The following is a 57,671-nucleotide window of genomic DNA, read 5'->3' as shown; positions in this document are numbered from 1 at the left end:
GCACGTTTTTTAATATTTTTACACCAATTCTTCAACAAAATCAAATCGAACCAAACCGTCGTCATCAATTTTTGTAAGTGTTATTTCGTGTAATGTATTTACAAATTCAGGGTTCCAAGGTGTTTTAACTTTTACGTAATTTTCTGTAAAACCGTGAATGTATCCTTCTTTATTTTCGCTTTCAAACAAAACGGTATGTGTTGAGTTTAATTGAGATTCGTAAAATGATCGACGTTTTTTAACTGATAACCCACGTAACATTTTACTTCTTTTTGCACGTACATTAGCAGGTACAACGCCTTCAAAAGCAACAGCTTCTGTATTATCTCTTTCTGAATATGTGAATACGTGTAAATACGAAATATCTAAATCATTCAAGAAATTATAGGTTTCTAAAAATAATTCATCAGTTTCACCTGGAAAACCAACAATTACATCAACACCAATGCAAGCGCTAGGCATTACTTCGCGAATTTTTGCAACACGTTCTGCATACAATTCACGTAAGTAACGACGCTTCATTTTCTTTAAAATAGTGTTTGATCCCGATTGTAATGGGATATGAAAATGAGGAACAAATGTTCTTGACTTTGATACAAAATCAATGGTTTCGTTTTTTAACAAGTTAGGCTCAATTGAAGAAATACGTAAACGTTCAATACCCGGAACGGTATCTAATGCTTGTACCAATTCAAAAAAAGTATGTTCGTGTTTTTTATTACCAAACTCACCTTTACCGTAATCGCCCACATTTACACCTGTAAGTACAATTTCCTTAATACCTTTGGCAGAAATTTCGGCTGCATTTTTCATTACATTTTCCATGGTATCCGATCTAGAAATACCTCTGGCTAACGGAATGGTACAATACGTACATTTGTAATCACAACCGTCTTGTACTTTTAAAAAGGCACGAGTTCTATCGCCTATAGAATAACTACCTACATAAAAATCGGCTTCTTCAATTTCACACGAGTGAATTTCGCCCATATCATTTTTAGAAAGGTCGTTAATGTAATCGGTAATTTTAAACTTTTCAGTAGCACCCAATACCAAATCAACACCATCAACAGCGGCTAATTCTTCGGGTTTAAGTTGCGCATAGCAACCTACAGCAGCAATAAAAGCTTTCTCGTTATTTTTAAGAGCTTTTTTTACAATTTGTTTAAACTGTTTATCTGCATTTTCAGTTACCGAACAAGTGTTAACAACGTAAATATCAGCAACATCTTCAAAGTCAACACGGTCAAAACCTTCATCGGTAAAACTACGAGCAATAGTAGATGTTTCTGAAAAATTCAGTTTACATCCTAAAGTATAAAAAGCTACTTTTTTTCTGTTTTCCATAATCATCACTAACTTGTAGTGTAAAATTTCATTTATCTTTACTCACTATTGAGTAATTGCTTTTTGCAATGGGCAAATTTACAAACAAAATTTGGTTTGATGAAATATACCTGTTTATACATACTGTTATTTAGCAGTGTTTTAGCACTTTTTGGCTGTACTAAAAAAGAATCGAAATTTACTGATAATGATGTATTTAGATACAACGAAAGTGCCAATATACAAACACTAGATCCTGCTTTTGCTAGAAATATGGCTATTATTTGGCCTTGTAATCAGTTGTTTAATGGTTTGGTTCAGTTAGATGATTCGTTACACGTGCAACCCGATATTGCTAAAAAGTGGACCGTTTCTACTGATGGATTGCTGTACGATTTTATTTTGCGTAACGATGTTTATTTTCACAAGCATAAAAATTTTGGCAAAGACAGTACACGTGTTGTTACGGCTTATGATTTTGAATACAGCTTTAACCGAGTTTTAAGCGAAAAATTAGCTTCGCCAGGAACTTGGGTTTTTCAGAATGTACAGTCTTATAAAGCGGTTAACGATTCTGTTTTTCAAATACAATTAAAAAATCCCTTTCCGGCTTTTTTAAGCTTACTGTCAATGAAATACGCATCGGTGGTACCCAAAGAGATATGCGAAGATGTTTCGATTGATTTTCGATCAAATCCAATTGGTACAGGTCCGTTTCAATTTAAAATTTGGGAAGAAAATGTAAAGTTGGTACTGCGAAAAAATCCTTTGTATTATGAGAAAGATGAAAAGGGTGTTCAATTGCCTTATTTAGAAAGTATTGCCATTACCTTTTTACCCGATAAACAAAGCGGATTTATGCAGTTTATTCAGGGTAAAATTGATATGATTTCGGGCTTAGACCCATCGTATAAAGATGAATTGTTACAACCAAACGGTAAGTTGCAAGAAAAGTATCAAAATAAAATAAAAATGCTATCGGGTCCGTATTTAAATACCGAATATTTAGGATTTAATATGAACGATCCTTTAATGAGAGATGTTCGTATTCGTCAGGCATTAAATTATGGGTTTGATCGAACCAAATTAGTGGCGTATCTGCGCAATGGTATGGGGAATGGTAAAGTAAATGGTATGATTCCTAATGGTTTAGAAGGTTTTGTGGCTGCCAAAGATGAATTGTACAACCCAACTAAAGCAAAAGAGTTAATTCAACAAGCACAAAGGGTACGTAAATTACCTATAAAAATTACATTAAGTACCAATAATACCTATTTAGATATTGCCGAATATTTACAACGCGAGTGGGAAAAATTGGGTATAAAAGTACATATTGATGTAATGCCGCCTAGTACATTACGTCAATCAATTGCAACAAATAAATTAGCTTTTTTTAGAGGAAGTTGGATTGCCGATTACCCCGATGCCGAAAATTATTTATCGTTATTCTACAGTAAAAACTTTACTCCAAACGGACCTAATTACACGCATTTTAAAGTCAAAACCTTTGATTTGTTGTATGAAGAAGCTTTAAAAACAGTTGATACCGATAAACGTATACAACTTTACCAACAAATGGATGCAATTATTGCGCAACAAACACCTGTTATTGTTTTGTTTTACGATAAGGTTGCGCGTTTTACACAAAAAAATGTTCAAGGTTTAGAGCCTAACGCAATGAATGTATTGAGCTTAAAAAAGGTGAAGAAAAGTTAAGTTGTGAGGTAAAACATTTGATTTCTTTCTATACTAAACAAAACTTTTAAACGTTAAAGTAGAAAAAATACTTATGCGTTTATATTTATTACTGTTCTGTTTAATCACTTTTAAAGGATTTTCACAACAAAAACAAAGTTTCTATTTTAATTATAACGAAAGTGAATTTACTGCAACCGAAAAACAAAAAATAGATGATTGGATAAAACTTCATCCAAATTTAACTGTTTTAAAGGTAGAAGGTTTTTCTGATTGGGTAGGAAATAATCAGTACAATGAAGAACTTTCGAATAAAAGAATTCAAGCGGTATTAAACTATTTAACAAGTAAAGTTAAAATTGATAACGCAATTACTAAAAAATCTTTTGGGAAGCAATTTAAGCAAAACGAAATTCAAGATTTGAATAGAAGGGTAGATATTTATTTTTCTAATGAAGTTGTTGAGAATAAAGAATCTAAAAAGCTCGATGAAGATGTACATGCTGCTAAAATTGGTGAGAAAATAAAATTAAAAAACCTAAACTTTAATGGTGGATCTGACGTTTTTAAGTCTCATTCATATCCTGTTTTAAAAGAATTGTTACAAACAATGAAATCAACTCCTACTTTGAAAATAGAAATTCAAGGTCATATTTGTTGTTATAATGATTCCGATAGTAACGATGTTTCAGAAAAAAGAGCTTTAGCGGTTTATAATTTTCTTATTAAAAATGGAATCGATAAAAAAAGGTTAAAGTATAAAAGCTTTGGCGGTTCGCAACCTATTTATGCAATTCCTGAACAAAACGATGAAGAACGAGAAGTTAATCGTAGAGTTGAAATTTTAATCTTAGAAAAATAGTAGATTTTAGCATCAAAATAGTAGTTTTTGTTATAGTTTACAGTTAACGACTTATCTTTGCACGTTAAGTTTAAAAAACACAAATGAAATTTAAAAAAATAGGAATTTATATTGTCGTTGCATTAGCAGTTCTTTTAGTTTTTATACTGTTGGCTCCGCAATTATTTAAAAAGCAAATTGAAGTTGCTGTAAAAGATGTTGCGCAAGAGTTTATTACAACGCCTGTAAATTTCAACAATCTTGATATTTCTTTTTTTAAAGATTTTCCGCATTTAACGGTTTCGCTAGAGAAGTTAACCATTGATGCCCCTAAAGAATTTGGTGCTTTTAAAACCGTTGAAACACAATCGGTTGATTTAGGTATTGATGTGTTTAGTTTAATGGGTAAGCAAATAAAATTTACACAGTTATACGTAAATAATGGTAACTTTAATGTAGTAACCGATAGTTTAGGGAATTTTTCTTTTGGCATTTTTAAAAGTTCTGATGAACCTTCAGAGAGCAGTTCGTTTAATTTGGCGTTGAACAAAATCCATATAAAAAACACCACTGTTTTGTATCAAGACGATGTGTCTAAAATCAAAATTCGTACAGAAAACACTAATATTTCGGGCGATGTACAAGTAACCGACAAGTTTATCGATTTTGCTACAAATGCCAACATTCAATCGCTCTTTTTTGGTTTGGATAAAAGCGTTTATGTAGACAACAAACCGTTGAAAGGTACCATTAATACACGTGTAAATTTGGATCCTATTTCGGTTGAATTTAAAAAGAATGAGTTACTATTGGCAGATTTGCCTTTAAATGTATTAGGTAAAGTGAGTGTGCTTGAAAAAAGCATCGACTTTGATTTAAACGTACAATCAAAAAATGCTTCATTAGCTAATTTATTTTCTTTGGTTCCTTCGGAATATCAAAAGTGGTATGAAGGAATGACGTTTACAGGAACATCAAACATCCAACTTCTTTTAAAAGGAAAAATGGAAGATCAGGTTTCTAAACCTAATTTAAATATTGATGTATCTATTGCTAACGGACAAATAGCTGCAACGCAATTTAAGAACAATGCGGTTAAAAACTTAAACACTAAAGTAGCTGTTCATTTGCCGCAATTAAATCCAGATTCGTTAGCTATTTCTGTTCCTAATTTCGACTTTAAATTAAACGATGGCTTTGCAAATGGTACTGCTTTGTATAAAGCGCCCATGTATGTTAAAGCAAATGTTGATGCGCAGTTAAATGTTACACAATTATGGCAAACATTGGCTATTTCGGGCATGCAGTTAAAAGGAGATGTTGTTTTAAATGGTGTTGTTGATGGCTTTTACCTAACTAAAGAAGTTACCACTAAAAAAGGAAATAAAGTAACCGAAATAGTTGAAATTCCTACTTTTAATGTAGATGCTAATTGGAAAGACGGTTATTTTCAATGGAATGAAATGCCAATGCCTATTGATTATTTATCGTTTAATTTAACAGCCAAAAACACCAGTGGTAATTACAAACAAACGGCTGTAAATGTTCAAAATTTAGATACAAAAGCAGGAAATAATTATGTAAAAGGCGCTTTTAAAGTAGATAATTTAATAGATTACAACTTAGATGCTAACGTACAAGCTTTTGTGAATTTGGCCGATGTTAAAAAGATTTTTCCTATTAAAGAAGTCGATTTTGGTGGTGAATTAACTGTTAATACGCAAGCAAAAGGTAAATTAGACATCAACAAACAACGCATACCTGTAACCAAAAGTATTGTAAAACTTAAAAACGGCTTTTTAAAATACAACAGTTTACCAGAATTACCTTTAGAAAAAATTAATTTAGAAACACATATACAATCGGCACGCGGTTCGTTTAACGATTTAAAAGTAAACGTATTACCCGTTTCGTTTGTGTTGGCAAATGAGCCTTTTCATTTAGATGCTTCCATGTTTAATTTCAATAATTTAACGTTTGATATTGGCACCAAAGGCACATTAAACTTAAACAATATTTACAAAGTATTTGCTGTTGACGGATGGGATGTTGATGGTAAACTAGTTGCAGATCTTAAATTAAAAGGAAAAGGCGGAGGCGATGATCCTTCATCCGTTCGTAATCGTGGTTTTGTTTTAATGAAGGATATTCATATAAAATCAGACTATTTTCCACATTCGTTTATCTTTAAAGAAGGAACGTTTCGTTTTTACAAAAACAAAATGAAGTTGGAAAACATCAAGATGAATTACGCTAAACAAACCTTTGTGTTGAATGGCGATTTAGAAAATTACATCAATTATTTCCTTACACCTAAAGCTACATTAAAAGGGAACTTAAATGTAACCTCACAGTTTGTTGATGTAAATTCGTTCATGGCTGGCAACACCGTTTCGTCTTCGGCAACCAATCCAACTGCAAAAAGCAATGCGTCGGGTGTGGTTTTAGTGCCCGATCTTATCAATTTTGAATTATCGGCGAATCTTCAAAAGGTCAAATTCAACGATTTACTTTTAAATGATTTAAGTGGTGTTTTAAAAGTGTACGATAAAAAGTTAGCATTACACCAAGCGAAGTTTGGATTAATCGATGCGCCTTTCTTATTCAATGGTACGTATCAACCTGTATCAACCAAAAAGGCATTGTTTACGTTTGATGTTTCGGCAGATCATTTTGATATTCAACGTGCATACAAAGAGATAACCTTATTTAGAGAAATGGCTTCAGCCGCAGAAAATGCATCTGGTCAAGTATCTTTAAAATATCAATTAGAAGGATCGCTGAATCAAGAAATGTATCCTAACATGAAAAGTATTAAAGGTGCAGGCGATTTGATTTTAGAGAATATTCAATTTAAAGGATTTAAATTATTTAATGCGGTGGCAAAAGAAAGTAAAGTGGATGCTTTAAACGATGCCAATGTAAAAAATGTTACTGTAAAAACTGCTATTGCTAATAATGTAATGACTATTGAGCGTACCAAGTTTAAAATTTTAGGATTTAGACCAAGAGTAGAGGGGCAGGTTACCTTAGACGGTAGAATGAATATTGGTATGCGTTTAGGCTTACCACCTTTCGGTATTATTGGCATTCCTATAACTATTAAAGGTACCAGCGATGATATGAATATTAAATTAGGTAAGTATAAAGAAGAAGCTTTAAGCGAAGATGATGATGATTACGATGCTTACAAAAAAACATTAGATACTGTTGTTGAAGAGAATCGCTAGAATTTTAAGAAAAGAAACATTAGAAGTATAATTTTGGTATTATAAAAAAAGTGGATGTTAGCATCCACTTTTTTTATAAAATAAGCCTTTTTAGTTACCGACTTTAGTCTTCATTTTTTGCTTTTTAGCGTAATATAATTTGGAGCATCTATCAGCGTAGTTAAAGTAGACGTCTTCGCTAAAGTCTTCTAAGTTTATGGTTTTAAAATACATTTTTGTTTTAATGGTGGGGATTTTTACGAGTTCGCCACCTTCGTTATTTGCTAAATCATCGTAAAAATTCCAATTGCCAATGTAATCTCCTGTTAGTAGGTTTACGCTGCTTTCGCCACTACCGTCGTTAGCGGCATTGCCAAACTCGTATCTACTCATGCCAATGAGTTGTATTTGTTTTGTTTTTTTATTGTACCTGAATTGGTTTTTATATCCGGCACGCATCCAATCATTAAAGAATTCGAAGCCGTTTTTGGTTTCAACTACACCCGATGGAAAATTTAATATTTCGATAGGTTTGCTGGCTATTTCTTTGAATTTTTTAGTAGATAGTTTGCAAACAATGGTTGCGTTTTCTGGGTTTACATACACACTGTCTTGTACACCATCAGCATCAATATCTTTTATAAGATAGTAAATAGTATCTGTATTTTTAGTTGTCAAAAATAGTTTAGAGGTTACGTTACTTGTATTGGTTACAATTAGTTTTATTATTTGTTGTTCTGCATTTTTATTTTTAGGAAGCAATAAACTTATTAAAATAGGTAATATGATAAAAAATGGTTTCAATGGCTTGTAGTTTCAATTATCTGTAAATTATACTCGTTTTTTTGCATTTCCAGTTTCGGTTGTTGATGCCATAATGAAAAGTTTTTATTGATTGGTTTACTAAAATTACTAAAAAAATCAATTACTTAACATTTTGACTGTAAAATAAATAGCTAACTTTTTGGTTGGCTATTTTATGTTTTTATTGTTATGTTTTTGTTGTGAATATTGTATTGTTTTTGTTTTTACATTTAGTACGAGCGTAGCGCTTACACTGACGTTGAAATTTATAGTTTTATGAGAACCATCTACTTACTTCTCCAACGATTTTCCAATTATCATTTTCTTTTTTTAAAATATAAATTGCTCCAAAACCTCCAATTAAATCAACATTTAATATTGCTATTTTTGATTTTTTAAAAATTATAGGTTTACTGATTAAATAAAAAGGCTTCTTGTTTTTTAAATATTCAAGATTCTTCTCGTTTAGATTTTTAAAAGCTAAAATAATTGAATCATTATTATAAAATTTAAAATTTATGAGTTTATTTCTATCTATTAGAATTCCAGTTTTTGATTCTTCACCTTTCCTTAAAATTTTTTTTTCATTTCTGCTTAATTTAATTTGTTTTTCTACTTGACGTCTTAAAAATTTACTCGGAATAGAATAATTACTGAGTGTATCAACAATAGGTATGTCAGGATTTAATTCATTAATAGTTACATTAATGATTTTGTATATATCATCATTATTTTGACCAAATGTAAAATTTGAATTTACAAAGAAAAATAAAATTAGTAAAAACTTATATATCATAGAAATTACCTTGTACTTTTAATAAGATTATATATAAAGTCCCGCGGCTTCGCAATTATAGCGAAGCCAGAGAACTCATTGTTTTCTGTTAAAGATAAATATTTTTCATAAACTCATAAAGACAAAAAACAACAATTGAACGAAACCATTGTTATAGGTAGAATTTTTTCAATACTAATTTTAATTTATTTAGATTATTCAACACGTTTTCTGTTTTAGCTCTATCAGGAATTCCTAAATAAGTCCAAGGATCTTCTAAACTTTCAAGTTCAGTTTTTAGATCATTAATAATTACTTTCTGTTGAGAGCTTAATTCGGTCAACTTTAGAGTGTCTATATAAATTAATCTAGCATTATTCCAGACATAATTCGTTTGGTTTTTCAATTGACCTTCAATTTTGATTTTGATTTGATTTACAGACATATTATTCTATTTTAAATTAATAAAACAAAGGTCAGTTTTTCAATTTTCTTGAAAAAGGACATCAAAAATTAGATGAGTTTTTATCTTCAAAATGATGTTGAAAGATTACTTATAACATCATTTTTAAAGAAACTTTTGTACGAGCGTGACGCTCGCACTAGCGTTGAGGTATTTAAAAGTAATTTGTTTGTAAGTTGGTTTTACGGATAATACTCTATTTTAGTATGTTTTGTTTTTATGAGTTTATCGTTTTCAAATTCTTTGTTTTCAATTTCATTGTTGAAATGGTCGTATATATATTGGTTGGTGTATTTATCGCCATCAACTAATTGTATTAATTCTGTTAGTTGCCCGTTATTATTATAATTATACTTTTTTATATATTCTGGAGCCGTTGTGTTTGGCAGTACTTTTTTTTCTTGGGTTGTTTTGCCGTTTTTGTATTTGTATTCTTTGGTAAATTCAAGTTTGCCTGCTTTGTATAATTTTTGCTCTGTTAATTCTGCTTTTTCATTATACAAGTTTTCATTTTTTAAAGCCTCGTTGTTATTTTCGTCAAAATATATTTCATTTAGTAAATTATCTTTTGCATCATATATATACGTTACTTTTTTGTGCAAATTGGGAGCTGTATTTGGACTTTTTAAAGTACTTGCATTAGCTGTTTCTTGCTTAAAAGTGGTTACTTGAATAACTTTTTTATTTGCGTTGTATTGTGTTATTTCTTTAAAATAGATTGTGCTTTGTTGTGAACTGTGTTGTGTGTTGGTTACTGTGTGGTTTACATCATTATACTCAAATGTTTCATAGAAATTGGCTTTTTTACCTGAATTAGTGAAGGTTTTTTTGATGATTCTACCTTTAGCATCTAACTCAAAAAGGGTAGTGGTTTCTTTACCGTTATTTAATTCGGTTTCAGAAAGAATGTTGCAGTTTTTATCAAGCTGTTTGCTTATTTTATAGGTGCTGTTTGGGGTTTTTATTACAATTGGTTCTTTACATGTGCTGTTGTACTGATAATAAATTGTATCGATGATTTTTTCTTTTCCGTAATTACCAAAACGCCCCGTTCTTTTGAATTCTATTTTAGACGTTTTTCTGTTTTGGGTGTCATAGGTATTTACAATGCTATCAAAACGTGTATGTTCAGTGAAATTGCAATATTTTAACAACATTCCTTTTTCACTGTAAATTTCTTTATTTAGAAAAAGGGTGTCTGTTTTAGTGTTGTATTCTACTGTATAGGTATGAACGCTTTTGACTTTTCCTAATAACTTGCTTTTTTCTATGTCGGTTTTTGTTTGTCCTAAAACGGATAAACTAACAAGTGATATTAGGAATAGTATGATTGTGTTTTTTGTCATTAGTGATTTTGATGTTTGTTTGGATAGGTTTATTGGTATTGTTGCTTTGCTTACAGCGGAGTTTTATGTTGTTTGGTATAAATGAGGCGTTAGAATTACTGTTGAGCGTTGATTATGTATATCTTAGTTTTTTCCATTCTTCCCATATTTCTAAATAAGAACCTCTATCAAATTCATCTTCTGGAATGCGTTTAGGTTTAGAAATTGCGTAAAATTCTTCGATTTTATCAACAAATTCATACACCATAATTTTATAATCTTCTATGTTAATTATTGCTTCGGTTCCGTTTTCAGAAGTATGTTTTATTTGGTGGTTGTTTATGTGTTCAATTGTCCAATCAATTCCATTTGGGCAACCACTTATCATTGGGCTACCGTTTTCATCAAAATAAGTAAAGAAACCGCAACAAGGTAAGAATTGACTATCGTAATCTCCCTTTTTATAGTTTTTAGATAAACTTCTTAAAAGATAAAGCGCTGTTGCAAAAATGGTAAAATCTAAAGAGTTTTCATCACATATAATTTCATCGCCAATTTTAACAATTACATTTCCGTGCGCACATAAATCGTCTTCGTCATCGAAATTTTTAATCCAATGAAGATTTGTAACTTTTATATAAAATTGGTTTGTAATCATTTAAGAGAAATTTTATATATCAATCAAATGTATTAAAACAATTTAGATATTTATACCCTATACATAATTAAGTAAAACTATACTAACAATCCTTCCACTAAAAAGTACCAACCTGCTATGGTTATAAACGAAATAGGAATGCCATAACCCACCATCATATTGCTTAACTCGGGTTTCATGCCGTAGTTTGATGCTAAAATAGCGCCTGTTATCATGGGTGCCATTGCGGCTTCAATAATACATACTTTGGTTGCTAAATCGGTTTTGCCTAATACAAAATAGAAAAAGCATAAGATAATAGCGGGTAGTAAAATTAACTGAAAGAACAAGCCTAAAAACAAATACCTAAAGTGTTTGCCGTATGTTTTGAATTTTAATTGATAGCCTACGGATATTAACGCAATAGGAGATATGGTTGCCGATAATTGTTTAAAGGTAGTACTTAACGCTTCGGGGAAATCAATTTTTAAAAGCACCATACCTAAGCCTACTAAGAAAGCTAGTAGGGGTGGAAAGGTGAGCATTTTTTTTATGATAGACTGATCATTGTTTTTTTGGTTGGAATACATGGTGGCTACTAAAACACCAACGGTTGATAGTACTACAAATGTACCTGGTAAATCTACAATAATCAGGGTGTTTAAACCTTCATCGCCATAAAGAGCTTGTATTATGGGAATGCCTACAAAAGAGGTGTTGCCTAAACCTGCGGTTAAAATTAAACAACCAATTAACTTTTTAGACCAACCGTATATTTTACCTAATGTTGAAAATATAAGGAAAGATAAACCAAAGGCTATCCACGCTACGGATGCAGGTAAGAGTAAATCCCAACTTAAACTGATTTTGGGTAAGTAATGCAATGCCATTGCAGGTAATGCTACAAATAGTATGTATTGATTTAATACAAGAGCTGTGTTTTTAGGGAAACTTTTGATTTTTTGAATGCCTATACCAATGAATAGACATAGAAAAAGTAAAATAATGCTTGACATGTTGCTGTTTTTATTCAATAAAAAACCGAAAGGTGTACTTTCGGTTTTAGGGTATTATTTGTTTGTGATAGGATTTCCGTATAAATCAAATTCGGTTGCATCGTAAATTTCAATATCGGCAAATTCACCTACTTTTAAGTAGTGTTTGGTAGCATCAATTAAAACTTCGTTATCTACATCAGGCGAATCAAATTCTGTTCTTCCTACAAAATGATTGCCTTCTTTTCTGTCGATAATACAACGGTATGTTTTACCAATTCGTTCTTGATTCATTTCCCAAGAAATTTGTGCCTGAATATCCATAATTTCATTAGCACGTTCTTGTTTTACATCAGCAGGAACATCGTCTTCTAAAGAATAAGCGTGAGTGTTTTCTTCGTGTGAATAGGTGAAACAACCCAAACGTTCAAAACGCATTTCTTGCACCCAATTTTTAAGAATTTCAAAATCTTCTTGCGTTTCACCAGGATATCCTACAATCAATGTTGTGCGAATGGCCATATTAGGTACTGCCGCTCTAAAATCTTTAATTAATTGCGTGGTTTTTGCATATGTTGTACCACGGCGCATTGATTTTAATACGTTGTCTGCAATATGTTGTAATGGAATATCAATGTAATTACAAATTTTTGGTTCGCGTTTCATTAATTCCAACACATCCATTGGGAAACCAGTAGGGAAGGCGTAATGTAAACGAATCCACTCGATTCCTTCTACTTCGGCTAATTTTTCTAACAACTCAGCTAAGTTGCGTTTTTTGTATAAATCTAAACCGTAATAGGTTAAATCTTGGGCAATTAAAATTAATTCTTTAACGCCATCACGTGCTAAACCTTGTGCTTCTTTAACCAGTTTTTCAATTGGTTGCGATACGTGTTTACCACGCATTAAAGGTATAGCGCAGAATGAACACGGACGGTCACAACCTTCGGCAATTTTTAAATACGCATAGTTTTTAGGTGTTGTAGTTAAACGCTCTCCTAATAATTCGTGTTTATAATCGGCACCTAAAGCTTTTAATAATAAAGGTAAATCGGTAGTTCCAAAATATTGATCAACATCTGGAATTTCAGATTCTAAATCGGGCTTATAACGTTCAGATAAACATCCGGTTACAAAAATTTTATCTACTAAACCTTGATCTTTTTTATCAACATATTCTAGAATGGTATTTACCGATTCTTCTTTGGCATTATTAATAAAACCACAGGTGTTAATTACTACAATATTAGCTTCATCATTAGCCGCTTCGTGGGTAACATCTTTACCGCTGGCTTTAAGTTGCCCCATTAACACTTCACTATCGTAAACGTTTTTAGAACATCCTAAAGTTACAACGTTGATTTTATTTTTCTTTAAAGATTTAGTTCTCATAGATTTAAAATTGAGGATGCAAAATTACAATTTTATATTGGATTCTGTTGTTAATTACAATCTAAATAAGCCACCTACTACAAAAACACTTTCTAGAAAGGTGAAATCGTGCTTAGCATATTCATTAGGTTTGTTGCTAACAGGTGTTTTTAAAATGTTGATATAACCTACTTTGGTTTCATATTGTACAAAGAAATGTTTAAACACCGTAACGTTTACACCGCCTTTTGCCGATACACCAAAACCAGCTACTTTAAATTCATCATTACGCTCTCTGCCTAATACCTTAGCATTTGTACGTGGAAATAAAACACCCGAACCTACACCGGCAATGGCATTGAATTGTACTTTATCGGTATTGTAAATGCCTACAAATTTTGAAATATCCTCGGTACGTGCTAATTCTAAATTTACATAATTTAAACCATCGGTATGTTCAAATTGTAAAAACTCGTCGGTTATTTTGGTATTTCCGTTTTCTAAAACTTCACCGTAGTTTCCTTTATTAGGATAGGTGCCATCAACAAAAGCTTCTTGACCATTCACCATAACATATTTCATGTGATCAAACCCAAAAGATATGCTGTATTTATCAGTAAAATAATATCCTAAACGAAAGTTGGTTTGCGGAATGGTCATCCGGGTTGGGTTGATATAATCGATATGCCAGCCTTTTGGTTTATCTACTGCTTTGGTGTTATGCACGGTAAAATTATAATCGTCTCCTTTAAAATGAATGTCTGATGACGAATAAAACCCACGATTTGCCCCCCAGTATAAAAAGAATTTTCCTTTGTTGCTTGATGTATAAGGATTTGCAACAACTTCTTGCGCATTAGATTTTATAGATAATGCTGCTAAACAAGTTACTAAGAATATAGTTTTAAATGATTTCATTACAAGTTGAAATTTTTTTGCAAAGATACAACAAAAAAGTCCTTACCATTTTTTAGTAAGGACTTTGTTTTTTAAGGAAACCTATTTTTAGAAACTTGCAGAATAGGTTAAACTAATATTGTGATTATTTGATTGTATTTGAGCTATATTGCTAGTGCCAGAACTTATCATTTTTTGAGAAGAATCTTGGTTCCAGAAAACATAACCTAAATCTAAACGCGATGCTCCAAAGCTGTAGCCAATACCTGCACTGTAGCTTGATAAATCGCCTAAAATATCTTTGTTTTTGTAAGGTGTGTTAGCAAAACGATAACCTGCGCGTAAGCTTACTTGGTTTAATCTGTATTCACCACCAACTCTAAATTCATTAGTAGCTTGTAAATTGTTTTTGTAATAATCATTTACAGCATCATAATTTGCGCCACTAGCACTGTATTCAATTGTACTGTAATCTTTTCTAGTATAATCAAAACTTAATAAACCTTTTTGACCAAAAACGTAAGCTAAACTACCTGTAAAAGAACCTGGATTTTTAATGGTGTATTTATCATATAAGGTAACCAAACCAGGATCGGTATTATAAAAATTAAGCTTGCCTTGTTGGTAAATGTTGGTTTGCAAACTTTGAGTAAACTCGTCTTGTAATTTTGTCCAAGTAGGCGATTGGTATGATGCTCCAATTCTTAGTTCTTCTGTTGCTTTGAAGATACCACCTACGTTAAACGAAAATCCAGAACCGTAGGTATAGGTTTGATTTTGGAACAATAATTTTTGATAACCATCGGTTACAGCAGCTTTATTTTCTTCATAAATTGCCGATGAGGTTAAATAATCAACAAAATGAATGTTAAGATTGGCTCCTAAATATATTTTTTTGTTGATATCAAATGCAACATTTCCAGTAAGTTGGTTGTTAAAACCAGTGGTGTAGGTTTCGGTTTCTTGATAAAAAGAATTTCCTGCACCATTTAATATATAGCCATCTTTTGCTGCGTTTTCGTTAATTAAATAGCCTTGATAAGCCAACATAGCTTGTTGAGCCGAAAAACCATTTTGTTTACCGTTTAAATAATCATACAAGTCGCCAACCGATTCACCTTGTTGTGTTTGAACATAATCTAACGGAATGCTGCCTCCATTAGCACCATAATTAGCATGGTTTAAAAAGTAATTTGTAACCGATTGATTAGAAACACCGCTAGAAAAAGTACGATCATTAAAACGTGCATTAGAATGATAACCAATACCAAAAGTTACCTTTTTTAATGCCTGATCTTGGTTTTTAGAATCAACCACAAAAACAGCACCAAAGCTTGGTAAGTTTAAATCGTTTTCTTTGGCATCACTTTGTGTTCCGTTAAAAACAGACTTGTTTTTTTGTAATTGCAAGTTTCCTGTAAAACTAAAATGATTGTAGTTAAATAGGGCAGAACCCGCAGGGTTTACTTGTGAAGCAGAAATATCGCCACCTAAAGCACCAAAGGCACCGTTCATGGCATTAAAACGGGCGCTTCCGTTTATTTGTTGTGTGCTTAATTTTACTGCATCGTTTGGGTTAAACTCTTGTGCTTTTACTTGACTAAAACCTAGTAGCAACAAGGGAATGTATATTTTTTTCATGATTTATATGCTAAAGTATTAATAACTAATGTACAAATTAACGTCGGCCACCTCCGCTAGAACGCATACCACCGCCAGTGCTACCACCGCTACTGCGAGATCCACCAAAACCACCACCTGTATTCATACGTGTGCTAGATGAAGGTGTGTAAGTAGGACGTGAAGTTCTTTCTATGGTGCGTGTGTTACTACGATTGGTTCTTGAATCATTAATTGTGTTGTTTCTAGAACTATTATTAAAATTGTCTATACGTGTACGACTTGTATTAATGGTTTGGCTTCTATCAATTTGCATACGTGTTAAACTAGAATTAGTTCTTGCAAAAGTTTTATCGCTTCGAACCATATTTCGCGTGTTTCCTAATGATGTATTTCGGAAAGATCTTGTAGCATTTGTATTTGCAGCCATGCTTCTGTTTGTTAAAGCACGTTGCGAATAATTACGTGATAAATTTCTGCCACCATAATAGTAAGGATATCCCCAAACGTAACCATAGTATGGGTACCCCCAACCATATCCGTAATAAGGGCTTCCCCAATAACCGCCCCAGCCGTAGCTAAAGCCCCAGTATCCGCCCCAACCGTAATAAGGATAACTCCAAAAATTGTTGTATCCGTAATCATATACTATTTGGGTGTCACTTGTAGTATCGCCCCAAGCAGCATTTCCTTCATTATAAGAAGAATAATTGTCAACATCGGTGAAATATTCGTTTGTTTCTTGCTCTTTTTCTTTAAAATATTCGGTGTAGTAAGCGCTTTTTTCGTGCGTATCTTCTACAACAATTTTACTGTTGTTGTAAATTCCATCAACATCATACGGCTTTTGGTTTAAACTAGAACAAGCGGTAAAACTAATTCCAGCCAACGCTACAAAGGAAAATCGAAAAAGATTATTTTTTTTAAGTAAAGTAGGTAGCATAATTAAAAGTTTTTATTGTTGAACATGACAAATTTAAGTAGATTTGTGCAAAATAATATGTTAATATTGTTGAATCAAATTATATACCAATATACTAAAAATGAGTAAGAATTTAACTACAAGATCGGAAGATTATTCAAAATGGTATAACGAGTTAACCGTTAAGGCTGATTTAGCCGAGAATTCGGGAGTACGCGGTTGTATGGTTATTAAACCGTACGGATATGCCATTTGGGAAAAATTACAAGGAGAATTAGACCGTCGTTTCAAAGAAACAGGACATAGCAATGCTTATTTTCCCTTATTTGTTCCGAAAAGTTTGTTCGAAGCTGAAGAGAAAAACGCAGAAGGTTTTGCTAAAGAGTGTGCTATTGTTACTCATTACCGTTTAAAGAATGATCCTGCTAATCCGGGAAAATTAATGGTAGATCCTGATGCTAAGTTAGAAGAAGAATTAATTGTACGTCCTACTTCAGAAGCTATTATTTGGAGTACATATAAAGGTTGGATACAATCGTACCGCGATTTACCTATTTTAATAAACCAATGGGCAAATGTTGTGCGTTGGGAAATGCGTACGCGTTTGTTTTTACGTACCGCAGAGTTTTTATGGCAAGAAGGGCATACAGCTCACGCAACTAAAGATGAAGCTATAATGGAAGCAAAACAAATGCAAGATGTTTATGTAGATGTGGTTGAAAACGTAATGGGAATACCTGTTATTAAAGGATATAAAACCGAAACGGAACGTTTTGCAGGTGCAGATGATACTTATACTATAGAAGCTTTAATGCAAGATGGTAAAGCGTTACAAGCAGGTACTTCTCACTTTTTAGGTCAAAACTTTGCAAAGGCGTTTGATGTGAAATTTACTAATAAAGAAGGTAAGCAAGAGTATGTTTGGGCAACTTCTTGGGGCGTTTCAACTCGTTTAATGGGTGCGTTAATTATGACACATTCTGATGATAACGGTTTGGTATTACCTCCAAAATTAGCTCCAATACAAGTTGTTATTGTACCTATATATAAGAATGATGAGCAACTGGCTCAAATTTCTGATAAAGCAGATGAAATTATTGCCGATTTAACAAAGAAAGGTATTTCTGTTAAGTTTGATGATAGAACAACACAAAAGCCAGGTTTTAAATTTGCCGAGTGGGAATTGAAAGGAGTGCCAGTTAGAATTGCAATTGGACCTAAAGATTTAGAAAACGGTACTTTTGAAATTGCACGTCGTGATTTATTATCAAAAGAGATTGTAAATGCAGTTGACGCTGTTTCTTATATTGATCAATTATTGAATGAAATTCAAGAAAACTTGTTTACAAAAGCAGTTAATTATCGATCAGAGCATACAACTGAGGTAAATTCTTTTGAAGAATTTAAGGAAGTTTTAGAGACAAAAGGTGGATTTTTATTAGCACATTGGGACGGAACTCCACAAACTGAAGAAAAAATTAAAGAGTTAACCAAAGCAACTATTCGTTGTATTCCTATGGATCAAAAAGAGGAAAACGGCGTTTGTGTTTTCTCTGGAAAACCATCAAAAGGCAGAGTTTTATTTGCTAAAGCTTATTAATAAATAATAAAGAAACCCTAGCATTTGCTAGGGTTTTTCCTTTATAAAAAAGATTGTATTGCTAATTTGTAAGAAGACAAACCAAAACCGCCAATGGTTCCTTTTGCAACTGCACTTATATATGAGTGTTGTCTAAAATCTTCTCTTTTAAAAACATTACTAATATGCACTTCCACAACTGGCGTAGAAATTGTACTTATAGCATCGGCAATGGCTATTGATGTGTGTGTGTAAGCACCAGCGTTTAAAATAATACCATCATAGTCAAAACCAATTTGATGTAAATAGTCAATAAGCGCACCTTCATGATTGCTTTGAAAGTATTGAAGGTGTACAGAAGGAAAAGCAGACTCTAATTCAGAAAAATAATCCTCAAAAGAGGTATTACCGTAAATAGAAGGTTCTCTTTTGCCTAATAAGTTGAGATTAGGACCATTAATAATTGCAATTTTCATGTAAGCAGTAAGGTTAATTGTTTTTTTGTACGCTAAAGATATTAAAAGAAATTTTTATTACCATTTCATAAAGGGTTAATTTATTTGAAATACTTTTAGTAAATGATAATTTATTAGCTAAAGTAATAAAAACAATGAAAAAAATGCAATATTCATTACAAAAAGACCTTAAGATTAAATTATTGTTAAATTATTTGGTTGCTAGAAAATTATTAAGTTACATTTGCAGAGTAAAAAATTAAATATTTAGATAATGAAAAAGGTTTTATTAACATTAGCTTTAGTAGCAACAGGTTTTGCTTCACAAGCACAAGAAGGTGGTTTTGGTTTTGGTAAAGGCGATATTTTATTAGAAGGAAGTCTTCAAGCTAACTCTCAAGATGATAAAGGTGCAACAGTAAAAACTTCTGAGTTTAACTTTACACCAAAAGCAGGTTACTTTGTAACAGACAAATTTGCAGTAGGTTTAGGATTAAATATTGGATCTGGTAAAGAAGAAAATTATTCTAATGTTACAGAAAATACTTTTACTAAAAAAGGTAATTCAGTAGGTTTTGAAGTTTTCGGACGTTACTATATTGCTGATTTAAACAGATTTCAACCTTATGCAGAATTAGGTGTTGGTTACAATACTTCTAAGTTTGAAACTACATCTTATGACGCTGCTCAAGGAAAATCAATTACTATTGAAGATCCTAAATTCAACAGCTTTGGTGTTAATGCTTCTTTAGGTTTTAACTATTTTGTTACACCTAAAATTGCAATCAACTTTGCTTTAAGTGATGTTATTGGTTTCAATTCAGGAAAATCTGATGCTCCTAATTCAAAAGCAACTACAAATTTCCACGCAAACATCAATAATTTCAACAACTTTTTTGATACTGCAACATTTGGTTTAACTTTTAAATTATAATATTTAAAAGAAATTTAATAAAATTTTAAGAGCCTTTCATTTTTGAAAGGCTTTTTTTATATCTTTAAGGCTTAAAATATTATTAAAGCTAAACTAATGAAGAAAATATTACTGTCAATCGCCTTTTTAGGATTGTTAACTACAAATAGTTTCGCACAACGCAGTCATAAAAACCCAATAGAAACAGGTATAAAAGCAGGTGTAAACATGTCTACCTTTCAAGGAGGAAACACACAAGATTTTAAACCAGGTTTACAAATTGGTGGAACTGTTGAAATTCCGGTATCATATTACAAGAAATTTGCTGTACAAGCAGAATTATTGTATTCTGTACAAGGATATAAAGGTAAAGAGTATGATCAAATTGATTTAGAAACAAGTAAAGTAACAGAAACATTAAAGTTAGAAGATGTTACCATGCATTATTTATATGTGCCTATTACATTAAAATATTATGTTAGCGACAATTTTTCGATTGAAGTAGGAGGTCAGGTAGGATATATGTTAGATGCTAAAGGACAATTTGATGCTAACAAATACAACACAGCTCGTGAGTATTTATACTTAACAGATCCTAGATATCATGAGTCTTTTTCTCAGTTAGATAAAGCTTTATTTGAAGCAGGGTATAGAAGCAAAGATCCAAAAGATTATTATGAAAAGCTTGATTATGGTATAAACGGTGGTTTTTCATATTATATGAAAAGTGGTGTTTATTTAAACTTCCGTTACTATTTAGGTTTACAAGATATTTATAAAAAGGATAATGAGTACAGAAAAATTATTATTCCAGATGCTAGTCCAGAACTTGCTAAAGAAATATCTTATATGAATGATAATTTAAAGTTTGCTCCTTTAACTAATTCTTCTGTTCAGTTATCAATAGGTTACAAGTTTTAAGAAATAGTTTTTAATATATAATAAAAAAACCACCTTTTAAAGGTGTTTTTTTTTGTTTAAAAAAAAATTATAAAATGCTAAACGTTTTTGAGTTTTTAACTTCTTTAATAACAAAAGAACTGTGTGTACTTTGTACTTCTTCCATTGTAGTTAATTTTGAAATCATAAACTCACGATAAGCCTCCATATCTTGTACTCCAATTTTTAAAATATAATCAAATTCACCACTTACATTAAAGCATTCAACAATTTCAGGAATGGCGTTTACCTTGTTTTCAAACTTTAAGATAGCGTCTTTTGAGTGTGATTTTATTTTAATATGAGCAATAGCCATAAAATTGCGATTAATTTTTTCTTTATTAATAACAGCAACATAATCTGTTATAATATTTTGTTTTTCTAGCTTTTTAACACGCTCATAAACAGCTGTAGTTGATAAATCTAATTGATCAGCTAATTCTTTTGTAGTTTGCTTACAATTTTTTTGTAGTAGTTCAATTAATTTATAATCTATGTGATCTATTTTCATAATAAAGGTGAATAAATGTTAGTGTTTTTTTTAAATTTCCGTAATTTTTTTTTAAATATAACTGTTTTTAAAATTTATTTTCTGTGCATAAAGATTACCTTTTGTTAAAATATTAAATGTAATTATATTTAGATACAAAATGAATAAAAAACTAATAAACTATGCATAAGCCAGCAAATAAAATTCAAGATTTACAGTTTTTTGGAGAATTTGGAGGGGTAAATCCATCAATTTCCGATTCTTCTACATATACATTTCTTTCAGCAAAGAGCATGTTTGATACATTTGAAGGAAATACCGATGGTTGTTATTTATATAGTCGTCATAGTTCACCATCCAATTTGTATTTAAGCTCAGCTTTAGCTCAAATGGAAAATACAGAGGCGGCTAATGTTACAGCTTCTGGTATGGGGGCTATTACAGCTACATTAATGCAATTATGTAAAAAAGGAGATCACATCATTTCTAGTCGAACTATTTACGGAGGAACCTATGCTTTTTTAAAGAATTTTTTTCCAGATTATGGTGTTGATATTGATTTTGTTGATATTACCAATCTTCAAAAAATAGCGTCTTTAATAAATGTAAATACTAAAGTTATCTATTTAGAAACGGTAAGTAATCCTTTATTAGAGGTGGCTGATATTAAAGCTATTTCGGAGTTAGCTAAGCAAAAAAATATTAAAGTAGTGGTTGATAATACTTTTTCGCCTTTAAGTGTTACTCCAGTAAATTTAGGTGCAGATATTGTAATTCATAGCTTAACTAAGTACATTAACGGAAGTAGTGATACAGTTGGTGGGGTAATATGTGCTTCACAAGAGTTTATTAACGATTTAAAAAATGTAAATAAAGGCGCTTGTATGCTTTTGGGAGCAACTATGGATAGTTTACGCTCTTCAAGTATTCTAAAAAATATGCGAACATTGCATTTACGTATGAAACAGCATAGTTTAAATGCTGCTTATTTGGCTAATGCTTTTCAAGAAATTGGAGTTAAAACAGTATATCCAGGTTTAGCATCGCATCCTTCTCATGAAATTTTTAAAGGAATGTATAATGAAGAATTTGGATTTGGCGGGATGTTAACAATTGATGTAGGTTCATTAGAAAAAGCAAATGCTGTTATGGAATTAATGCAAGATAGAAATGTTGGATATTTAGCAGTAAGTTTAGGTTTTTATAAAACCTTGTTTAGCGCGCCAGGAACTTCAACATCTTCAGAAATTCCTGCTGATGAGCAAAAAGAAATGGGACTATCTGATGGATTAATACGATTTTCTATTGGTTTAGATAATGATATTTCTAGAACTTTTGAAATAATGAAAGCGTGTTTAGTAGATTTAAAAGTAATATAAAAAAGAAGCCAATTGGCTTCTTTTTTATTATTGAAATATGTTTAGATAAATTCTAAAATGCGTTCTAAGGCCATTCCTCGTGATCCTTTAATTAGAAGTACTGAATGAGTTAATGTGTTTTTAGAGATGGTTTTAGTAAAATCTTCTAATGTTTTGAAATAAGTTGCGTTTTCACAATCAAGTTTACTTTCGTAAAAATGATCTCCAATAAAAATGGTTTTTATTTTTGTTTTATTTGCTTCTTCAATAATATGTTTATGCTCTTTTGTAGACTCATTTCCTAGTTCAAACATATCACCAAGAATCATTATTTTGTTATCTTCTTGTAATTGATTAAAATTTTGAATAGCTACTTGCATACTGCTAGGATTGGCATTATAGGCATCTAATAAAATTTTGTTTGAATTTAATTCAGTCCATTGAGAGCGATTATTTTGCGGCACATAAGACTCTATAGCTTCTTTTATTGTTTGGATTGGAATGTTAAAGAAAAGTCCTGCAGTAATAGCAAATGCAATATTAGGAATATTATAAACTCCGGTTAAATTACTTTGAATAGTTATATTTTGCACAGTTAAACTTGCCATTGGTTGTGCAAGTGCATTGCTTATTTGTACATTGGCTAATGAGTTATTTTGCATACTAAAGCCAAAACGTTTCATGTTTTTGGTTTTTTCAACCTGTAAAGGGTCATCAAAATTCACAAAAACTTGTTTGCTTTGTTCTTTTATGAAAGTATACATTTCACTTTTTCCTTTTACAACACCTTCAAATCCACCAAAACCTTCTAAATGAGCTAATCCAAAATTGGTTATATAACCAAAATCTGGATCTGCTATTTTACAAAGATCTTCAATTTCTCCCTGATGATTGGCTCCCATTTCAATAATACCTAAATCAGTTTCATCTGTTAAGCGTAACAAAGTTAAAGGAACACCAATATGATTGTTTAAGTTGCCAATAGTTGCAATGGTGTTGTAGTGCTTTTGTAATACAGTAAAAAGAAGTTCTTTACTTGTGGTTTTTCCGTTGCTGCCTGTTAATGCAATAAGAGGTAACCCTATATGAAATCTATGATATGAAGCTAGTTCTTGTAAACATTCCAAAACATCTGAAACAAAAATAAGACGGTTGTTTTCAAGTTTCTTTAATGCTTTATTATCAACAACTGCGTAAGCTGCTCCTTTTTCAAGGGCTTGTAATGCAAAATCGTTTGCATCAAAATGTTCGCCTTTTAAGGCAAAAAACATACTGTTTTCTTCTATTTTTCGTGTGTCGGTACTTACACCGTTGCATCCGCTATATAACTTGTAAAGTTCGTGTATTTCCATAGATCAAAAATAAAAAAAAAGTCCCAAAAAGGGACTTTTTATAATGAAGAATATTGAAATTAACCTCTTGCTTTTTTCTTAGCATTCGATTTTGTATTACCTACTTTTGTCATTGCATTTCTGAATCCTACAAAGTCAGATGCTGAATATTGATCAATGAATCTACGAGTTGCTGGGTCTAACCAATAAGCTCTATCTCTCCATGAACCACCTTTAATAACACGTGAGTTGTTGTTGATTAAAGTTGTTCTTGTTACATCATCTAATGTATAAGATAAATTACCATCGGCATCATATACAGCTTTATCTGTTGGTGCATTGTACATTCTAGTTGAGTTATTACCTTGCTTAGCTTTTTCAAAGTTATCACCGTCATTATAAGAAATACTGTTGTTACCTTGGAAGTTACGTCTTTGGAAACTATCTTGAAGTTCAAGAGATTCTTTTTGTACTTGCCCAGGTAATGCACGTGGGTGTAATTTACCATTTGGTAAAGTATCATATTCAATATTAGTACTTACAATTTGTACAGTACCATCTGGTCCAATAACACTTTTGTTGTAAACATTTCCACGGAAATAGTTCATGTCATTAACATCAGAAGAAATTTCAGGACGGTAAACATCCGCTACCCATTCTGCAACGTTACCTGCCATGTCATATAATCCCCAATCATTTGGAGGGAAAGATTTTACAGCAGTTGTAATTTCACCAGCATCAGTAGACCAACCTGCAATACCGCCGTAATCACCGCGACCTTGTTTGAAGTTAGCTACATAATCACCTTTTGTTCTTCTTGAGTTTGTACGAACATCATCAGAACCCCAAGGGTATTTATTTCTACCTTGTTGATTGTTATAAATACGATCTGATTTTCTTACACTAGCTGCATATTCCCACTCAGCCTCTGTAGGTAAACGGAATTCTGCAGAGAAAATACCGTATTCCATTTTAGCATAAACACCAGTTTGTCCTGCTTTAGCACGGTTTTTAACACCTTTAAATACAATACTGTCATTACCAGCATATGCTTTTGTAGGTGCGTTTAGGTAAGTACCAGTAGAGAAAGATTGCTCACCGTATGCTTTATCTGTTTTAGCGCCTTTAGCTATATAACCTGCACGCTCTAAGTTTAATTCGTTTACACGATCAGTTCTCCATTTAGAGAAGTCGTTTGCTTGCAACCATGAAACTCCAACTACAGGATAGTTAGCGTAAGCAGGGTGACGCAAATATGTGTTGGTTAACGTTTCTGTAAAACCTAATTGATTACGCCAAACCAAAGAATCAGGCAAAGCAGCAGAGTAAATCTGGCTGTAACGCGCTTCTGTAGGAGGGTAAACGGCTTTTGTCCACGTTAAATATTCATTGTACATAAGGTTAGTAACCTCTGTTTCATCCATATAAAACGATTGTACATATTGTTGTGTAGCACTGTTGTTCCAGTCGCCCATAACATCATCTTGTACGCGCCCCATGGTAAATGTACCACCTTCAATAGCAACCATACCGTAAGGTACTTCTGTGCCATCGTATGACGTGTTATATTGGAAACCGCCTTTTTTGTCGTTTATTTTCCAGCCTGTTGCTGATGACGTACCTGCATTGCTGTTTCCACAACTTGTTAGTCCAATTGACGCTGCCATTACAGCAATCAATTGTAGTGTCATAATTTTATTAATCTTCATTGTTAAAGTAGGTAATAAATTTCGTTGCAATATAATAATTAGCTTTTGATTAACAATATCAAATTTAAAAATATTTAAAAAAAACTTAAAAAATGAGAAATATTAAACTCTTCACTACGTTTTGATGTTGAATGTAATTATTTTAATTATTTTTATCAAATTATTCATGAATTATTTATTTATCAGTTAATGAAAAGATTCGTACCTATTTTTACCTTATTTACAAGTTTGGTAGTAAATGCGCAAACAAAGAATGTTCAATTACAATGGGCAGATCAAAACTTTTTGTTGAGTAATGAAACTTCTTTTTTTGTACCAGGTTTTCAATCTGAGTATTTTTCGTTTCATGTTCCAACAAAAACGGTGCAGGCAAAAGTGATTGTGAAAAATGTACAAGGCAATTCGGTTCGTATAGTATCGCAGAACTCTCAAGCTGTTGATTTGTCTAAATATAAAGATATCAATCAAAAAAATATTGCTTCTAGTATTAATCCGCAAATTCAATTATTTACTAATAAAGGAGAAACTAGTGCAATAATTACTTTTAATCCTATTATTAAAGAAGGAAGTGGTTATTCTAAAATAAATTCAATTGTTTTTGAAGTACTTGGTAATAAGGATGAAGTTAAAGATGAACCTGTTTTTACTGTTACTAATTCGGTACTTGCTCAAGGAAATTGGTTTCGATTTAAAGTAAATGAAACAGGCGTTTATAGATTAGATAAAAACTTTTTAACGCAATTAGGTGTTCCTGCGGATGTTGATCCTAGAACTATTAAGGTATACGGATATGGTGGTGATATGATGCCTTTGGCAAATAGTTTAAATAGAAATTTTGATTTACCAGAAGTAGCTATTCAAATGCAAGGTGAGCAAGATGGTGTTTTAAACGATAATGATTTTGCTCTTTTCTATGCGGTTGGTACTAAAGGATGGAGTGCAGAAAATGCAACACATTTAAATTTATATAGTAACGATGCGTTTTATTATGTTACATATGGTAATGGTAGTGGTAAGCGCATGCAAAATTATATAGAACCTACTGCGGCTGCAACTATTACTTATAACGATTATATAGCACGTGCTTACCATGAAGAAGACAAAAAAAATATTGCTCAGTTAAGTAGAAAGTGGTTTGGTGAAGATTTTGGAAATAGTTTTCAATTGCCATTTACCTTACAAACACCGCTCTTGAATTCTAGTAAACCAGCAAAAATTGGTGTTAATTTAGCAGCAATATCCAATACAATAACCAATTTTGGTATTTCATTAAATAATCAAAGTATAGGAAACCAATCTGTTGAAGCTAAAAGTGGAGACATTTTAGCTTATGAGGCATATTTTTCTAAACAACAATCGTTAAATTCTGAAACACAATCTTTTCAGATTAATTTTAATAACAATGGGGTACCTTCTTCAAAAGGATATGTTGATTTTATAGCTATTGATTATTATAAACATTTAGCAGGTTATAATAAACAGTTTGGGTTTAATTTTACTGATGCTGTAACACAAGTAGGAACTGGAATGTTTCAAATTAATAACGCCCAGGCTATTAGCCAGGTTTGGGATGTAACAAATCGTTATGAGCCTACTTATAAAACAAATACGAATACAAACTTTTCTCTTAAAATACCATTGGGCGAGTTAAGACAGTTTGTTGCAGTTGATCAAAATGATATTTATTTGCCAACAGCAGTAGCAAATGCTAGAATAGCTAACCAAGATTTAAAAGGTACTCTTTTTGCAAATGGAAATGTAGATTATATCATTATTACTAATAATCAGTTTTTAGCTGCAGCTAATCGTTTGGCTAATTTGCATCGTGCTAAGAGTAATCTAAATGTAAAAGTAGTGCCTTTGGAGGCTATTTATAATGAGTTTTCATCAGGACAACAAGATATTGTAGCAGTTAGAAATTTTATTAGATATGCATATCATGCAGGCAATCAAACATTAAAATATGTTAATATGTTTGGTGACGCTTCTACTGATTATAAATCTGCAAATGATTATTTGGTTCCTATTTATCATTACTTGTATAACGATTTATCTACATCTTCATCATCAAACTTTCATACAGTTTATACATTTGCAACAGATGATTTCTATGCATTACTGGATGATAAAGAAATAATTGGTTCACCTGATATCATTGGTTTGGATGTTGCCATTGGGCGCATTCCTGTTAATTCGCAGCAACAAGCTAATGCAATGGTAGATAAAATTGAACAATACTTGAGTAATGATAATTCAGGTCGCTGGAAAAACGTTTATACAGCGTTGGCAGATGATGTTGATTCTGCTAACGATCCAGTATTGCAAATGGCTTTAAATGATATGGTAGATGAATTGATTACTTATAAACCCTATTTTAATGTAAAAAAGATTTTAGCTGATTCTTATCAACAACAAGTAGTTGCAGGTGGACCTCGTTATCCTAAGGCAAAAGAGGATTTTATTAGTAGCATTAATAGTGGTAGCTTGTTGGTTAATTATTTAGGACATGGTTCTGAAACTACATTAGGAGGTGAGCGTTATTTTGAAATTCCCGATATCGATAAGTTAAATAATAAAGGGAAATATCCATTGTTTACTATTATGACGTGTGATTTTACTCGTTTCGATGATCCTACTCAAGAATCAGGAGGCGAGCGTTTATTTTTACGTGAAAATGCAGGCGCTATCGGAATTTTTGCAACAAACAGGAAAATTTTTATTTCTAATGCAAATGAATATACAAAACTGGTATCACGTTGGTTATTTGACTATGATAATAATTTGCCTAACGTTTCAATGGCGGAAGCTTTAAGATTAACTAAAAATGATAGAGTAGGGCAACAGGCTTTGGTTTCTTTTGTAGGTGATCCAGCATTAAAATTAGCTATGCCTAAAACAGATGTTGTTATTACACATGTTAATAATGAATCATTAGAAAGTTTTACTGGTAGTTTGCGTGCTTTAGATCGCATCAAGCTAAAAGGACAAGTAACTACTGAAAATGGTCAAATAATCAGTAATTTTAATGGTGATTTAGCCCTTCAATTATTTGATAAAAATCAAGGAAAAGTTACTCTGGTTAATGATGGTGTTGGAGATCCTTTGAGTTTTACTACATTAGGAGAAACCGTTTTTAGAGGTAATGCAACTGTAACAAACGGTGTTTTTGAAATTGAATTTGTTGTTCCTAAAGATATTAAAATTGCTGTAGGTGAGGGGAAAGCAAGTTTTTATGCAACAAAAGAAGGTGCCGTTTTAGATGATTATACAGGTGCAAATACTACTTTAAAAATTGGTGGTGTAAATGAAAATGCTGCCGAAGATAATAAAGCACCGCAAATAAAGTTGTTTATGAACGACGAAACTTTTATCTCAGGTGGAATTACAAATAATGCACCCTTATTTTTAGCTCATTTAGAAGATGAAAATGGTATGAATACAGCCAGCGGAATAGGGCATGATATGGTTGCTATTTTAGATGGTGATGAAAATAATCCGTTTGTTATGAACGAGTTTTATGAAACAGAGCCTAACAACTTTATGAAAGGTTTTATCAACTATCCGTTTAGCAATTTAAAAGAAGGTTTGCATACTATTACATTTAAAGCTTGGGATGTATACAATAATTTAGCTACTGCTACGTTAGACTTTGTAGTAACATCGTCTAGCGATTTACAATTAGATAAAGTTCTTAATTATCCAAACCCTTTTGTTGACTATACCGAATTTTGGTTTCAACACAATCGTCCGCATGAACCGTTACAAGTTCAGGTGCAAATTTTAACCGTGTCAGGGAAAATCGTAAAAACAATTAATCAAACAGTTGTTTCAGACGGATTTTTATCACGTGAAATTATTTGGGATGGTCGTGATGATTTTGGAGATAGAATAGGTAAAGGGGTTTATATCTATAAGTTAAAAGTTAAATCAACTGTTTCTGGGCAACAAGCAGAAAAAATAGAAAAATTAGTTATCTTGTAGTTTAAAGGATTTTATCAAACTAATTTTTATATTTGTTTAATATAATAAAACATAAATGAAAAAAATTTCAATAGCAGTTGTTTGTTTATTGGTGGGTAAAGCAACATACGCACAACAAGAATTGCCAATGCCAGATGGTACGCCTTTGTCATATAATCCGGCAATTACAACGGGAGTTTCTTTTTTAACCATAACACCTGATGCACGTTCTGGTGGTCTTGGTGATATGGGAGTAGCTACCACAGCTGATGCTTTTTCTCAATTCTATAACCCTGCAAAATATGCATTTGCTGAAAAGCAACAAGGTTTTGCTTTGTCATATACTCCGTATATGTCTAGTATAGCTAGTGATATTTCGTTAATGGGAATGAGTTATTATAACCGTATGAATGAGCGTAGTGCAATTGGTGCTAGTTTGCGTTATTTTACACTTGGTGAAATTAATCTTACCAATCAAACGGGTGAGTTTCAAGGGGTAGAAAAGCCAAACGAGTTTTCTGTTGATATATCATACAGTATTAAACTTTCAGATCATTTCTCTATGGCAGTTGCGGGACGTTATATCAGTTCTAACTTAAAATTAAGAGGCGATGGTGAAACAGCAGCAAGTACATTTGCGGTAGATTGGGCAGGTTTTTATGAAAGTGATCGTATGTCAATGGGTAATTCAGAAGGTAGATTACGTGCTGGCTTTAATTTTCAAAACATGGGACCAAAAGTGAGTTATACCGGAGATAGCAATTATTCAAGTAATATACCAACAACTTTGCGTTTAGGTTTGGGATATGATTTTATCTTAGACAATTATAATACAGTTACCGTTTACGGAGAAACTACTAAATTATTAGTTCCTTCAAATTTACAACCTACTTTTAGAGATGCTAATGGAAATGGTAAATACGATGCAGGTGAGGAAGTAAATTCTCGTAGACAAGAATACCGTGATATAGGTTGGTTTTCAGGAATGTTTAAATCTTTTGGTGATGCGCCAGGTGGATTTGGAGAGGAAATGCGTGAGTTTACATGGTCTTTAGGTGGTGAGTATTGGTATCAAAATTCTTTTGCTTTCCGTTTAGGATACTTTAATGAGGCTGAAGATAAAGGAGCTCGTAAATTTGCAACTTTAGGTGCTGGTTTTAAATACAATATTGTTAATATTGATGTTTCTTATCTTTTTGCAACAGGTAAAGTTAAAAACCCATTAGAAAATACCTTACGTTTTTCTTTAACGTTTAACTTTGGTAGAGATTATTTTAAAAACTAATAGCATATAATGTATAAATAAAAATCCAAACGGTAAAATGTTTGGATTTTTTGTCTGTATTTATGAAAAAAATAGTAGTAGAAACCACATTTACATCGTTCAATTCTATTGATGATTTACCTGAGAATATTCAAAAATTAATGCATGCCGCTATAAAAGCAAGAAATACTGCCTATGCACCTTATTCAAATTTTCAGGTAGGCGCTGCCGTTTTATTAGGTAATAATGAAATAGTTTTAGGATCCAATCAAGAAAATGCAGCATATCCTTCGGGTTTGTGTGCAGAAAGAACAGCCGTATTTTCAGCTGGAGCTAATTATCCAAATGAAAAAATAATCAGTATTTGTATTTCAGGATCATCTGTTTTAAAAGAAACCGCACAGCCTATTCCGCCATGTGGCGCTTGCAGACAATCATTATTAGAGTACGAAAATAAGCAAGGAACTAATATTGATGTTTATTTTATGGGCAAAAAAGGTGAGATTATTCAATCAAATTCAATAAAAAATCTTTTACCATTTATCTTTAAAGAAGATAGTTTATAAAGAAATAGCATTACTAAAAATCATTTTATACTTTTGAAAAAGTAAAGAAATTCTTTTATGATAAATACAATTTGCTGCATTGGCGCTGGATATGTAGGAGGTCCTACAATGGCTGTTATTGCATTAAAAAATCCTCATATTAAAGTTACAGTAGTTGATGTAAATGAAGCACGTATCAATGCTTGGAATGCTGAAAATCTTGATTTATTACCTGTATATGAACCAGGTTTACAAGAAATCATAGCTGAAGTTCGTGGCAAAAATTTGTTTTTTAGTACGCAAGTAGATCAAGCCATTCAAGAAGCTGATATGATTTTTATATCAGTAAATACACCTACCAAAACATATGGTGAAGGTAAAGGGATGGCAGCCGATTTAAAATATATTGAATTGTGTGCTCGACAAATTGCGCAAGTGGCTACATCCAATAAAATTGTGGTTGAAAAATCTACATTACCTGTACGTACTGCTTCTACGTTAAAAAGTATTTTAAAGCAAACTCAAAATAATGTAAAGTTTGAAATTTTATCAAACCCTGAATTTTTAGCCGAAGGAACTGCTGTAAGCGATTTATTGCAACCTGATAGAGTGTTAATTGGAGGTGATTATCACACAAATGAAGGTCAAGAGGCTATAAATGCGTTAAAAAGTGTTTATGCTTCTTGGGTTTCAAAAGACCGTATTTTAACGACCAATATTTGGTCTAGTGAATTGTCTAAATTAACTGCCAATGCTTTTTTAGCGCAAAGGATATCTTCTATAAATGCAATGTCGGCTATTTGTGAAGTTACCGAAGCAAATGTTGATGAAGTAGCTTATGCCATTGGAAAGGATTCTAGAATTGGTGAAAAGTTTTTAAAGGCATCTGTTGGTTTTGGTGGATCTTGTTTTCAAAAAGATATTCTTAACTTGGTATACATTGCAAAATCATTTGGATTAAATGAGGTAGCAGATTATTGGGAACAAGTAATTTTGATGAATAACTATCAAAAAAAGCGCTTTGTGCAAACCATGGTAAAGCAAATGTTTAATACTGTTGCTGAAAAAAAGATGGTTTTATTAGGGTGGGCTTTTAAGAAAGATACCAATGATACAAGAGAATCTGCAGCAATTTATGTAGCGCACTATTTATTAGAAGAGCAAGCAAATCTACATATTTACGATCCTAAAGTAACCGCTCAGAAAATTTTTACCGATTTAGAACAAATAACAGGATTACCTCAGGATGTGTTAGAAACCAAAATAACAATACATACTAGTTTAGATACTATTTTTTCTAAGGCACATGCAGTTGTTATTTTAACTGAATGGGATGAATTTAAAAGTTACAATTGGAAAGAAATTAAACAAGAAATGTTACAGCCTGCATTTGTTTTTGATGGAAGAAATATTTTAAAAACGGAAGAAATGACCAATTTAGGTTTCTTATATCAAGGAATAGGAAAATAATTTTATTTCTAAATAGTTGATATTTAAAAGAGTATTTTTTTTACAGTAAAAAGTTGCTAAAAATGTTGCAAATATGGAGAAAGTTACACTATATTTGCATCAGTAAAAAAATCAAAAAGACGTTCTCAAAATAGAAAAATAAAATTTAAAATTCATTAGGAATTAAAAATAAAATTTCTTTATTTTGCATCGTAATAAAAAGGGCGATTAGCTCAGCTGGTTCAGAGCACCTCGTTTACACCGAGGGGGTCGGGGGTTCGAACCCCTCATCGCCCACAATAAAAAAAGACTGTAATTATTATTACAGTCTTTTTTTGTTTTTAAAGGATAACTAGTTATCCTTTAAAAACAATTCTATTTGAGTAACCAACTCTTTTAAACCAATATCTTTATTGTTGATTTTTTGAGCTTGTTTATAATAGTTTAAAGCATTGTTATAAACTGCTTTTTTACTTTCCATTAATTCGTTGCGCTTTTTGTTTGAAGAAGTAGTATTTGGCAATGCGTTTATTTTATTTGTAATATCAGCATCTTTTATATAAATAAAAAAAATCAACCAAAGTAGGTTGATCAAAAAAAGGCAAGCGACCTACATCGCACCGCTACAACCACATACCTTTGCTGCGTTCCCACCCTGGAGGAGTCTGCAGGAGCTGGTCGTGTAGGACTTGCCGTTGCAAATATACAAACAAATTATATTTTAGCAAGCCTTTTGCGAAATTAAAAAAGGTTTGTATACTTGTAGTATAAATTTATCAACCAATGAAAAAATATAAATATCTAACAGTCTTTGCTTTATCGCTTTTGTTTGTTACTTGCAACGATGATAAAAAAAATGAAAATAGTTCTGTTTTAATTGATACAACGCAGCTAAAACAGACTTATAGCTTAAATGAACCTATTGTTTTGCAATTAAAAGATGATAAGAATACTGGATTTGATTCAGTTCAATATTTTATCAATGATGTAAAAATTGGTTCTGTAAAAGCAAATGATGCTTTAAAATTCAATTTAAACAATCAAAAATACGGATCTCAAAATATAAAAGCGGTTGCATATAAAGGTAAAGATACTTTTGAAGCTACAAGCCAAGTGAATATTTTTACAGATGTTACACCGGCAATTTATACCTATACTATTGTAAATACGTATCCGCATGATATAAAAGCGTACACTCAGGGATTAGAGTTCTATGGCGATATTTTAATTGAAAGTACGGGTAATGGCGAAGGAATAGGAACGCGTACTAGAGGTAAATCTAGTATTCGTAAAGTAAATCCTAAAACTGGCGAAGTTGTAAAAATAAAAGAATTGGATGATACTATTTTTGGAGAAGGCGCTACCGTTTTAAATAATAAGTTGTATCAATTAACGTATCAAAATCATGAAGGATATGTTTACAACATAGATACCTTTGAAAAAGAGCAAACATTGCCTTATTTTCAAAAAATGGAAGGTTGGGGATTAACTAATGATGGTACGCATTTATTTATGACGGATGGAACTGATAAAGTTTATAAATTAGATCCTGCTACGTTTAAAAAAGTGGATTATTTCACTGTTTCATTAACTGATAGAACTGTTCCAAGTGTAAACGAATTAGAATGGGTAAACGGCGAAATTTATGCTAATTTCTATGGACAAGATGCAATCGGGATTTTTAAACCAGATGGTACTGTTGTTGCCGTTATTGATATGAGCGATTTAAAAAGCAAAGTTACCCAACATCCTGATTTAGATGTTTTGAACGGTATTGCTTATAATAAAAAGACAAATACTTTCTTTGTTACAGGAAAGAACTGGGACAAGATGTTTGAAATAAAAATTAATAAATAATTTTAATACTGAGATTATTTTATAATGTTATATAAAGAGATAAAAAAAGCTTCAATATTTAAGCTTTTTTTATCTCTTTATAAATTTAATTGACTGAGTTGCGTTATTAGTTTCTATATGTAATATATATATTCCTGAGCTTAAGTTAGCAACATTAATTTCTTTTAAAGCAGATTTCTGATGAAGGACTTTTTTACCATTAGCAGTATAGATAGAAAATGAACTATTTTCAACCAAAGAATCCTCACATTCTATATACAAAATATCGGATACAGGATTAGGGTAAATGCTAAATTTTTGATCTTCAGAATTTTCTTTAATATTTAATGTTTTAGCTATAAAGAAGCCTGTAAAATTTCCCCAAAAACCTCCAGCCGCATTTCCTCCTAACGATTCGTTAGAAGTAGAGAATGGGCTATTAATGCTTGAATTTGCAATAGAATATCCGTATACAAAATAACCGCTTTTTGTTGCAAATGTTACGCCATTGTCATTAGCATCAAAACCATAGAAAGAACCATACTTTAAAGATTTTCCATCATTTGAGATAATTGAGGAATAAACATCTGTTTTTCCACCATGTGTAGATTGGTAAGCGTTTGGTGTTGTTATTTTATTAATATTTGGATTGGTAACATCCATGTTTGCGCTTAGAAGTAAATCATTTTGCGCTGTTTTAAGTAAGCAATCACCCGCATACAAATATGTTGTCCAAGCTCTTGTTCCATCACCATTAAATTTTGTTAAAGTATTATTGGTGTCACCATAGGGAGGGTTAACTAGATATATATTGGCAGTGCTGACTTTCTTTTGATTGTTAAAGAATTGAGATTTGTTTTCTGTTAATATGTAAGCATCATTACCAATTGTTACTAAAGACTGAGGGTAACCGTAATAAGTATCTATTGGTGCTTTGCTTATTTCTTGCCCAAAATAAGTACTCCAAAGTCTTTTACCGTTAAATCCGAACTTAGACAAGAATACTGTTGAAATATCATTAACAAAAGAAATTCCACTTGGAAATTCCTGAAAACAACCTTTAGTGCTAAAATATTTATTTGATGTATCTACTCCTTTATAACTGCCATATACATATAATCCATCGGCCCCTGCTGCAATACTATTAATTTCAGAATCAGAACTACAATAAAAGGTGCTCCAAATGTGTTTTCCATTAGAACTCATTTTACTTATAACTTCTTGATACGGACTAGTTGATGTGTTACCTGTATTTTGAAAGTAAGAAGGTGATAGTACATCATTTTTGTCTCTTTCGTTTAATACATAAATGTCATTATTTACATCAACCGCAAGACTTTTTTTACCTTGACTTAAGTGATGAAAGTAAGTAAACCATAATAATGTACCATTAGAATCTAACTTTGCAATAAATGAATAACCACTAAAATGACCTATTATTGGTATTGAACTATAAGTTCCCAAAGTTCCTAAATCAGGGTTTTGTGTTCTACCACTTACTATTAAATTATTGTTGTTATCAAATTTTAAATTCTCAACAATTACAATATTTTTGTAAGGGTTTAAATGTGTCTGTGGAAATCTGTAAAATAAATTTGTAGTACCATTGTCTTTATTGTGAACATAAATTTCTCCAAAAGTTAATCCTGCAATTTCTCTTACATGATACAATTCATTTGTATCTAGTCTAGGTTCAGCAATTCTCAGTCTAGGTGTGTTTAGAGAACCACTTCCCCAGGTTCTATCAAATAATGCTTGAGAAAACAAATTAGAGGAAGCAAGAATTAAGAGTATAAAAGTAAAATTCTTTATCATAATGGTATATTTTATTGTTATAAATATATAAAAAAATGTTAAATAATTTATAATTTAATTACTTAATAAAAAAGCCTCAGAATTTCTGAGGCTTTTTTATTACTTATTACTTTCAATCCATTTTCTTGCATTAACAAATGCTTCAACCCAAGGGGTTACTTCGTCTTTGCGGTTTGCCGGATAATGAGCCCAGTTCCATGGAAATACAGAACGTTCAATATGTGGCATTGTTACTAAATGGCGACCTGTTTTATCACACATCATAGCAGTGTTGAAATCAGAACCATTTGGGTTAGCTGGGTAAGCATTGTACGCATACTTAGCTATAATGTTGTATTGGTCTTCGCTATATGGTAATTTAAATTTTCCTTCACCATGCGAAATCCAAACTCCTAAGGTTGTTCCTGCTAAAGTGGATAACATAATTGAATTGTTTTCTTGAACTTTTACAGATACAAAGTTAGATTCATGTTTTTGAGAAGTATTATGTGCCATTTTACCATGAACTTCATGTTCTGGATTAATCAGCTCTAATTCCATAAACAATTGACAACCATTGCAAATACCAACCGACATAGTATCAGGGCGAGCAAAGAAATTTTTCAATGCTGTATTTGCTTTTTCATTGTACATAAAAGCACCTGCCCAACCTTTAGCCGATCCTAAAACATCTGAGTTTGAAAATCCACCAACAGCACCAATAAATTGAATATCTTCTAATGTTTCTCTACCTTCAATTAAATCAGTCATGTGAACATCTTTAACATCAAATCCAGCTAAATACATAGCATTTGCCATTTCACGTTCAGAATTTGATCCTTTTTCACGAATAATAGCCGCTTTTGGTCTGCTAGTTACTGCTTCTGGTTTATTACCTTTAAACTGTAACGGAAATGTAAAATGTAAAGGTTGCTTTTTATAATTGATTAAACGCTCACGAGCAGTGCCGTTTTTAGATTGTTTTTTATCTAAATAGTATGATGTTATAAACCAAGTGTCACGTAATTCATTGATATTGAAGTTGTAGAAATCGTTTCCGAAAACTAATTTCAATTCATGACCTTCTGATGGAACACCAATTTTAACAAATTCAATTCCGTTGGCAGCCATTTTGCTTTCAAAAGTAGCATCATTTTTCGCTTGTAAAACAACAGCAATGTTTTCGTTGAATAAAGCTTTAATAATGTCCGGTTCGTTTAAGCCAGTTAAATCTAAATCGGCATCTAAATTATGGCCAGCAAAACACATTTCTAATAATGTAGTAATTAAACCACCAGAACCAACATCGTGCCCAGCAGCAATTTGGTCATTATTAATTAATTCTTGAATAGTATTAAATGCTTTTTTGAAATAAGAAGCATCTTTTATGGTAGGAACATCGTTGCCAATTTTGTTTAAAATTTGTGCAAATGAAGAACCTCCTAATTTAAGTTTATCTTTAGATAAGTTGAGGTAATATATTGAACCAGCGCTTTTTGATAAAACAGGTTCTACTACTTTTGTAATATCTGAACAGTTACCTGCAGCCGAAATAATTACCGTTCCTGGAGCAATAACATCGCCATCAGGATATTTTTGTTTCATTGATAAAGAATCTTTTCCTGTTGGAATATTGATTCCTAATTCAATAGCAAAATCAGAACATCCTTTAACTGCTTCGTATAAACGAGCGTCTTCACCTTTATTATTACAAGCCCACATCCAGTTAGCAGATAATGAAATACCTTCTAAACCATTTTTGATAGGAGCAAACACGATGTTTGATAAAGATTCTGCAATTGCATTTCTACTTCCTGCAACAGGATCAACCAAAGCAGTAATAGGTGAGTGCCCAACGGTTGTTGCAATACCTTCTTTGCCTTTAAAATCTAAAGCCATCACACCAACGTTGTTTAATGGTAATTGTAACGGACCAACACATTGTTGTTTTGCTACTTTACCACCTACGCAACGGTCTACTTTATTAGTTAACCAATCTTTACAAGCAACCGCTTCTAATTGTAAAACTTGGTTTAAATAATTGTATACTTCTTCTTTTTCGTATTCTAATTCAGCGTAATTATAGGTAATAGTTTCATCGTTCATAATGGTTTTTGGTGATGAACCAAACATATCTTCTAAAGCAAAATCCATTGGTTTTGCTCCGTTTGAAGCTGATTCAAATGTAAAACGATGATTATTTGTTACTTCACCCACATTGTACATTGGAGAACGTTCGCGATCTGCAACACGTTTTAAAGTATCAATATCGTTTTTACCAATAACCAATCCCATACGCTCTTGCGATTCGTTACCGATGATTTCTTTTGCAGATAAAGTAGGATCCCCAACAGGTAATTTGTCTAAATCGATTAATCCACCAGTATTTTCAACTAATTCTGACAAACAGTTTAAGTGTCCACCAGCACCGTGATCGTGAATAGATACAATTGGGTTGATATCAGCTTCAACCATACCACGTACCGCATTTGCTGCACGTTTTTGCATTTCAGGGTTTGAACGTTGAATAGCGTTTAACTCAATTCCAGATCCAAAAGCACCTGTATCTGCAGATGATACTGCAGCACCACCCATACCAATACGGTAGTTTTCACCACCTAAAATAACAATTTGATCTCCTTCTTTAGGTTCGTGTTTTTTAGCTTGATTTTCTTTACCATAACCAATACCACCTGCTTGCATAATTACTTTATCGTAACCAATTTTACGATTGTTTTCTTCATGCTCAAAAGTTAAAACCGATCCTGTAATTAATGGCTGACCAAATTTGTTACCAAAATCTGAAGCTCCGTTTGAAGCTTTTATTAAGATATCCATTGGAGTTTGGTATAACCATTTACGTTCGTTCATGCCATTTTCCCATTCACGGTCATCAACTAAACGCGAATAAGAAGTCATGTAAATTGCCGTTCCTGCCAATGGTAATGAACCTTGACCACCAGCTAAACGGTCACGAATTTCGCCTCCAGAACCTGTTGCAGCACCGTTAAATGGCTCAACAGTAGTAGGGAAGTTGTGTGTTTCTGCTTTTAATGATATAACAGAATCAAACTCTTTTTCTGAATAAAAATCAGGCTTATCTGCCGAATTTGGAGCAAATTGCGTAACTCTTGGTCCTTTTACAAAGGCTACGTTATCTTTATATGCCGAAACAATTCCATTAGGGTTTGTTTCAGATGTTTTTTTAATTAATTTAAATAATGAAGTTGGTTGCTCAATACCATCAATAACAAAAGTTCCATTGAAAATTTTGTGACGGCAATGCTCTGAATTTACTTGTGAAAAACCAAATACTTCAGAATCGGTTAATTTTCTACCAATTTTAGCAGCAACATTATTTAAATATGCAACTTCTTCATCACTTAAAGCCAAACCTTCTTGTTGGTTGTAAGCGGCAATATTTTCAATTTTTAAAATAGCTTGAGGCTCAATATTTACTGTAAACATATCTTGCGATAATGCTGCAAATTTTTGAGAGATCATTGGATCAAATTCAGAAAATTGATCATCTACTTTTTGGAATTCTTCAATACGGATAATTCCATTAATTCCCATGTTTTGCGTAATTTCTACTGCATTAGTACTCCAAGGCGTAATCATAGCCGCACGTGGACCCACAAAAGTGTTGTTTATGGTTGCAGTTTCAATTTGAGAAGCATTTCCAAATAACCAATTTAATTTGGTACTATCTTCTGAATTTAAAGGAAAAGATGTTTGTACAGCGTAAACCGTACCAGACGCATTTTCAAAAAATTGAATCATCGTATAAAGGTTTGTTGTGTTGTGTTAGTTGTAATAAATAAAGAAACAAAAATAATACTAAATTATCAGATTCGCAATTTTAATCGGTAGAAGAACTTACATGTTGATAAGCTCCTAAATCGGGTGTTGATAAACGATTTTTACCTAAAATATCTTGCGGAATTTGTTGTGAGAATAATTGATTTCCTTTATTAATTATTGATGTAGCTTTATCAGTTATCATCATTTCATTTTTTTGTGTATTGAAAAAATAAGGTAGGTTTTCTATGCTATTTTTTGCAATGGTACAATTGTTGAAATAAGTTGTATTAGAAAAATCATAAGGAAATGTAGTAGCAAAACGGTTTCCTGTGTTAAAAAATTTAATCAAACAATTCTCAAATTTAACATTAAAATTAGTGGTTTCTTTTGAAGGATATAACAATAAGGATTCTCCTGTATTTCCATAAATAATGCTATTTTTAAAGTGTGCTTGCAAAGCAAATTCATTACTACCATTGCCATTGTCAATGCTTACAGTTGTTTGATTTTGGCGACTAAAATAATTAGCAAAAGTACAATGCGTAAAGTCATAATTACCACCGTTAGTGAGTGCTAAAGCAGCTTTGCCAATATTATTGGTTACAATGTTTTTTCCTAAAATGTTTGCTTTATAGCCAACTATACCATAATTAGAACAGTTGTAAATTTGAATGTTTTCTAGGTTTATGGCTTCTGTAGTTGCATTGATATTTAAACCTATAGTTGCATTTTTTATCAATACATTTTTTAATGATCCTTTGCTTTTTTCACCAAGCAAAATCATATCCCATTGCCCCTCTGTGTTCTCAAAACTAGGTTCTAAACGATCACCTTGAAAAATAATTGGGTTTTCAATACTTCCAGAAGCATTTATTTGCGAATTTGGATATGCTAATAAAGCCGAATTTCGATGAAAATGTATTTGAGATCCCTCACCAATTGTTAATGTTTTATTTGGCGGAACCGCTGCATAACCATAAATTACATATGGTTTTTCATTATTCCACTCTAACTCATTGCCGTTAATTGCATCGTTTTCATCTAAAAAGAAACCATAAATTTTTTCGTCATTAATATTAAGATATTCATAAGTGCCATCTTGAAATTTTTGTGGGTACAAGAAAATGGCATCTTTAACCAAGGTAACCAAATTTACTTTTTGCTGATTAGATCCAGATTGAAACAAAATTTCATCGGTATATAAAAATTCTTTTCCTTTTGTTTGTTGTTTGATATCTACTGTGGTTTCAACAAAAATAAAAAGACTATCATTGGCCAATAACTCTACGTTTTCAAAGTTTTTACCTGCCATACCATCAACCATTAGTCTAAAGTTAGAACTTTCGCCTTTTGCTAAACGTATTGACGGAATTTTAATGTCTTTATTGCTTTTATTGTACACTTTTAAATTGTAAGTGCTAGAGCCTATATTGGTAAAAATGGTATCTAAATATACAGTGTCTTTAGAGAAAGTTAATTCGGAACCAGAAGATGGCTCAAACTTAAAATCATCTCGGCAAGATGAAAAAATGATGATGCTAACAAAGACAATTATTTTAAAGAGTAGTTTCATTTTGTAATGCTTTTATGTTTTGTTTAAACATTTTACAACTTAAAGATAAAGAAATTATTGATTTACTTCATGATTAATTGTTTTGTTTTGAGAATATTTAGCTTTTGATAAAATTTGATATTATTTCAAAATGTTTTTGATTTGATTTTTCAAAATCTAGCAGTTCATCACATTTTTGCTTAGCTAACAAAGTTTTTTGTTGTACCAAATCAGGATTTTTATAAATTAATTCTATTTGTTCTACAAATTGTTGAATGTTTAAATAATCTGCTTGAAAAGTACAAGTTTCATCTAGAACTTCTGTTAATCCAGTATTTTTATTAAAGGTAACAATTGGTTTATTAAACAAAGCTGCTTGTATTCCCATTAAGGTAAACGAATCTTCTCTTGACATAATTAAATACCCATTTGAAATATCCATATAATTTTGAGGAACAGGTGTATGAGGAATTAATTCTATATAATCATCTAAATTTAATTTATCAATATCTAATTTTATAGCTTTTAAGTATTCATTATTGTTTAGAACACCAACAACAAGAATTTTAAATTTAAGATGAGGATTTCTAACACGAAGTATATTTGCTATTTGTGGAATTAAATCGGTACCTTTTGTAAGGTTAGGATGTCCTATATTAGCTAAAATTAAATCGTAATTAGTATAATTTGCTTTAATTGGATTATTTGATTCTGGTGTTTCTTTATTTATAGTTGGTCTAATAATTGAGATCTTTTCATTAGAAACGCCATATTTTTTAATAAGATTATTAGCTGAAAAATGCGCAACAGATAAAATTTTATCTACATATTTAAATTGCTCTGTAGCTTCCTCTTTTTCAAGATATAGTGAACATAGATATTGACTTTCATGTACATACATAATTGTTTTTACATTGTTATATTTCTTTTTTATTTTAGAAATTTCTTTTAATGTAACAATGGTATTTCCGTAAATTAAATCATATTTATTAAGCAATTGCAATTTTAAAGTGTCATAATTAGCAGATTTAAACATTTTGCCAAAAAACGTTTTTTTTCTAGTTTTTTTATAAAAATTATTAGCTACACTTTTAAGTTCTTTTTCTATACCTCCAATTGAGTGTAAAACAAAAACATCTATAATAAATTCAGTAGGATATTTTAATTTTAAGAAAGTAAGAAAAGAAAGCAAAGCCTTAGGAGCGCCAGATTGAGAATCTTCATGTAAAACAAATAATATTTTTTTTGGCATAATAAGCAGTTAAGCAATAATTATTAATTTAAAATAAAATTCAACCAATTACTAATATGGTATTTTTTATAAATGTGTTCAGGTAGTTTTTGATAAGGAATACTTAGAAATGAATCTGGTATGTTTAAATTATCAAAATTGTCAATTATGAAAATGTTATTTTGATTAAAGAAATCATATTTCTTAATTTCTGCATTGTTAGTTATCAATTTTCGTTCTAAACCTACACATTCATAAGGACGCATTGATAAACCTTTTTGGTTAGGGTGGGCAATATCAATAACTATTTTAGTATTTTCACTATACTTATAAATTTGAGAAAAAGGGGTGCTTGTTTCAGTAATTTTTACACCTTCTGCTGTGATAGGTTTTGATTTTGATTTAGTTTTTTTGGCTACAATTAACGCTTTAGCATTCCAGTTTTTTTCTTTTAAATAAGTTATTATTTTTATTACATTATTTAATCTTGCATCTTTTGATCCAAAAAAGAAAGCGTCATGTACAGGTAAGGCATCAGAACTTTTATGAATATAAAAATTTGATATCTTGGTAAAATTATATTTTGAACAATCGTCTTCTTCAAAACTATAATATTCATTAAAATAAGTTACAGTCTCTTTTAATTTTGGTATTTTATCAAAGCTATCCCAATAAACTACTTTGCGCGATTTAACATTAGCTTGTATAAATTTTAGTACAGAAGTATGCAGTAAATCTGGTCTAAAAATTAAACATACATCGTAATTAGTGTATTGATTAATATGGTTTAATTGTTGTTTTGCTTTCCAATCTTTTTTGAATGTTTTTTTTAAAAATACTTTTCCTAAAAGATTTAATACTTGTTCAAACCTATTTTTATATTGATAACTTTTAGGGTCTATTTTAACAACGTTATATTGATCAGTTTCTTTTAACTGATTTAATATAACAAGATCAATATCAAAATGATTTGGTGCAAAAAACAATAAGTTTTGCTTCATGGTAAAATGTATTAAAAATTAAAGGCAACAGCCACCCAGTTTTCTAAAGTGTATTTTTTGTAAAGATCTTCAGGTAATGGTTGATATTTTGAGTTTAAAAATGAATCGGGAATTGTAAAGTTTTCATTATTAATTACTAAAATATTATGCTCATTATAAAAATCGTATTGTTTTATAGTTTGGTTATTTGTAATAATTTTCTTGTTTAAAGCCATGGCTTCAAAAATTCTAAAACTTAACCCAGTTTGATTTTGGCGTACTAAATCAATTAATATTTCAGCATCTTTCATTTTTTCTACAACTATGTCTAGTTTTACATGTTGTTCAGTTAAATGAATTTTTTTATTTACTTTTTTAGTTGCCGGATTTGCAACAATAAATTCATAGTTTAAATTTTTTTTATCAAAAATGTCTGCTATTTTACTCAGTATAATTTCCCGTTCAAGCGATTTTGATAATATCATAAAAGCTTTGTTTTTAGGATTTTCGTTGATGTTTTTATCTAAATAAATATAATTTGTTAATAATGATAATTCGTTGTTACTTGAAACATCATTTATATCAAATGAAAAAATTTTATTAAAAAGTGTATTATGATTTTCAGGTAAAGGAATTCTTGCCAAAGAATCATAATTATAAGCAATAAATTGATTTGTCTTTTCTCGTAATAAAGCAAGAATATCTTTTCTAAACAAACTTGGATTAACAATTAAAACATGGTCTTGTTTAGGTAAATCGGCAATCATTTTAATTAAAGTTCTGTTACGGTAATCTTTTTTAATGTTTTTACCTAAAAACACTTTACTTAAAAAATTACCGATACGATGCCATGTACTTTTATAAATATATTTTATTGAATTAAGATCTAAAAAAGTAACTTCATGACCATTATCAATTAAATGTTCGGCAATTTTTTTATTAAAACCCCATAGGTCAAAAGCTACAATGGTTATTTTCATAAATTATATTTTGGTTATTTTTTGTTTGTTTTTTAATGATTTTGAGAGAGGAGCACCTTGCAAATATAAAGTAAAGAACGACCATTTGCTAGGTTTTAGTATGCTTGCAAAAAAAGAGCTTGTTACTAAATAGCTTAAAAGTACTTTTTTGCTCAACCAACCATAATGTTTTTGTACCAAATAAATTAATGAGATTTTTAGTTCTTTTTTAATTGCAATACTAGCTTGTGTACTTGCACCATGATAGTGTAAATAATGAGCGTTAGGTACTAAAAAACAATCTTTATTTACTTTTTTTAAACGTAAACAAACATCGGTTTCTTCATAATATAAAAATAAATGTTCATCAAACCCTCCAATTGTATTAAAATCGTTACTATTAATAAGCATAAAACTTCCAGAAACAGTATTTACTTTTAAAGGTTCTGCATATGATTTTTTTCTTGTAGGTTTATCTTTAGGATTTATTAATTCTAAAAATTTTCTTCCAAATATTTGTCGCGTTGTACTTGCATAATGATCAAAAGATATTATTTCTTTTCCATTTTCATTAAAACTTTGGCCACCTACTATACCAACAGAATGATTTTTTTTAATGAATTGATATAGCTCTGATAAACAATCATTTAAAAATAGGGTGTCATTATTTACAAAGGCAACATACTCTGATGGTTCTGCTAATTCATAACCAAACATGTTTCCGCCTCCAAAGCCCTTATTAATAGTACTTCTGCATAAAACAGTTTTTGGATTAGGATTATCATTAAAATATTTATTTAAAGAGATAAAATCATTAATTTCAGAATTATTATCAACAACATAAATTTTATAATTTAAACTATGATCTGTTTTTTGTAAAATACTTTCAACGCATTTAATAGTATATTTACTTGAATTGTAATTGATAATAACAACAGAAATATTTAACATATTATGTTTTTTGGGTAAAAATAAATAAAAAACTAAATCTTACCTAGTTTAAACTGCATATAATCTATATTTGCAATAGTAAATTTGTAAATGAAAACAGCTTTATTAATATCAACCTATAATTGGCCAGAGGCTTTGCAACTTATCTTTAAAAGTATAAGTGAACAAACGGTTTTACCAGACGAAATTTTAATTGCTGACGACGGTTCTAAATTAGAAACAAAAGCACTGATTGATACATTTGCTCAACATATCAAAGTGCCTGTAAAGCATGTTTGGCATGAAGATAAAGGTTTTAGAAAAGCCATTGTTTTAAACAAAGCGGTAGCGACTTCTTCAGCCGATTATATTATTCAAATTGATGGTGATTGTATTATGCATCCCCGTTTTATTGAAGATCATAAAGCAAATGTTCAGAAAAACATGTATTTGTACGGCACACGTGCCACTATAATAAAGCATGCACTTCCAGAAATATTTAGTAAACAGCAAACTAAATTTCACTATTTTTCTAAAAACATCAAAAAAAGATCTAGAACAATTCATAGCATTTTTCTATCAAAATTTAATAAACCACATAAAGAGTTTTCATCTAAATTTAGAGGTTGTAACGTATCGTTTTGGCGACAAGATTTTATTGATGTTAACGGATATAATGAAGATTTTGAAGGATGGGGTAGAGAGGATAGTGATTTGGTTATTCGCATGGGGAATAAAGGTGTTTTCGCCAAACGTTTAAGATATGTTGGTATTGTATATCATATTTATCATCCTGAAAACAAACGCGATAGATTAAATGAAAACGATGCTATTCAGAATAAATCCATTCAAGAAAAAATAATTAAAGCCAATAAAGGTGTTTCGCAATATTTATAGATATGAAATTTATAGTTCACGATAATTTTAAAAATATACAAAAGGATATTTTAAAAAGTATTGATGATTTTGATACAAAAGGAGAACTATTGGTTAAAGGTAGTAGAAACACCATCAAAATTTTTCCAGTTAATGAGTTTCAACTCAATATCAAAGCTTTTAAAACGCCCAACTTTATTAATAGAATTGTGTATAAGTACATTCGTAATTCTAAAGCAAAACGTTCATATCAATACGCTTTAAAGCTAATCAATAAAAAAATTGGTACCCCTTTTCCTATTGCGTATGCCGAATTTAATAGTGGAGTAGGATTAGGTAAAAGCTTTTACGTTTGTGAACATATTGCTACTGAATATACTTATAGAGATTTAGTTGTAAATCCATTATTAGAAAATCACGAAGTTATTTTAAGAGCCTTTACCCGTTTTTGCTTTCAAATGCATGAGGCTGGTATTGAATTTAAAGATCATTCACCAGGAAATACATTAATACAAGTTAAAGACAATGGTTTGTATTCTTTTTATTTGGTTGATTTAAATAGAATGGAGTTTCATAATCATCTATCGTTTGAATTAAGAATGCATAATTTAAGACGATTAACTCCTAAAAAAGAAATGGTTGAAGTTATGGCAAATGAATATGCCAAATTGTATAAAACAAAAACCGAGCAAGAAATTTTTGAGTTACTTTGGAAAAGTACAACTGATTTTCAAGCAAAATTTCATAGAAAACAACGTTTAAAGAAAAAAATAAAATTTTGGAAAAAGTAAAAAAGGTGAAATATTTATATTTTACCTTTTTTACTTTTCAATAGTTTATTAATTTCCTTATATCGTTCTTTAATACCTTTTGAATAAATACTGCAAATAATAAATCCCTTTTTTCCATCTAAAAACCCTAATCGAAAGAAATATCTGTTTAAAAAAGTATAAAAAGGATGAAGGTTAGCTATAAAAGTATTTGGCTTTTTATTGTTTTTTACCTTTTCAATAGCTTTTAATCTATTGTAATAGAACACTTTTTCTTTAAAATGCTCGTGATGTGTATAAGAATAATGAATTAAATAAGATGATAAAGTACCAACGTTTTCAGTGAAATTCAATTTTTCATGAACTAAACCGGTGTAAAAAGCATTCTCTTTTTTAAATAAGCGTAAATTTTTATCACTTTGCAATCCTGAAAAATGAACAGGCGTATTAAAAAAATAGAACTTACGTTTTATAAAGTAACCTCTTTGCGTATTGTTTGATTGAATAGTAGTTAAAATTTCAGACTTTAAATCTTCAGAAATACGTTCGTCAGCATCAATAAAAAGCACCCAATTGTTAGATGCATATTGCATAGCTGTATTACGCTGTTCCGAAAAATTATTAAAAGAATGTTGGTATACTTTTACATTTTTAAATTCGGCTAAGATATCAAGTGTTTTGTCAGTACTGTAAGAATCAACTACAATGATTTCATCTGCAAAATCTAAATTATGCATAAGCTCCCTAACGTTTTTTTCTTCGTTTAGGGTAATTACTAAAGCGGTAAGTTTATTATTTTTCAGAGTAATCATCAATCAAATTATGCAGTATAAAATGAGTTAGCAAATTAGTAAAAAAACTAGGTAAAAATAAATTATAAAGCAGATTGTTTTCCTTTTTAATCTGTTTTAGTGTTTTGTTTTTAAAAAGATCTGGTTTATAATCATTTAAGTGTACAGAAATGTGTTTTTTACCATCTTCAAAAGTACTCCAAGCAATTTTTTCAATCCAAGGCGAAAAAATGATAAATGTAGGTTTGTTTAACGCTTTTGCCATATTCATGGTGCCTCCATCGTTTCCAATTATAAAGGTACACTGATTTAATAAAGCTAATAAACCTCTTAAACTGCCTGCAACTGCATCAAAATATATTTTTGATTTTGTATCATTTTTACATGCTTCATAAATTTCTTTAGCAATAGAAAGTTGATTGGGTGTATAGTTTAATAGTATTTGAACATCATTTTGCGCAACAAAATCAATAATCTGAGCCATATGCTGAGTAGGATACGTTTTATTAGGGCTACTTCCTACCACATTCATCATTACAATGGGTTTGTTTTTATTGATGTGATGCTTTTTTAATAGATTTTGTGCTTGTAGATTTTCATTTTCTGTTACAACTATTTTGGGATGCGTAACATAAAGTTCTTTGTTAATATGCAGCGGTTCTAATAATTTTAATCGATGCTCTATTACCAAACCTAAATTTGTTTGAGGTTCTAAATGTCTATCAATTAAATGTGTGTAAAGAAACCCAGGAAAGCTCTTTTTAAATGAAATCTTTGTTTTAGCATTTGATAAACCAACAATTATCCAACTTTCTAATTTTGAGTAAGCATCAATAATTACATCGTAATTTTCTTTTTTTAATGATAATGCAAATTTAATTAAAGCCCACTTACTTTCTCTGTATTCATTTTTAAAAGGAATGATGTTATAGTTGCCATTATTTTCAGAAATAACTGCTTTTGTATTTTCATATATAAGGTAATCAACCTGTACATTAGGATATGCCTTGCACAATGTTTCGCACAAAATAGTACTAACTAGCACATCGCCAATCATTTTTTGTTGAATTACCAAAATTTTTTTCATTGCCTATTAAAAGTTATGCTTACAAAATTATTAAAATACTCTATATTTGTTAACATGAAACCAAATATTTCAATAATTGTTAGTACTTATAATTCGCCAGAATGGTTACAAAAAGTAATTTGGGGATTTTCAGTTCAAACATTTCAAGAATTTGAGTTGATTATTGCTGATGATGGATCTACTTTAGAAACCCAAGCTTTAATCAAAAAAATGCAAGAAGAAACTACTTTTCCTATCATTCATGTGTGGCATGAGGACAACGGTTTTCAAAAAACAAAAATTTTAAATAGGGCATTGGATAAATGTACTTCTAATTATGTTATCATGACAGACGGAGATTGTATTCCTATGCCAAATTTTGTAGAAACACATCTTAATTTAAGAGAAGAAAAACGATTTTTATCAGGAGGATACCATAAATTATCAATGGATCTTTCTAAACTAATTAGTAAGGATGCTATTTTAAGTAAAAGATGCTTTGATGTAAAATGGTTGATAGCAAACGGAATGAAAGATTCGTTTAAAAACAATAAAATAACGGCTACAGGTTTTAAAAGTAAGATTTTAAACGCTATTACCCCTACAACTCCTTCTTGGAACGGACATAATTCTTCTGGGTGGTTAAGTGATATTTTAGCGGTTAATGGTTTTGATGAGCGTATGGAATATGGTGGTGAGGATAGAGAACTTGGTGAGCGTTTAGAGAATTACGGAATTAAAGGAAAACAAATTAGATATAGTACAAGTTGCTTGCATTTAGATCATGCAAGGGGCTATGTTAATGAAAAAGCGCTGGCTTTGAACAAGGAAATTAGAAAACAAACGTTAGAAAATAAAGCTATTTGGACTAATTATGGTATAAAAAAAGCCAGCTTATAAAGCTGGCTTTTCTACTTTATATATTTCTTATGAGTACTGTTAAATAAAAAAGCGTAACATTTTAAATGTTACGCTTTTTGTTGTAGCGAAGACGGGAGTTGAACCCGTGACCTCAGGGTTATGAATCCTGCGCTCTAACCAACTGAGCTACCTCGCCGTTTGGTTATTTATTACGAGTGCAAATGTAGTATGTTTTTTGTTATTTGCAAAGAAAAATAAAAAATAAAAAGCACTTTTTTTAAGTGCTTTTTTAGTATTCTGTATATGAGTTGTTTAAAAGATGTGTTTTTATTCCTTAATTATTTTCCCTTCGGCATTTTCTTGCACATTTACTGTTTTTGTAACACGATAATACAAGTTTCCTGAACCATTTAAATTACCATCAATTCCATTTACAGTATTGGTGTATATGTTGCCACTTCCTGATGATTCAATTTCCGTATAAAAGTTAGAAAGTTCTTTTGCATTAATGTCGCCAGAACCTTTACTATTTATTTTTACAGTGTTTGCATTTCCATCTACTGTAATGGCTCCATTGTTTTCGGTATTTAAAGTTAGTTCTTCTGTTTTAACACGTAAATTCATTTTTCCATTACCAGTATTGGTTAAACTAAGATTTAAAATTTCAAGCGCTCCCATATTTGTAATGCTTCCGTTATCACCATTCATGGTAATATCCGTTAAATCTTTGGTTGTTAACGTAACTTTTAATGGAGCTGTTTGGTTTGAAACTTGAAAACCTGGTTTACGTTTTAAAGTTAAAACCCCATTGGCAACACTAACTTGTATTAACTGATGTAAATTTCCATCACCTGTTGTTCTAATGGTGTTTTTAAAAGGATTGTTTAGAATTTCAACAATTACTTCTCCATCAATTACTAATTTGGTGTATTTTTCAACTCTACGGTTTTTTTCTTGTACTACGCCGTTGCCTTTTATTTTGCGTTCTTGCTGAGGTTGTTGGGCAAATGCGGTTATCGATAAAAACGAAACCATAAGTAGTGCCATGATTTTTTTCATACTTAAGATCTTATTTAATTAACTTCTTCAAAAATATTTTCAGGAAACGATTCAAAAACATCTTCGGTAAAATCTAAAATTTCCGATTTTAAAAAATTGTTTTTTAAATCATTTAATCCTTTTTCTAATAATAAAGGTGTTGTAAACCTTCTGCTTGATCCTAAAACATGTCCGTTTATACTTACTTTAAAATACAATTTGTTAGATGGCGTTTTGTATCGTAAAAAATCAATACTATTAAAGTTTCTACTTAAAATATTAATTTCGCTAATACAGTGTGCTTTACTTTCTTGACTATTGCTTGTAAAAATAGTATTTCCTTTACGGTTGTTATAGGTGTATTTATACTTGTTGTTTTCTTTTTTACTTATTACTAATGTGCCCATTTTCTTTTTTACTACACACAAACTTATTCATAAAATAGCTTGAAAGAAAATTGAATTTCTTAAAATAAATTAATAAGCATTAATTGTTCCAATTCCTGAAACATTTTTCGTGATTCTTAAATTTGGGTATTTTTTATAATCTAAATTACCAACGCCCGAAATATTAATATCAATTTCTTTAACAGTATTAATTTTAGCATTTCCTGCACCCGAAATAGTAATTGTTGCAACATTTGCCTCCATTTTTTCGGCATCAAGATTACCAACGCCAGCAAGTTTAGCTGTCATGTCATTGGTTTTGCCGTTTAAAGTTACACTGCCGGCTCCTGAAACGGAAACATTGGTTTTGGTGTTTATTACATTTGCAACGATGTTTCCTGCTCCCGAAATATTAAAAGCTACATCATTTTTTATGATGGCATTTTTATTTTCAAAAGATCCAACACCTGCAATAGTTACTTTTTCTAGGTTAGGATTGTTGATTTTTACAGTAAGTTTTGTGCCTTTTGTAAAAATAATGTCTTTTTTGCTGTCTAAACTTAAATTTCCTTCGTTATTAATGATTTTTAAATTTTTAACAAAATTTTCATCGCCAGAAATAATTACTTGATTTTTATTAAGAGAAGCATCCATCTCAACAGAAGCTGCAGAATTATTAATGAGTGCTTTGTACATTTCTACATTTACAGTATCGGTTGTCATTTTACCAGAAGGTTTTACCGATTCTTTTTCTTTTACACACGATATAAATGCAATAGAAAGAGCACTTAAGAATATTAGTTTTTTCATACATTAATTGTTTAAGCTAATAAAAGTACTATTGTTTTTGATAAAAAATGTAATTTACTGCAAAATAAATAAAGGTTGTAGGTTTTTATTTTAATAAGATTGCTTTTGAAATAAATTTTTACCTTTAAACAAAATAGTTTGCATGAAAAAAGGAGTCGTTTTTATGGGAGCTGTAATGGCATTAATTATGGTAATAATGGTGCCTTTGCTTGCTTTTTTATTTACTCATAAAAGTTGGATTATTGATTTAACAGGAAAAAATGAATTAGGCGATGCCATTGGTGGTACCACTGCGCCAATTATTGGTATTTGCAGTGTTGTTTTTACTTTTATGGCATTTTATATTCAATATGAGTTTAATAAAAGGCAGAATGAAATTTTGCAACTTCAGGTAAAAATCAACATACGCCAATCTTTAGAGCCTTATTTTATTTATTTAATTGATAGTTTAAAAAAGTTTAAACTTGAAAATAATTCTAACAAAAAAATAAAATTTGAGGGCGATTACATTGTTCCTGTTAACGTAGGCGATGCTATGAAGTTAAAATATCAAGTATCTAATGTTTTTGTGGGAATTATGCATTTTAAAGAAACACATCACACCATAAAAAATATCCAGCTAAACGATTTATTTGCCTACGAAAAAGACATTCCTTTTAATGAAAATGTTATTGATGAATATGTTTTTCATGTAAACACAGTATTTAAATTTCTAAGTTACAACATGGAAATTGACAACGGCGAAGATAAAAACGAGATTATTGAGGAGTTTTTGTTTAAATATTTGTCGAGTTTATCTATAAACGAAATACATTTTAATATTTACTATTTATTGATTTTTCATACCGATTTAGCTATAAGTTGCGAAAACATTGTGGTACGTTCTATTGATAATTTACCTCATGATACCAAAAAAGACTTTTTATTAGAGGTTTTTCAATATAAAATAAGCAATTAAATACTTAACGCATAATTTTGTCGTTATACTGTATATGTTTTATTTTTGTTTGAATTAAAGAAAATCATGATCCGTTTTTTATCTGCCCTAATTTTACTGTTTTTTAGTTTATCTACCATTGCTCAAACCCGAAAAGGTGCTGCTGAACCGTCAAAAGAATACATGACGCATTTAAATGCAGCCAAAAGACACGGAGTTACCTTGGTAAAAGATAAAGCGCATTTAAATAAGTTAGCAAAAAAAGGAACGTTGGTTTCTATAAAACAGCGCGGATATGGTTATAGAGTTGATAGATTAACACACAGTCACGCTTACTTAGTTCCTAAAGGAAGAACTGTTTTAAAAAATATTGCGAATGATTTTGTAAAAAAAGCAGGTCAAAGTTTTTTTGTAGTAACTTCTTTAACACGCACCAATGCAGATCAAGCACGATTGCGTAGAGTAAATTCAAACGCATCTTCTAACGATAGTTCGCACAGTTATGGTGCTGCCTTTGACATTTCTTATGTGCGTTTTAATCATAAATTAGGCACAAACACTAAATTAGAAAAGCATTTAGAAACGGTTTTAAAACAATACCAAAACTCAGGAAAAATATATTTTGTAAAAGAACGCCATTCGCGTTGTTTTCATATTATTGTTCGATAAGTACCGACCAACTTCTACTAAATTGTTCCTTGGTTGGTAAACAAATGATTCCTTCTTTTTGAGTGAAATTTTGATTAGAATTTATATCATCTGCAACACCACACCAAGGCTCTAAACAAATAAAGTTTGCATTTGGTGCAGACCAAATTCCAAAATAAGGAAAATCGTTAAAAGAAAAAGTTATTTTAGAACTATTGCTTTTGTTGTAGAGTATTATTTCATTGCTTTTCAAGGTTTGTAAAACCAATGCATCATTGTAAAATAAATCGTATTTTAATTGTAATGTATTGGTTTCTAAAGATATAGTTTTAGTTTTTTCTGAAATTAATCCATTGTTTAATTCATTGCAAATTAATTCTGTATCATTGTTGAATTGAAGTTCATAAGCTTCAAAATCTTCTTTCGTGTTACCTAATGCAAATGCAGGATGTGCGCCAATTGAAAAATACAAATTGTTTTGTGAAGGATTTTCAACTTCATACGTACACAAAAGTTTGTTTTCTTGTAGCGTATAAATAACTCGCAAAATAAATTCAAAAGGATAGTTTTTTTTAGTTTCAGATGAGTTTGCAAGTGTAAAAATTATTTTTTCGTCAGAAATTTGTTCTTCTTCAAACATCATTTCACGTGCAAAACCGTGTCGGTTTAAATGATGTTTTTCGTTATCAAAATAATAACAATTGTCTTTTAAACCACCTACAATAGGAAACAAAATAGGACTTGTTTTTGCCCAAAAATCAGGGTTTGCTTGCCATAAAATTTCGACGTCATTTTTTGTGAGAATACTTTTTAACTCGGCACCTAAAGCATCAATTGTAATTTTTAAAAAATCATTCTTTAAAACCATTTCTTTGAAAATTTAGTCTGTAAAAATAATTTAAAATTTGTTGTTGTAGACTAAAAAAATAAAAACGTAATTTGTGTTTGTATAATTGCAATACAATTATGGCTGCTGTAAAACCGCGAAAATACAATCGTAAAAAAACGGTTCGTAAAAAAACAAAAATTGCTAAATGGAAATGGCATGTATTGGCGTATACAATGCTTATTTTAGCGTTTGTAGTATTTCATTACAGAGATGGTATTAAGTATTTTGTGACCGATATTTACGAAAGTATTTTTAATAAAGAGGGTAGCAAAGAAGTTACGGTTCACGATTTTAGAGCTATTGAGATTTTAGACAAACACAAAGATCATTTATTTGGCTTTGATGTTTCACATTATCAGTATGATATTGATTGGAAGGCAATTGATTCTTTATACCACAAATTCCCTGTTGATTATGTTTTTCTGCGTACTACTATGGGCATTGATGGTGTTGATGCCAAGTTTAGTTATAATTGGAAAAAAGCAAAAAGTAGATTGCTGGTTCGTGGCGCTTATCATTATTACCGACCTGATGAAAACAGTACCTTACAGGCTTTGAATTTTATTAAAAACACACCTTTAGAAGCAGGTGATTTTTTTCCTGTTTTAGATATTGAAGAACTTCCAAAAATGCAATCGAAAGAAAAAATGATCGAAGGTTTAAAAAACTGGATTGCTATTGTTGAAAAACATTACGGTGTAAAACCTATTATTTATTCAGGTGCGAATTTTTACGAACATCATTTAAAAAACGATTTTCCCGATTATAAAATTTGGATTGCGAAATACAGTTTGTTTAGTGAAAAAATGAACGATGACTGGCATTTTTGGCAGTTTACCGATAAAGGCACTGTTAACGGTATTGAAACAAAAGTCGATTTAAATATCTTTAAAGGCAATCGCCAAGATTTAAAACAATTTGTAATTCAGTAAACAGCAGTTTTTTAAAAAGATATATACCTACAAGGTTTTTAACCTTGCAGGATATTTTTGTTACAACCTGCGGGGGTTATTTAATCTCGTAGGTATTTATTCTTTCATTAAAAAAGATAATTAAAAAGAGTTTAATTTTTCACATCCAATGCATCACGCAACGCATTGCCAATCACCATAAAAGCAACTACTACCAAACACATTGCAGCGCCAGGTATTAAAGCTAAATAAGGTTTTCCTAAAATAATATAGTTGTAATGCTCTTTAATCATACCGCCCCAACTTGGTACAGGTACTTGCGCACCTAAACCTAAAAAGCTCAAACCACTTTCTACTAAAATAGCCGATGCAAAATTAGCTGCCGATATTACAATGACAGGCGCCATAATATTAGGAATAATGTGTTTAAAAATAATACGGTAATCATTATAGCCTAAAGCTCGTGCTGCGGTAATGTACTGCATTTGTTTAGCACTCATTACTTGGCCACGCACTACACGGGCAACTTCAACCCACATGGTTAACCCAACAGCAATAAAAACTTGCCAAAAACCTTTTCCTAAGGCTAGTGTTATGGCAATAACCAAAAGTAGGGTAGGTATAGACCAAATTACATTTATGAGCCAAAGAATAAAAGCATCTACTTTTCCGCCGTAATATCCCGCCAATGCGCCTAATGAAATACCTATTATTAACGATATAAACACGGCAACAAAACCAATGGCAAGTGATACACGCGCACCAATAATTAATCGACTTAAATAATCGCGACCTTGATTATCGGTTCCTAACCAGTAAGTATTTGTTTTGATGTGGTTTTTTTCGATGAAAGAAGTATCCTTCTTAGGAAAAACACTTGTTAAAACATATTTTGTTTGTGCTATGGATGGATCTACCGAGAATTCTTTATAAAAAAGGGTGTCGTTTTTAAAGTGATACGAAAGAATAGGTATGAATTGATTTTTGATTTCTTTACCCAGAAAATAATCAAAAACAGTACTTTTTTTATTGTTGTATAATGGAACGTTTATTGTTTTTACCTTAAAACCTGGTTTTTGGGTGCTAATAGAAACATCACCATTATTTGCATTTATGGTATTGTCTGGTGCAATAACATAAGCAAATAAGGCAAATAAAGTAAGTAAAACAATAAAAGCTAAAGAAAAAACGCCCCAATAATTTTGTTTAAATTTTTGGAGCGCTTTTCTATTTGCCGAAACAAATTTTTTAAACACTGTGTTATTTTTTTATAGAATTAATATCTTTTAAAACGTTTACGGCTTCTTCAACATACACATCATTATTTAAGCTTTTAAACCAACGTTTGCGTTTGTTTTGTAAAACAGTATCGGTTTTTATTAAAGCTTCATCATGCGGTAACGATTTAAAAACCAAGGTGTTTTTGTAATCCTTTAAAGCGTTGAATTTTTTGGTTTGCGCATCTAATTCTTTCGATTTTGCCATGTATTCATCATACTGTAATGAAAAAGTATTATCGTCTTGCTGGGATTTTACCCATTTAGCACTTTCATCAATTAACTGAAATTCTTTATTAGCCGCAATTCGTTTTTTACTTTTCTCGATGATTGGCGCAAAATTATTACCAAACGGATTAAAGTTAGCCTTTGCAATTTTATCCCACTGCATGGCAGTATCGTTATCGCGCTCACCTGTATCAACATATAAGAAACGGTCTGGTAAAATAA

General features: G+C 30.9%; 49 protein-coding genes, 2 tRNA genes and 1 other RNA gene (1 of these 52 only partly in view). 19 read left to right on the top strand and 33 right to left on the bottom strand.

The window, feature by feature from the left end:
- Positions 1 to 18: 18 nt before the first annotated feature.
- Entirely contained in the window at positions 19 to 1,347 is a 1,329-nt protein-coding gene (gene mtaB / locus H1R17_RS00540) for a tRNA (N(6)-L-threonylcarbamoyladenosine(37)-C(2))-methylthiotransferase MtaB (protein WP_163430471.1), read from the bottom strand.
- 99 nt (positions 1,348 to 1,446) lie between these two features.
- Here mtaB and H1R17_RS00535 point away from each other — a divergent pair, with 99 nt between their 5' ends.
- The 3 genes from H1R17_RS00535 to H1R17_RS00525 all read left to right on the top strand — a co-directional run bounded on the left by H1R17_RS00535 (position 1,447) and on the right by H1R17_RS00525 (position 7,092).
- Complete coding sequence (locus tag H1R17_RS00535; RefSeq protein WP_163430472.1) at positions 1,447 to 3,042, top strand: ABC transporter substrate-binding protein; 1,596 nt, start codon at positions 1,447 to 1,449, stop codon at positions 3,040 to 3,042.
- Positions 3,043 to 3,115: 73 nt separating this feature from the next.
- The gene (locus tag H1R17_RS00530) at positions 3,116 to 3,883 is read left to right on the top strand and encodes an OmpA family protein (RefSeq protein ID WP_163430473.1); all 768 of its coding nucleotides are present in this window, start codon (positions 3,116 to 3,118) and stop codon (positions 3,881 to 3,883) included.
- An 83-nt stretch (positions 3,884 to 3,966) separates the two neighbouring features.
- Positions 3,967 to 7,092 (top strand): AsmA-like C-terminal region-containing protein, encoded by a 3,126-nt coding sequence (locus H1R17_RS00525; RefSeq protein WP_163430474.1) that lies wholly within the window; start codon positions 3,967 to 3,969, stop codon positions 7,090 to 7,092.
- Between the two features lie 90 nt (positions 7,093 to 7,182).
- Here the strand turns inward: H1R17_RS00525 and H1R17_RS00520 are convergent, their stop codons facing one another.
- From H1R17_RS00520 to H1R17_RS00475, 10 genes are all read right to left on the bottom strand, one after another.
- Complete coding sequence (locus H1R17_RS00520; protein ID WP_163430475.1) at positions 7,183 to 7,875, bottom strand: hypothetical protein; 693 nt, start codon at positions 7,873 to 7,875, stop codon at positions 7,183 to 7,185.
- A 274-nt stretch (positions 7,876 to 8,149) separates the two neighbouring features.
- Positions 8,150 to 8,671 carry a hypothetical protein gene (locus H1R17_RS00515; RefSeq protein WP_163430476.1) on the bottom strand — a complete coding sequence of 174 codons (522 nt, stop codon included), beginning with the start codon at positions 8,669 to 8,671 and terminating at the stop codon, positions 8,150 to 8,152.
- A 151-nt stretch (positions 8,672 to 8,822) separates the two neighbouring features.
- Complete coding sequence (locus tag H1R17_RS00510; RefSeq protein WP_163430477.1) at positions 8,823 to 9,095, bottom strand: hypothetical protein; 273 nt, start codon at positions 9,093 to 9,095, stop codon at positions 8,823 to 8,825.
- 200 nt (positions 9,096 to 9,295) lie between these two features.
- Positions 9,296 to 10,459: a hypothetical protein gene (locus H1R17_RS00505; RefSeq protein ID WP_163430478.1), complete on the bottom strand. Its 1,164-nt coding sequence runs from the start codon at positions 10,457 to 10,459 to the stop codon at positions 9,296 to 9,298.
- Positions 10,460 to 10,571: 112 nt separating this feature from the next.
- Entirely contained in the window at positions 10,572 to 11,096 is a 525-nt protein-coding gene (locus tag H1R17_RS00500) for a hypothetical protein (RefSeq protein ID WP_163430479.1), read from the bottom strand.
- 77 nt (positions 11,097 to 11,173) lie between these two features.
- The gene (locus H1R17_RS00495; RefSeq protein WP_163430480.1) at positions 11,174 to 12,091 is read right to left on the bottom strand and encodes an AEC family transporter; all 918 of its coding nucleotides are present in this window, start codon (positions 12,089 to 12,091) and stop codon (positions 11,174 to 11,176) included.
- 54 nt (positions 12,092 to 12,145) lie between these two features.
- On the bottom strand, positions 12,146 to 13,465 hold the full coding sequence (rimO, locus tag H1R17_RS00490) for a 30S ribosomal protein S12 methylthiotransferase RimO (protein WP_163430481.1): 1,320 nt from the start codon (positions 13,463 to 13,465) through the stop codon (positions 12,146 to 12,148).
- 54 nt (positions 13,466 to 13,519) lie between these two features.
- Positions 13,520 to 14,362, bottom strand: coding sequence for a hypothetical protein (locus tag H1R17_RS00485; RefSeq protein WP_163430482.1), 843 nt, complete (start codon positions 14,360 to 14,362; stop codon positions 13,520 to 13,522).
- A gap of 87 nt (positions 14,363 to 14,449) precedes the next feature.
- Positions 14,450 to 15,982 carry an OmpP1/FadL family transporter gene (locus tag H1R17_RS00480; RefSeq protein ID WP_163430483.1) on the bottom strand — a complete coding sequence of 511 codons (1,533 nt, stop codon included), beginning with the start codon at positions 15,980 to 15,982 and terminating at the stop codon, positions 14,450 to 14,452.
- A gap of 37 nt (positions 15,983 to 16,019) precedes the next feature.
- Positions 16,020 to 16,904, bottom strand: coding sequence for a hypothetical protein (locus H1R17_RS00475; protein ID WP_163430484.1), 885 nt, complete (start codon positions 16,902 to 16,904; stop codon positions 16,020 to 16,022).
- 100 nt (positions 16,905 to 17,004) lie between these two features.
- On the opposite strand from H1R17_RS00475, the gene proS reads away from it, so the two are divergent.
- Positions 17,005 to 18,483, top strand: a complete 1,479-nt coding sequence (gene proS, locus H1R17_RS00470) for a proline--tRNA ligase (protein ID WP_163430485.1) — start codon at positions 17,005 to 17,007, stop codon at positions 18,481 to 18,483.
- A 41-nt stretch (positions 18,484 to 18,524) separates the two neighbouring features.
- Here proS and aroQ read toward each other — a convergent pair whose 3' ends face one another.
- Positions 18,525 to 18,938, bottom strand: coding sequence for a type II 3-dehydroquinate dehydratase (gene aroQ / locus H1R17_RS00465; protein WP_163430486.1), 414 nt, complete (start codon positions 18,936 to 18,938; stop codon positions 18,525 to 18,527).
- A gap of 253 nt (positions 18,939 to 19,191) precedes the next feature.
- Here aroQ and H1R17_RS00460 point away from each other — a divergent pair, with 253 nt between their 5' ends.
- Positions 19,192 to 19,851 carry an OmpW family outer membrane protein gene (locus H1R17_RS00460; protein WP_163430487.1) on the top strand — a complete coding sequence of 220 codons (660 nt, stop codon included), beginning with the start codon at positions 19,192 to 19,194 and terminating at the stop codon, positions 19,849 to 19,851.
- Between the two features lie 96 nt (positions 19,852 to 19,947).
- Positions 19,948 to 20,751 carry a porin family protein gene (locus H1R17_RS00455; RefSeq protein ID WP_163430488.1) on the top strand — a complete coding sequence of 268 codons (804 nt, stop codon included), beginning with the start codon at positions 19,948 to 19,950 and terminating at the stop codon, positions 20,749 to 20,751.
- Positions 20,752 to 20,818: 67 nt separating this feature from the next.
- Here H1R17_RS00455 and H1R17_RS00450 read toward each other — a convergent pair whose 3' ends face one another.
- Positions 20,819 to 21,280, bottom strand: a complete 462-nt coding sequence (locus H1R17_RS00450) for an Lrp/AsnC family transcriptional regulator (RefSeq protein WP_163430489.1) — start codon at positions 21,278 to 21,280, stop codon at positions 20,819 to 20,821.
- Positions 21,281 to 21,441: 161 nt separating this feature from the next.
- Between H1R17_RS00450 and H1R17_RS00445 the strand changes: the two genes are divergently transcribed.
- Positions 21,442 to 22,638: an aminotransferase class I/II-fold pyridoxal phosphate-dependent enzyme gene (locus tag H1R17_RS00445; RefSeq protein WP_163430490.1), complete on the top strand. Its 1,197-nt coding sequence runs from the start codon at positions 21,442 to 21,444 to the stop codon at positions 22,636 to 22,638.
- A gap of 41 nt (positions 22,639 to 22,679) precedes the next feature.
- On the opposite strand, the gene murF is transcribed toward H1R17_RS00445, so the two are convergent.
- Together murF and gldJ are read right to left on the bottom strand one after the other, a co-directional pair.
- Positions 22,680 to 23,969, bottom strand: coding sequence for a UDP-N-acetylmuramoyl-tripeptide--D-alanyl-D-alanine ligase (gene murF / locus H1R17_RS00440; RefSeq protein WP_163430491.1), 1,290 nt, complete (start codon positions 23,967 to 23,969; stop codon positions 22,680 to 22,682).
- A 59-nt stretch (positions 23,970 to 24,028) separates the two neighbouring features.
- Positions 24,029 to 25,639 (bottom strand): gliding motility lipoprotein GldJ, encoded by a 1,611-nt coding sequence (gene gldJ, locus H1R17_RS00435; protein WP_163430938.1) that lies wholly within the window; start codon positions 25,637 to 25,639, stop codon positions 24,029 to 24,031.
- A 207-nt stretch (positions 25,640 to 25,846) separates the two neighbouring features.
- Between gldJ and porU the strand changes: the two genes are divergently transcribed.
- From porU to H1R17_RS00410, 5 genes are all read left to right on the top strand, one after another.
- The gene (porU, locus tag H1R17_RS00430) at positions 25,847 to 29,638 is read left to right on the top strand and encodes a type IX secretion system sortase PorU (RefSeq protein WP_163430492.1); all 3,792 of its coding nucleotides are present in this window, start codon (positions 25,847 to 25,849) and stop codon (positions 29,636 to 29,638) included.
- Positions 29,639 to 29,693: 55 nt separating this feature from the next.
- Positions 29,694 to 30,902: a type IX secretion system outer membrane channel protein PorV gene (porV, locus tag H1R17_RS00425; RefSeq protein ID WP_163430493.1), complete on the top strand. Its 1,209-nt coding sequence runs from the start codon at positions 29,694 to 29,696 to the stop codon at positions 30,900 to 30,902.
- Between the two features lie 62 nt (positions 30,903 to 30,964).
- The gene (cdd, locus tag H1R17_RS00420) at positions 30,965 to 31,447 is read left to right on the top strand and encodes a cytidine deaminase (protein WP_163430494.1); all 483 of its coding nucleotides are present in this window, start codon (positions 30,965 to 30,967) and stop codon (positions 31,445 to 31,447) included.
- 57 nt (positions 31,448 to 31,504) lie between these two features.
- The gene (locus H1R17_RS00415) at positions 31,505 to 32,896 is read left to right on the top strand and encodes a nucleotide sugar dehydrogenase (protein WP_163430495.1); all 1,392 of its coding nucleotides are present in this window, start codon (positions 31,505 to 31,507) and stop codon (positions 32,894 to 32,896) included.
- A 201-nt stretch (positions 32,897 to 33,097) separates the two neighbouring features.
- Positions 33,098 to 33,172: transfer RNA gene (locus H1R17_RS00410), tRNA-Val, on the top strand.
- Positions 33,173 to 33,227: 55 nt separating this feature from the next.
- Here H1R17_RS00410 and H1R17_RS00405 read toward each other — a convergent pair.
- Both H1R17_RS00405 and ffs read right to left on the bottom strand, forming a co-directional pair.
- Positions 33,228 to 33,452, bottom strand: coding sequence for a hypothetical protein (locus H1R17_RS00405; RefSeq protein WP_163430496.1), 225 nt, complete (start codon positions 33,450 to 33,452; stop codon positions 33,228 to 33,230).
- A gap of 19 nt (positions 33,453 to 33,471) precedes the next feature.
- Positions 33,472 to 33,570: signal recognition particle sRNA small type (gene ffs, locus H1R17_RS00400), an RNA gene on the bottom strand.
- 88 nt (positions 33,571 to 33,658) lie between these two features.
- On the opposite strand from ffs, the gene H1R17_RS00395 reads away from it, so the two are divergent.
- Positions 33,659 to 34,732: a glutaminyl-peptide cyclotransferase gene (locus tag H1R17_RS00395; RefSeq protein ID WP_163430497.1), complete on the top strand. Its 1,074-nt coding sequence runs from the start codon at positions 33,659 to 33,661 to the stop codon at positions 34,730 to 34,732.
- A 69-nt stretch (positions 34,733 to 34,801) separates the two neighbouring features.
- Here the strand turns inward: H1R17_RS00395 and H1R17_RS00390 are convergent, their stop codons facing one another.
- The 7 genes from H1R17_RS00390 to H1R17_RS00360 form a co-directional block, all read right to left on the bottom strand.
- The gene (locus H1R17_RS00390; RefSeq protein WP_163430498.1) at positions 34,802 to 36,526 is read right to left on the bottom strand and encodes a T9SS type A sorting domain-containing protein; all 1,725 of its coding nucleotides are present in this window, start codon (positions 36,524 to 36,526) and stop codon (positions 34,802 to 34,804) included.
- A 99-nt stretch (positions 36,527 to 36,625) separates the two neighbouring features.
- Positions 36,626 to 40,288 carry a phosphoribosylformylglycinamidine synthase gene (gene purL, locus H1R17_RS00385; RefSeq protein ID WP_163430499.1) on the bottom strand — a complete coding sequence of 1,221 codons (3,663 nt, stop codon included), beginning with the start codon at positions 40,286 to 40,288 and terminating at the stop codon, positions 36,626 to 36,628.
- Between the two features lie 79 nt (positions 40,289 to 40,367).
- Positions 40,368 to 41,882: a right-handed parallel beta-helix repeat-containing protein gene (locus H1R17_RS00380; protein ID WP_163430500.1), complete on the bottom strand. Its 1,515-nt coding sequence runs from the start codon at positions 41,880 to 41,882 to the stop codon at positions 40,368 to 40,370.
- A gap of 97 nt (positions 41,883 to 41,979) precedes the next feature.
- The gene (locus H1R17_RS00375; protein WP_163430501.1) at positions 41,980 to 43,113 is read right to left on the bottom strand and encodes a glycosyltransferase; all 1,134 of its coding nucleotides are present in this window, start codon (positions 43,111 to 43,113) and stop codon (positions 41,980 to 41,982) included.
- A 23-nt stretch (positions 43,114 to 43,136) separates the two neighbouring features.
- Positions 43,137 to 44,093 carry a lipopolysaccharide core biosynthesis protein rfaS gene (locus H1R17_RS00370; protein WP_163430502.1) on the bottom strand — a complete coding sequence of 319 codons (957 nt, stop codon included), beginning with the start codon at positions 44,091 to 44,093 and terminating at the stop codon, positions 43,137 to 43,139.
- A gap of 11 nt (positions 44,094 to 44,104) precedes the next feature.
- On the bottom strand, positions 44,105 to 45,052 hold the full coding sequence (locus H1R17_RS00365) for a hypothetical protein (RefSeq protein WP_163430503.1): 948 nt from the start codon (positions 45,050 to 45,052) through the stop codon (positions 44,105 to 44,107).
- 3 nt (positions 45,053 to 45,055) lie between these two features.
- A complete protein-coding gene (locus H1R17_RS00360; RefSeq protein WP_163430504.1) occupies positions 45,056 to 45,982 on the bottom strand; it encodes a glycosyltransferase family 2 protein in 927 nt (308 codons plus the stop codon).
- A 90-nt stretch (positions 45,983 to 46,072) separates the two neighbouring features.
- Here H1R17_RS00360 and H1R17_RS00355 point away from each other — a divergent pair, with 90 nt between their 5' ends.
- Together H1R17_RS00355 and H1R17_RS00350 are read left to right on the top strand one after the other, a co-directional pair.
- Positions 46,073 to 46,858, top strand: a complete 786-nt coding sequence (locus tag H1R17_RS00355) for a glycosyltransferase family 2 protein (RefSeq protein ID WP_163430505.1) — start codon at positions 46,073 to 46,075, stop codon at positions 46,856 to 46,858.
- A 2-nt stretch (positions 46,859 to 46,860) separates the two neighbouring features.
- Positions 46,861 to 47,628, top strand: coding sequence for a lipopolysaccharide kinase InaA family protein (locus H1R17_RS00350; protein WP_163430506.1), 768 nt, complete (start codon positions 46,861 to 46,863; stop codon positions 47,626 to 47,628).
- Positions 47,629 to 47,642: 14 nt separating this feature from the next.
- Here the strand turns inward: H1R17_RS00350 and H1R17_RS00345 are convergent, their stop codons facing one another.
- Both H1R17_RS00345 and H1R17_RS00340 read right to left on the bottom strand, forming a co-directional pair.
- The gene (locus H1R17_RS00345; protein ID WP_163430507.1) at positions 47,643 to 48,419 is read right to left on the bottom strand and encodes a glycosyltransferase family 2 protein; all 777 of its coding nucleotides are present in this window, start codon (positions 48,417 to 48,419) and stop codon (positions 47,643 to 47,645) included.
- A complete protein-coding gene (locus H1R17_RS00340; protein WP_240453305.1) occupies positions 48,400 to 49,485 on the bottom strand; it encodes a glycosyltransferase family 9 protein in 1,086 nt (361 codons plus the stop codon). The genes H1R17_RS00345 and H1R17_RS00340 overlap by 20 nt, the downstream gene beginning before the upstream one ends.
- A gap of 54 nt (positions 49,486 to 49,539) precedes the next feature.
- Here H1R17_RS00340 and H1R17_RS00335 point away from each other — a divergent pair, with 54 nt between their 5' ends.
- Complete coding sequence (locus H1R17_RS00335; protein WP_163430508.1) at positions 49,540 to 50,364, top strand: glycosyltransferase family 2 protein; 825 nt, start codon at positions 49,540 to 49,542, stop codon at positions 50,362 to 50,364.
- Between the two features lie 83 nt (positions 50,365 to 50,447).
- Here H1R17_RS00335 and H1R17_RS00330 read toward each other — a convergent pair.
- The 4 genes from H1R17_RS00330 to H1R17_RS00315 all read right to left on the bottom strand — a co-directional run bounded on the left by H1R17_RS00330 (position 50,448) and on the right by H1R17_RS00315 (position 52,559).
- Positions 50,448 to 50,521, bottom strand: a tRNA-Met gene (locus tag H1R17_RS00330).
- A gap of 131 nt (positions 50,522 to 50,652) precedes the next feature.
- Entirely contained in the window at positions 50,653 to 51,384 is a 732-nt protein-coding gene (locus tag H1R17_RS00325; protein WP_163430509.1) for a head GIN domain-containing protein, read from the bottom strand.
- A 14-nt stretch (positions 51,385 to 51,398) separates the two neighbouring features.
- On the bottom strand, positions 51,399 to 51,770 hold the full coding sequence (locus H1R17_RS00320; protein ID WP_163430510.1) for a hypothetical protein: 372 nt from the start codon (positions 51,768 to 51,770) through the stop codon (positions 51,399 to 51,401).
- A 69-nt stretch (positions 51,771 to 51,839) separates the two neighbouring features.
- Positions 51,840 to 52,559 (bottom strand): head GIN domain-containing protein, encoded by a 720-nt coding sequence (locus H1R17_RS00315; protein ID WP_163430511.1) that lies wholly within the window; start codon positions 52,557 to 52,559, stop codon positions 51,840 to 51,842.
- A gap of 142 nt (positions 52,560 to 52,701) precedes the next feature.
- Here H1R17_RS00315 and H1R17_RS00310 point away from each other — a divergent pair, with 142 nt between their 5' ends.
- The gene (locus H1R17_RS00310) at positions 52,702 to 53,517 is read left to right on the top strand and encodes a hypothetical protein (RefSeq protein WP_163430512.1); all 816 of its coding nucleotides are present in this window, start codon (positions 52,702 to 52,704) and stop codon (positions 53,515 to 53,517) included.
- A gap of 66 nt (positions 53,518 to 53,583) precedes the next feature.
- Positions 53,584 to 54,165, top strand: coding sequence for a DUF5715 family protein (locus tag H1R17_RS00305; RefSeq protein WP_163430513.1), 582 nt, complete (start codon positions 53,584 to 53,586; stop codon positions 54,163 to 54,165).
- Here H1R17_RS00305 and H1R17_RS00300 read toward each other — a convergent pair.
- Positions 54,152 to 55,012: an aldose 1-epimerase family protein gene (locus tag H1R17_RS00300; RefSeq protein WP_163430514.1), complete on the bottom strand. Its 861-nt coding sequence runs from the start codon at positions 55,010 to 55,012 to the stop codon at positions 54,152 to 54,154. The genes H1R17_RS00305 and H1R17_RS00300 overlap by 14 nt on opposite strands.
- 98 nt (positions 55,013 to 55,110) lie before the next feature.
- On the opposite strand from H1R17_RS00300, the gene H1R17_RS00295 reads away from it, so the two are divergent.
- Complete coding sequence (locus H1R17_RS00295) at positions 55,111 to 55,965, top strand: glycoside hydrolase family 25 protein (RefSeq protein ID WP_163430515.1); 855 nt, start codon at positions 55,111 to 55,113, stop codon at positions 55,963 to 55,965.
- Positions 55,966 to 56,096: 131 nt separating this feature from the next.
- Here H1R17_RS00295 and H1R17_RS00290 read toward each other — a convergent pair whose 3' ends face one another.
- Both H1R17_RS00290 and H1R17_RS00285 read right to left on the bottom strand, forming a co-directional pair.
- Positions 56,097 to 57,200: an ABC transporter permease gene (locus tag H1R17_RS00290; protein ID WP_163430516.1), complete on the bottom strand. Its 1,104-nt coding sequence runs from the start codon at positions 57,198 to 57,200 to the stop codon at positions 56,097 to 56,099.
- Between the two features lie 4 nt (positions 57,201 to 57,204).
- Positions 57,205 to 57,671 carry the 3' end of a carboxy terminal-processing peptidase gene (locus tag H1R17_RS00285; RefSeq protein ID WP_163430517.1) on the bottom strand. Its footprint extends 1,648 nt past the window's final position, so 467 of the gene's 2,115 nt are visible here — the last part of the coding sequence; its start codon lies beyond the right edge, outside the window; it ends in the stop codon at positions 57,205 to 57,207.

This window comes from Flavobacterium sp. xlx-214 (genome assembly GCF_013874595.1).
GTDB lineage: Bacteria > Bacteroidota > Bacteroidia > Flavobacteriales > Flavobacteriaceae > Flavobacterium.
Note: the sequence above shows the minus strand (reverse complement) of the source record. Positions and strands in the feature narration are given on the sequence as shown.

Excerpts from the sequence above, each read along its gene's own strand:
- mtaB (WP_163430471.1), bottom strand. The coding sequence starts at position 1,347 with ATGGAAAACAGAAAAAAAGTAGCTTTTTATACTTTAGGATGTAAACTG.
- H1R17_RS00535 (WP_163430472.1), top strand. The coding sequence starts at position 1,447 with ATGAAATATACCTGTTTATACATACTGTTATTTAGCAGTGTTTTAGCA.
- H1R17_RS00530 (WP_163430473.1), top strand. The coding sequence starts at position 3,116 with ATGCGTTTATATTTATTACTGTTCTGTTTAATCACTTTTAAAGGATTT.
- H1R17_RS00525 (WP_163430474.1), top strand. The coding sequence starts at position 3,967 with ATGAAATTTAAAAAAATAGGAATTTATATTGTCGTTGCATTAGCAGTT.
- H1R17_RS00515 (WP_163430476.1), bottom strand. The coding sequence starts at position 8,671 with ATGATATATAAGTTTTTACTAATTTTATTTTTCTTTGTAAATTCAAAT.
- H1R17_RS00510 (WP_163430477.1), bottom strand. The coding sequence starts at position 9,095 with ATGTCTGTAAATCAAATCAAAATCAAAATTGAAGGTCAATTGAAAAAC.
- H1R17_RS00505 (WP_163430478.1), bottom strand. The coding sequence starts at position 10,459 with ATGACAAAAAACACAATCATACTATTCCTAATATCACTTGTTAGTTTA.
- H1R17_RS00500 (WP_163430479.1), bottom strand. The coding sequence starts at position 11,096 with ATGATTACAAACCAATTTTATATAAAAGTTACAAATCTTCATTGGATT.
- H1R17_RS00495 (WP_163430480.1), bottom strand. The coding sequence starts at position 12,091 with ATGTCAAGCATTATTTTACTTTTTCTATGTCTATTCATTGGTATAGGC.
- rimO (WP_163430481.1), bottom strand. The coding sequence starts at position 13,465 with ATGAGAACTAAATCTTTAAAGAAAAATAAAATCAACGTTGTAACTTTA.
- H1R17_RS00485 (WP_163430482.1), bottom strand. The coding sequence starts at position 14,362 with ATGAAATCATTTAAAACTATATTCTTAGTAACTTGTTTAGCAGCATTA.
- H1R17_RS00480 (WP_163430483.1), bottom strand. The coding sequence starts at position 15,982 with ATGAAAAAAATATACATTCCCTTGTTGCTACTAGGTTTTAGTCAAGTA.
- H1R17_RS00475 (WP_163430484.1), bottom strand. The coding sequence starts at position 16,904 with ATGCTACCTACTTTACTTAAAAAAAATAATCTTTTTCGATTTTCCTTT.
- proS (WP_163430485.1), top strand. The coding sequence starts at position 17,005 with ATGAGTAAGAATTTAACTACAAGATCGGAAGATTATTCAAAATGGTAT.
- aroQ (WP_163430486.1), bottom strand. The coding sequence starts at position 18,938 with ATGAAAATTGCAATTATTAATGGTCCTAATCTCAACTTATTAGGCAAA.
- H1R17_RS00460 (WP_163430487.1), top strand. The coding sequence starts at position 19,192 with ATGAAAAAGGTTTTATTAACATTAGCTTTAGTAGCAACAGGTTTTGCT.
- H1R17_RS00455 (WP_163430488.1), top strand. The coding sequence starts at position 19,948 with ATGAAGAAAATATTACTGTCAATCGCCTTTTTAGGATTGTTAACTACA.
- H1R17_RS00450 (WP_163430489.1), bottom strand. The coding sequence starts at position 21,280 with ATGAAAATAGATCACATAGATTATAAATTAATTGAACTACTACAAAAA.
- H1R17_RS00445 (WP_163430490.1), top strand. The coding sequence starts at position 21,442 with ATGCATAAGCCAGCAAATAAAATTCAAGATTTACAGTTTTTTGGAGAA.
- murF (WP_163430491.1), bottom strand. The coding sequence starts at position 23,969 with ATGGAAATACACGAACTTTACAAGTTATATAGCGGATGCAACGGTGTA.
- gldJ (WP_163430938.1), bottom strand. The coding sequence starts at position 25,639 with ATGACACTACAATTGATTGCTGTAATGGCAGCGTCAATTGGACTAACA.
- porU (WP_163430492.1), top strand. The coding sequence starts at position 25,847 with ATGAAAAGATTCGTACCTATTTTTACCTTATTTACAAGTTTGGTAGTA.
- porV (WP_163430493.1), top strand. The coding sequence starts at position 29,694 with ATGAAAAAAATTTCAATAGCAGTTGTTTGTTTATTGGTGGGTAAAGCA.
- cdd (WP_163430494.1), top strand. The coding sequence starts at position 30,965 with ATGAAAAAAATAGTAGTAGAAACCACATTTACATCGTTCAATTCTATT.
- H1R17_RS00415 (WP_163430495.1), top strand. The coding sequence starts at position 31,505 with ATGATAAATACAATTTGCTGCATTGGCGCTGGATATGTAGGAGGTCCT.
- H1R17_RS00395 (WP_163430497.1), top strand. The coding sequence starts at position 33,659 with ATGAAAAAATATAAATATCTAACAGTCTTTGCTTTATCGCTTTTGTTT.
- H1R17_RS00390 (WP_163430498.1), bottom strand. The coding sequence starts at position 36,526 with ATGATAAAGAATTTTACTTTTATACTCTTAATTCTTGCTTCCTCTAAT.
- purL (WP_163430499.1), bottom strand. The coding sequence starts at position 40,288 with ATGATTCAATTTTTTGAAAATGCGTCTGGTACGGTTTACGCTGTACAA.
- H1R17_RS00380 (WP_163430500.1), bottom strand. The coding sequence starts at position 41,882 with ATGAAACTACTCTTTAAAATAATTGTCTTTGTTAGCATCATCATTTTT.
- H1R17_RS00375 (WP_163430501.1), bottom strand. The coding sequence starts at position 43,113 with ATGCCAAAAAAAATATTATTTGTTTTACATGAAGATTCTCAATCTGGC.
- H1R17_RS00370 (WP_163430502.1), bottom strand. The coding sequence starts at position 44,093 with ATGAAGCAAAACTTATTGTTTTTTGCACCAAATCATTTTGATATTGAT.
- H1R17_RS00365 (WP_163430503.1), bottom strand. The coding sequence starts at position 45,052 with ATGAAAATAACCATTGTAGCTTTTGACCTATGGGGTTTTAATAAAAAA.
- H1R17_RS00360 (WP_163430504.1), bottom strand. The coding sequence starts at position 45,982 with ATGTTAAATATTTCTGTTGTTATTATCAATTACAATTCAAGTAAATAT.
- H1R17_RS00355 (WP_163430505.1), top strand. The coding sequence starts at position 46,073 with ATGAAAACAGCTTTATTAATATCAACCTATAATTGGCCAGAGGCTTTG.
- H1R17_RS00350 (WP_163430506.1), top strand. The coding sequence starts at position 46,861 with ATGAAATTTATAGTTCACGATAATTTTAAAAATATACAAAAGGATATT.
- H1R17_RS00345 (WP_163430507.1), bottom strand. The coding sequence starts at position 48,419 with ATGATTACTCTGAAAAATAATAAACTTACCGCTTTAGTAATTACCCTA.
- H1R17_RS00340 (WP_240453305.1), bottom strand. The coding sequence starts at position 49,485 with ATGAAAAAAATTTTGGTAATTCAACAAAAAATGATTGGCGATGTGCTA.
- H1R17_RS00335 (WP_163430508.1), top strand. The coding sequence starts at position 49,540 with ATGAAACCAAATATTTCAATAATTGTTAGTACTTATAATTCGCCAGAA.
- H1R17_RS00325 (WP_163430509.1), bottom strand. The coding sequence starts at position 51,384 with ATGAAAAAAATCATGGCACTACTTATGGTTTCGTTTTTATCGATAACC.
- H1R17_RS00320 (WP_163430510.1), bottom strand. The coding sequence starts at position 51,770 with ATGGGCACATTAGTAATAAGTAAAAAAGAAAACAACAAGTATAAATAC.
- H1R17_RS00315 (WP_163430511.1), bottom strand. The coding sequence starts at position 52,559 with ATGAAAAAACTAATATTCTTAAGTGCTCTTTCTATTGCATTTATATCG.
- H1R17_RS00310 (WP_163430512.1), top strand. The coding sequence starts at position 52,702 with ATGAAAAAAGGAGTCGTTTTTATGGGAGCTGTAATGGCATTAATTATG.
- H1R17_RS00305 (WP_163430513.1), top strand. The coding sequence starts at position 53,584 with ATGATCCGTTTTTTATCTGCCCTAATTTTACTGTTTTTTAGTTTATCT.
- H1R17_RS00300 (WP_163430514.1), bottom strand. The coding sequence starts at position 55,012 with ATGGTTTTAAAGAATGATTTTTTAAAAATTACAATTGATGCTTTAGGT.
- H1R17_RS00295 (WP_163430515.1), top strand. The coding sequence starts at position 55,111 with ATGGCTGCTGTAAAACCGCGAAAATACAATCGTAAAAAAACGGTTCGT.